The sequence below is a fragment of the Cutibacterium avidum 44067 genome (assembly GCF_000367205.1).
GTDB classification, from domain to species: domain Bacteria; phylum Actinomycetota; class Actinomycetes; order Propionibacteriales; family Propionibacteriaceae; genus Cutibacterium; species Cutibacterium avidum.
On record NC_021064.1, the window covers coordinates 2,013,070 to 2,070,740 of the forward strand.

52 protein-coding genes, 2 tRNA genes and 1 other RNA gene (2 of these 55 only partly in view) are annotated in these 57,671 nt (G+C 64.7%); 12 read left to right on the forward strand and 43 right to left on the reverse strand.

The window, feature by feature from the left end; translation table 11 throughout:
- The 5 genes from PALO_RS09335 to PALO_RS09350 form a co-directional block, all read right to left on the reverse strand.
- Positions 1-493, reverse strand: the 5' end (the start) of a protein-coding gene (locus tag PALO_RS09335) for a recombinase family protein (protein ID WP_238137877.1). The gene continues 767 nt to the left of window position 1, outside the view; only the first 493 of its 1,260 coding nucleotides appear in the window; its start codon is at positions 491-493; its stop codon lies beyond the left edge, outside the window.
- Positions 494-741: 248 nt separating this feature from the next.
- Positions 742-1,104, reverse strand: coding sequence for a terminase gpP N-terminus-related DNA-binding protein (locus tag PALO_RS13175; RefSeq protein ID WP_144010479.1), 363 nt, complete (start codon positions 1,102-1,104; stop codon positions 742-744).
- Positions 1,105-1,348: 244 nt separating this feature from the next.
- On the reverse strand, positions 1,349-2,170 hold the full coding sequence (locus tag PALO_RS09340) for an N-acetylmuramoyl-L-alanine amidase (RefSeq protein WP_015583338.1): 822 nt from the start codon (positions 2,168-2,170) through the stop codon (positions 1,349-1,351).
- Positions 2,167-2,643, reverse strand: coding sequence for a phage holin family protein (locus PALO_RS09345; protein WP_015583339.1), 477 nt, complete (start codon positions 2,641-2,643; stop codon positions 2,167-2,169). The genes PALO_RS09340 and PALO_RS09345 overlap by 4 nt, the downstream gene beginning before the upstream one ends.
- Positions 2,644-3,109: 466 nt before the next feature.
- Positions 3,110-3,182, reverse strand: a tRNA-Thr gene (locus PALO_RS09350).
- Between the two features lie 157 nt (positions 3,183-3,339).
- Here PALO_RS09350 and PALO_RS09355 point away from each other — a divergent pair.
- On the forward strand, positions 3,340-4,989 hold the full coding sequence (locus PALO_RS09355) for a DUF885 domain-containing protein (protein ID WP_041710320.1): 1,650 nt from the start codon (positions 3,340-3,342) through the stop codon (positions 4,987-4,989).
- A 62-nt stretch (positions 4,990-5,051) separates the two neighbouring features.
- Here the strand turns inward: PALO_RS09355 and PALO_RS09360 are convergent, their stop codons facing one another.
- The 10 genes from PALO_RS09360 to PALO_RS09405 all read right to left on the reverse strand — a co-directional run bounded on the left by PALO_RS09360 (position 5,052) and on the right by PALO_RS09405 (position 17,243).
- Positions 5,052-5,384, reverse strand: coding sequence for a hypothetical protein (locus tag PALO_RS09360; RefSeq protein ID WP_004810396.1), 333 nt, complete (start codon positions 5,382-5,384; stop codon positions 5,052-5,054).
- Positions 5,385-5,518: 134 nt separating this feature from the next.
- A complete protein-coding gene (locus PALO_RS09365) occupies positions 5,519-6,961 on the reverse strand; it encodes an alpha/beta hydrolase (protein WP_177166395.1) in 1,443 nt (480 codons plus the stop codon).
- A gap of 251 nt (positions 6,962-7,212) precedes the next feature.
- Positions 7,213-7,905 (reverse strand): regulatory iron-sulfur-containing complex subunit RicT, encoded by a 693-nt coding sequence (gene ricT / locus PALO_RS09370; protein WP_036902203.1) that lies wholly within the window; start codon positions 7,903-7,905, stop codon positions 7,213-7,215.
- A gap of 74 nt (positions 7,906-7,979) precedes the next feature.
- On the reverse strand, positions 7,980-8,786 hold the full coding sequence (locus PALO_RS09375) for a DoxX family protein (RefSeq protein WP_015583343.1): 807 nt from the start codon (positions 8,784-8,786) through the stop codon (positions 7,980-7,982).
- A 104-nt stretch (positions 8,787-8,890) separates the two neighbouring features.
- A complete protein-coding gene (locus tag PALO_RS09380) occupies positions 8,891-10,126 on the reverse strand; it encodes a DNA polymerase III subunit delta' (RefSeq protein ID WP_177166445.1) in 1,236 nt (411 codons plus the stop codon).
- Between the two features lie 54 nt (positions 10,127-10,180).
- Positions 10,181-10,828, reverse strand: a complete 648-nt coding sequence (tmk, locus tag PALO_RS09385; RefSeq protein ID WP_015583345.1) for a dTMP kinase — start codon at positions 10,826-10,828, stop codon at positions 10,181-10,183.
- Positions 10,821-12,308 (reverse strand): hypothetical protein, encoded by a 1,488-nt coding sequence (locus PALO_RS09390; protein ID WP_015583346.1) that lies wholly within the window; start codon positions 12,306-12,308, stop codon positions 10,821-10,823. Before PALO_RS09390 ends, tmk begins: the two co-directional genes overlap by 8 nt.
- Before the next feature lies 1 nt (position 12,309).
- The gene (gene topA, locus PALO_RS09395; RefSeq protein ID WP_015583347.1) at positions 12,310-15,096 is read right to left on the reverse strand and encodes a type I DNA topoisomerase; all 2,787 of its coding nucleotides are present in this window, start codon (positions 15,094-15,096) and stop codon (positions 12,310-12,312) included.
- Positions 15,097-15,334: 238 nt separating this feature from the next.
- Positions 15,335-15,625: a DUF2249 domain-containing protein gene (locus PALO_RS09400; protein WP_015583348.1), complete on the reverse strand. Its 291-nt coding sequence runs from the start codon at positions 15,623-15,625 to the stop codon at positions 15,335-15,337.
- A 100-nt stretch (positions 15,626-15,725) separates the two neighbouring features.
- Positions 15,726-17,243: a methyltransferase gene (locus PALO_RS09405; protein ID WP_015583349.1), complete on the reverse strand. Its 1,518-nt coding sequence runs from the start codon at positions 17,241-17,243 to the stop codon at positions 15,726-15,728.
- Between PALO_RS09405 and PALO_RS09410 the strand changes: the two genes are divergently transcribed.
- On the forward strand, positions 17,231-19,540 hold the full coding sequence (locus tag PALO_RS09410) for a DEAD/DEAH box helicase (RefSeq protein WP_244834293.1): 2,310 nt from the start codon (positions 17,231-17,233) through the stop codon (positions 19,538-19,540). The genes PALO_RS09405 and PALO_RS09410 overlap by 13 nt on opposite strands.
- Positions 19,541-19,840: 300 nt before the next feature.
- On the opposite strand, the gene PALO_RS09415 is transcribed toward PALO_RS09410, so the two are convergent.
- The 7 genes from PALO_RS09415 to ssd form a co-directional block, all read right to left on the reverse strand.
- Positions 19,841-20,245: an Rv3654c family TadE-like protein gene (locus PALO_RS09415; protein WP_041710134.1), complete on the reverse strand. Its 405-nt coding sequence runs from the start codon at positions 20,243-20,245 to the stop codon at positions 19,841-19,843.
- A complete protein-coding gene (locus PALO_RS09420) occupies positions 20,242-20,559 on the reverse strand; it encodes a TadE family type IV pilus minor pilin (RefSeq protein WP_021108247.1) in 318 nt (105 codons plus the stop codon). Before PALO_RS09420 ends, PALO_RS09415 begins: the two co-directional genes overlap by 4 nt.
- Positions 20,560-20,648: 89 nt before the next feature.
- Positions 20,649-20,936: a DUF4244 domain-containing protein gene (locus PALO_RS09425; protein ID WP_004810383.1), complete on the reverse strand. Its 288-nt coding sequence runs from the start codon at positions 20,934-20,936 to the stop codon at positions 20,649-20,651.
- A 197-nt stretch (positions 20,937-21,133) separates the two neighbouring features.
- Positions 21,134-21,883: a type II secretion system F family protein gene (locus PALO_RS13100; protein ID WP_015583353.1), complete on the reverse strand. Its 750-nt coding sequence runs from the start codon at positions 21,881-21,883 to the stop codon at positions 21,134-21,136.
- A complete protein-coding gene (locus PALO_RS09435; protein WP_016666852.1) occupies positions 21,880-22,650 on the reverse strand; it encodes a type II secretion system F family protein in 771 nt (256 codons plus the stop codon). The genes PALO_RS13100 and PALO_RS09435 overlap by 4 nt, the downstream gene beginning before the upstream one ends.
- Positions 22,647-23,813 carry a TadA family conjugal transfer-associated ATPase gene (locus PALO_RS09440; RefSeq protein ID WP_015583355.1) on the reverse strand — a complete coding sequence of 389 codons (1,167 nt, stop codon included), beginning with the start codon at positions 23,811-23,813 and terminating at the stop codon, positions 22,647-22,649. Before PALO_RS09440 ends, PALO_RS09435 begins: the two co-directional genes overlap by 4 nt.
- On the reverse strand, positions 23,810-24,868 hold the full coding sequence (gene ssd, locus PALO_RS09445; RefSeq protein ID WP_015583356.1) for a septum site-determining protein Ssd: 1,059 nt from the start codon (positions 24,866-24,868) through the stop codon (positions 23,810-23,812). Before ssd ends, PALO_RS09440 begins: the two co-directional genes overlap by 4 nt.
- Positions 24,869-25,139: 271 nt before the next feature.
- Here ssd and PALO_RS09450 point away from each other — a divergent pair, with 271 nt between their 5' ends.
- The 3 genes from PALO_RS09450 (at position 25,140) to PALO_RS09460 (ending at position 27,822) form a co-directional block, all read left to right on the forward strand.
- Entirely contained in the window at positions 25,140-25,754 is a 615-nt protein-coding gene (locus PALO_RS09450; protein WP_231097143.1) for a methyltransferase domain-containing protein, read from the forward strand.
- A 167-nt stretch (positions 25,755-25,921) separates the two neighbouring features.
- Positions 25,922-27,190, forward strand: coding sequence for a Na+/H+ antiporter NhaA (gene nhaA / locus PALO_RS09455; protein WP_015583358.1), 1,269 nt, complete (start codon positions 25,922-25,924; stop codon positions 27,188-27,190).
- A 95-nt stretch (positions 27,191-27,285) separates the two neighbouring features.
- Positions 27,286-27,822: a phage holin family protein gene (locus PALO_RS09460; RefSeq protein WP_004810375.1), complete on the forward strand. Its 537-nt coding sequence runs from the start codon at positions 27,286-27,288 to the stop codon at positions 27,820-27,822.
- Between the two features lie 88 nt (positions 27,823-27,910).
- Here the strand turns inward: PALO_RS09460 and PALO_RS09465 are convergent, their stop codons facing one another.
- The 3 genes from PALO_RS09465 to nth are packed head-to-tail and all read right to left on the reverse strand — an operon-like array spanning position 27,911 to position 29,873.
- Positions 27,911-28,567, reverse strand: a complete 657-nt coding sequence (locus PALO_RS09465; protein ID WP_004810374.1) for an NUDIX hydrolase — start codon at positions 28,565-28,567, stop codon at positions 27,911-27,913.
- Positions 28,564-29,151, reverse strand: a complete 588-nt coding sequence (locus tag PALO_RS09470) for a TlpA family protein disulfide reductase (protein WP_015583359.1) — start codon at positions 29,149-29,151, stop codon at positions 28,564-28,566. The genes PALO_RS09465 and PALO_RS09470 overlap by 4 nt, the downstream gene beginning before the upstream one ends.
- The gene (gene nth, locus PALO_RS09475) at positions 29,148-29,873 is read right to left on the reverse strand and encodes an endonuclease III (RefSeq protein WP_041710137.1); all 726 of its coding nucleotides are present in this window, start codon (positions 29,871-29,873) and stop codon (positions 29,148-29,150) included. Before nth ends, PALO_RS09470 begins: the two co-directional genes overlap by 4 nt.
- Before the next feature lie 95 nt (positions 29,874-29,968).
- On the opposite strand from nth, the gene PALO_RS09480 reads away from it, so the two are divergent.
- Entirely contained in the window at positions 29,969-30,700 is a 732-nt protein-coding gene (locus tag PALO_RS09480) for a Crp/Fnr family transcriptional regulator (RefSeq protein WP_004810371.1), read from the forward strand.
- A 101-nt stretch (positions 30,701-30,801) separates the two neighbouring features.
- Here the strand turns inward: PALO_RS09480 and PALO_RS09485 are convergent, their stop codons facing one another.
- Genes PALO_RS09485 through PALO_RS09490 form a run of 3 tightly spaced genes read right to left on the reverse strand, consistent with a single transcriptional unit; the run spans position 30,802 to position 31,723 of the window.
- Entirely contained in the window at positions 30,802-31,257 is a 456-nt protein-coding gene (locus tag PALO_RS09485; RefSeq protein WP_015583362.1) for a RidA family protein, read from the reverse strand.
- Positions 31,254-31,427, reverse strand: a complete 174-nt coding sequence (gene sp36 / locus PALO_RS12235; protein WP_004810369.1) for a Sp36 family protein — start codon at positions 31,425-31,427, stop codon at positions 31,254-31,256. The genes PALO_RS09485 and sp36 overlap by 4 nt, the downstream gene beginning before the upstream one ends.
- Positions 31,424-31,723, reverse strand: a complete 300-nt coding sequence (locus tag PALO_RS09490; RefSeq protein ID WP_080564865.1) for a WhiB family transcriptional regulator — start codon at positions 31,721-31,723, stop codon at positions 31,424-31,426. The genes sp36 and PALO_RS09490 overlap by 4 nt, the downstream gene beginning before the upstream one ends.
- A 112-nt stretch (positions 31,724-31,835) precedes the next feature.
- Here PALO_RS09490 and PALO_RS09495 point away from each other — a divergent pair, with 112 nt between their 5' ends.
- A complete protein-coding gene (locus tag PALO_RS09495) occupies positions 31,836-32,858 on the forward strand; it encodes a Gfo/Idh/MocA family protein (protein ID WP_015583364.1) in 1,023 nt (340 codons plus the stop codon).
- Positions 32,859-32,937: 79 nt separating this feature from the next.
- Here PALO_RS09495 and ileS read toward each other — a convergent pair whose 3' ends face one another.
- From ileS to PALO_RS09525, 7 genes are all read right to left on the reverse strand, one after another.
- A complete protein-coding gene (gene ileS / locus PALO_RS09500) occupies positions 32,938-36,204 on the reverse strand; it encodes an isoleucine--tRNA ligase (RefSeq protein WP_015583365.1) in 3,267 nt (1,088 codons plus the stop codon).
- 489 nt (positions 36,205-36,693) lie between these two features.
- Positions 36,694-37,275, reverse strand: coding sequence for a hypothetical protein (locus PALO_RS12125; RefSeq protein ID WP_080564894.1), 582 nt, complete (start codon positions 37,273-37,275; stop codon positions 36,694-36,696).
- Between the two features lie 11 nt (positions 37,276-37,286).
- A complete protein-coding gene (locus PALO_RS09505) occupies positions 37,287-38,438 on the reverse strand; it encodes a membrane protein (RefSeq protein ID WP_036902195.1) in 1,152 nt (383 codons plus the stop codon).
- 50 nt (positions 38,439-38,488) lie between these two features.
- A complete protein-coding gene (locus PALO_RS09510) occupies positions 38,489-39,223 on the reverse strand; it encodes an ATP-binding cassette domain-containing protein (protein WP_041710139.1) in 735 nt (244 codons plus the stop codon).
- Between the two features lie 172 nt (positions 39,224-39,395).
- Positions 39,396-40,703 carry an ISL3 family transposase gene (locus PALO_RS09515; protein WP_015582132.1) on the reverse strand — a complete coding sequence of 436 codons (1,308 nt, stop codon included), beginning with the start codon at positions 40,701-40,703 and terminating at the stop codon, positions 39,396-39,398.
- Positions 40,704-41,452: 749 nt separating this feature from the next.
- Positions 41,453-42,304, reverse strand: a complete 852-nt coding sequence (locus tag PALO_RS09520) for a Cof-type HAD-IIB family hydrolase (RefSeq protein ID WP_015583368.1) — start codon at positions 42,302-42,304, stop codon at positions 41,453-41,455.
- Between the two features lie 9 nt (positions 42,305-42,313).
- Positions 42,314-43,114 carry an HAD hydrolase family protein gene (locus PALO_RS09525; protein WP_015583369.1) on the reverse strand — a complete coding sequence of 267 codons (801 nt, stop codon included), beginning with the start codon at positions 43,112-43,114 and terminating at the stop codon, positions 42,314-42,316.
- Positions 43,115-43,588: 474 nt separating this feature from the next.
- Between PALO_RS09525 and PALO_RS09530 the strand changes: the two genes are divergently transcribed.
- Positions 43,589-45,055, forward strand: coding sequence for a threonine/serine exporter family protein (locus PALO_RS09530; protein ID WP_041710324.1), 1,467 nt, complete (start codon positions 43,589-43,591; stop codon positions 45,053-45,055).
- A 22-nt stretch (positions 45,056-45,077) separates the two neighbouring features.
- Here the strand turns inward: PALO_RS09530 and PALO_RS09535 are convergent, their stop codons facing one another.
- The 8 genes from PALO_RS09535 to ffs all read right to left on the reverse strand — a co-directional run bounded on the left by PALO_RS09535 (position 45,078) and on the right by ffs (position 53,766).
- Entirely contained in the window at positions 45,078-47,756 is a 2,679-nt protein-coding gene (locus PALO_RS09535; RefSeq protein ID WP_015583371.1) for an ABC transporter permease, read from the reverse strand.
- Positions 47,756-48,538 carry an ABC transporter ATP-binding protein gene (locus PALO_RS09540; protein WP_015583372.1) on the reverse strand — a complete coding sequence of 261 codons (783 nt, stop codon included), beginning with the start codon at positions 48,536-48,538 and terminating at the stop codon, positions 47,756-47,758. Before PALO_RS09540 ends, PALO_RS09535 begins: the two co-directional genes overlap by 1 nt.
- A gap of 5 nt (positions 48,539-48,543) precedes the next feature.
- On the reverse strand, positions 48,544-49,110 hold the full coding sequence (locus PALO_RS09545; RefSeq protein ID WP_015583373.1) for a PadR family transcriptional regulator: 567 nt from the start codon (positions 49,108-49,110) through the stop codon (positions 48,544-48,546).
- A 106-nt stretch (positions 49,111-49,216) separates the two neighbouring features.
- The gene (gene recR, locus PALO_RS09550) at positions 49,217-49,822 is read right to left on the reverse strand and encodes a recombination mediator RecR (protein ID WP_015583374.1); all 606 of its coding nucleotides are present in this window, start codon (positions 49,820-49,822) and stop codon (positions 49,217-49,219) included.
- A 30-nt stretch (positions 49,823-49,852) separates the two neighbouring features.
- Positions 49,853-50,176 (reverse strand): YbaB/EbfC family nucleoid-associated protein, encoded by a 324-nt coding sequence (locus tag PALO_RS09555; RefSeq protein ID WP_015583375.1) that lies wholly within the window; start codon positions 50,174-50,176, stop codon positions 49,853-49,855.
- A 115-nt stretch (positions 50,177-50,291) separates the two neighbouring features.
- A complete protein-coding gene (locus PALO_RS09560; protein ID WP_015583376.1) occupies positions 50,292-53,159 on the reverse strand; it encodes a DNA polymerase III subunit gamma and tau in 2,868 nt (955 codons plus the stop codon).
- 94 nt (positions 53,160-53,253) lie between these two features.
- Complete coding sequence (locus PALO_RS09565; RefSeq protein WP_004810352.1) at positions 53,254-53,631, reverse strand: hypothetical protein; 378 nt, start codon at positions 53,629-53,631, stop codon at positions 53,254-53,256.
- Positions 53,632-53,669: 38 nt separating this feature from the next.
- Positions 53,670-53,766, reverse strand: an RNA gene (gene ffs, locus PALO_RS11705) — signal recognition particle sRNA small type.
- Positions 53,767-53,969: 203 nt separating this feature from the next.
- Here ffs and PALO_RS09570 point away from each other — a divergent pair.
- From PALO_RS09570 to treY, 4 genes are all read left to right on the forward strand, one after another.
- Positions 53,970-54,335, forward strand: coding sequence for an RNA-binding S4 domain-containing protein (locus PALO_RS09570; protein WP_004810351.1), 366 nt, complete (start codon positions 53,970-53,972; stop codon positions 54,333-54,335).
- Positions 54,336-54,391: 56 nt separating this feature from the next.
- A tRNA-Ser gene (locus PALO_RS09575) sits at positions 54,392-54,476 on the forward strand.
- A gap of 231 nt (positions 54,477-54,707) precedes the next feature.
- Positions 54,708-55,670, forward strand: a complete 963-nt coding sequence (locus PALO_RS09580) for a phosphotransferase (RefSeq protein ID WP_015583378.1) — start codon at positions 54,708-54,710, stop codon at positions 55,668-55,670.
- A 72-nt stretch (positions 55,671-55,742) separates the two neighbouring features.
- On the forward strand, positions 55,743-57,671 hold the 5' portion of the coding sequence (treY, locus tag PALO_RS09585; RefSeq protein ID WP_015583379.1) for a malto-oligosyltrehalose synthase. The gene runs 606 nt beyond the window's last position; only the first 1,929 of its 2,535 coding nucleotides appear in the window; the start codon lies at positions 55,743-55,745; its stop codon lies beyond the right edge, outside the window.

The window sequence follows — 57,671 nt, forward strand, 5'->3', positions numbered from 1 at the left end:
GCTGGATCGACCATTTCACATTGTCGGATAGGGAGCGGGATTCTTCTTGGGCAAACGATGCCAACAGGGTCAGTAACAGTTCCCCATCACTGGTGGCGGTGTCGATGCCCTCGCGTTCAAACCGCACACTCACACCCAGTGCCTTCAACTCTCGGATGATGGCGAGTAAGTCCACGGTGTTACGCGCCAAACGGGAGATCGATTTACACAAAACGACATCAACCTTCCCGGCGCGGGCTTGGGTGAGGAGATCTTGTAGGCCATCACGGGTGGTGGTTTTGGTACCGGTGATTCCCTCATCAATGTAGACCCCGGCGTAGTCCCAGCCGGGCGTGGCTTGAATGAGCCTGGAATAGTGCGAGACCTGCTCACTTAGAGACGATAGTTGGCGTTCGGACCCGGTTGAGACGCGCGCATACGCACCCACCCGCACCCGGCGGGGTGCCACCGGTTTAGCCGGGATGGCCTGTACCGTTCTCGCCACTACTCTCACTTCCAATCCTGCTCTTGCTTCCCACCCCCTCGTGCGCCTGGTGGGGTTGTATCCATGTACGCTCTAAACCCGGTTTTTATCCAGTCGAACCCGCCATATCAGCGCCCCAAACGGCGCGGTCGATGACGCGGCCAGCTGCTGGAGGATCCTTGTGCGCGCGCGGGCGCAAATGAGCCCATCGGCACATAGACCATCAACGAAGGCAATATCTGCGGCCAGTTGCAGCTCACTTGCTAATTGGATGGCGTTCACGACCTACCACCCCTGGTGGCGAACCGATCACGGATGTAACAGGCGTGAGTGCAGTACTTACGCTTACGGTTTCCGTAGGCACTAAACACTGTTGCGCAGTGGTGGCAGGTGAAGGTGTAGAACGCGCGCTTGTTGATTTGGTCGGGATGGGTTTTCCACCACGCGCGCCTACACGAGTCTGTGCAGAACCGGGTTTGGCGCCCCGCTAACGGACTTGAGCACTGAAGGCAACCAACGACCTGACCCACCGTGCGCGAGTCACCGCTGGCGCTTGCAGGTGTGACATTGTTGCGTCTGCACCAGCTTTTCACCGTGTTTACGTTTAGCCCCAGCTCAGTTGCGATGAGTGATAATCCCATCCCGGCTTGGCGGAGTTTACGAACCTGGTCTTTAGACCGCGTATCAAAACCAGCCAACCGCGGCTACCTCCTTACAGAAGGCACCCGCTAGGTAGAACACCCTGTCCTACTCGGCCTTCTACCCATACGCCCCCAACACACCCCCAATCCGGACGCCCCTAGCACTTAGACACGCAAAAATGCCCCGCCACCACCCATGTCGGGCAGTGGCGGGGCTGATGTCGTGGTGAAAGGCAGCGCTGGTTTAGTAGCCGAGTTTTTGGTTCACCCGGGCTTGTACTTGGTCATAGAGGTTGCCGAGGCGGCGTCGGCGTTCCTCACCGTTGCCGTAGTCGCCGCGGATGACTGCGTCGGCTAGGGCGTCGATGTTGGGTGTGGGCGCTGGGGCGTGGCCTGTGAGTTTCTCGTTCACGCGCTTTTGGACAGCCGCGTAGTTGGCTCCTAGGCGGCGCCTGCGTTCCTCGCCATTGCCGTACTCGCCCCGGATGACCGCGTCAGCTAACGCATCAATATTAGGTGCTGGTGCGGGAGCAGGGGCCGGTTTAGGTGCGGGGGTGTTGCCGGTCATCTGGTCGTACCAGTACTGGGCGCGCGCCATGTAGGCGGCGTGTTGGGTGCCGGCGAGGGAGGCCGGGCACTCAGTGGAGGAAAAATGCCGGTGCCCGAATACGTTGGTACCCCACACCGGTCGGCCGAGACCGTAGTATTTGCAGATGGCTGCGACGAGGTGCGCGCCGTTATCGAGGCAGGCTTCGGACACGGCCCAGGGGTTGGAGGAGGCGTCGGCGTGTTCGACCCCGATAGACGTGGTGTTGGCGTTCCAGTTGCCGGCGTGCCAGGCGGTGTCACGGTCCCACACGAGCTGACCAATCCGCCCAGAGGACTCGACTTGGTAGTGGGCGGATGCTTGCCGGTCCTGCCACACGTCCCAGCAGCCTTTGATGGTGAGGTTGCCGACGTTGTGGTGAATAATCACCTTATCGATGCGTTTACCGCCTCGGCCTGGCGTGTAGTGCTTGTTCATCAGCCGGTTCTCATCGGCCTCGAGACTGTTCCAGTTTTTCATCGATTGTTCTCCTTATCTGTAGGGGTGGTGGTGGCGTGTTTAGGTTGGTGCAGGGGTGGTTTGTTGGGGTCTTTACTGGTGGTGATGGCATCGAGTGCGTCACGGATGGGTGGTGGGATGGGAAGGCCGAGGCGGGTGGCGTTTTCGATCAGGGAGATGCCTTCGTTGGATAGGTAGAAGAAGATGGTCGCTACTCGTAGTACTCCGGGGGTGCCGAGCACATGAATGTCGAGTAGGTGGGCGAGACCTACGAGGGTGAAGATAAGTATTTTGCGACTGATCCCACGAAACCCGACCGCAGAGTTCACGCGCCGCTCACTGATCGCAGCCAATAGGCCGGTGATGTAGTCAGCGATCACGAAGGCGATCAAGGCGTAAACCAGGCCGTCCAGGCCGCCGAGCCACGCCCCGATCCCGGCCCCGATACCAGTAATGGCCGCTTGGACAGTGGCCCACAAAGTTTTAACAGACATAAGGCAGTGTCCTTTCACAAACAAAGAAGAGAAGGATGAGGGGTATGAAAAATGCCCCCACCCCTACCGGGTGAAGGCACACAAAAAAGAAGACAGCCAGTGGTGTCTTGTGGTTGTTTATTGGCTGGTTCTGGCCGCGGCAGCGAGCGCGTCGGTGAGCATTCGCCTGCCTGCCCTGGTCGTAGTCAGCGCATTGAGGGCGGCTTGGGCAAGGTCAAGACTCTCACTTGTCGGCTCGGCCAGTACCGATACTTCCAAAGCCGGTGGGGCTTCAGGGGCGAGTGTGGGTGTGGGTTTGGCTGGGACCGGGTTGATAATCACCTAGGGCTCCCTCCATGTCGGCTGTCTTGTTCGAGGCTTTGGGCGAGCAGGTCTAAGGCAGTGGCCTCAGTACCCGCGAAGCACTGCGCACTCGCGCCCAGTGCGTTCAGGAGCGTCGCGGCCTTGTCATCAGCCAACTCAACCGAGCCAACTACGGGAATCGAACCCGTGACCTACGCTTTACGAGAGCGTCGCTCTACCGACTGAGCTAAGTTGGCACGCCCGCCATGGCAGGCTCAGAGGACTATACCGGCACGATGACCTCTTCGCGAAACCAACACGCTTCTTTCTGGAACACCACGCGACTCCCACCTGTCCACGACTCGCGATAGCGTCATCCCCGTGACCAACGACAACGTACACACCACCCACCAGATGGGGTCAGAGGTCGACGAGGTTGCCGACCACCACTGGGACTCCCTCGTCGCGTCCAGCCCCATCCTGGCCACCGCCCTCGGCCTGGACCTCAACCAGGACGAGTACGACGACCTGACCCCCGCCGGTATGGAGGCCCGCTACCAGCTCGTCATGGACACCTTGGACCGTCTCGACCAGGCCATGCCCGCCGACGACACCGACAGGGTCACCGTCGCCGCCATGCGCTCCAGCCTGGGTCTGGAGGCCGAGAGCCACGACAAGGGATACGACCTCCTCACCCTCAACGGCATTGCCTCGGGCGTTCACGAGATCCGCGAGGTTTACGATGCCATGCCCACCGAGACCCCCGATCAGGTGTCGACGGTCGCACGTCGTCTGCAGGCCACCGGCGCGGCTCTCGACGGCTGGCTGCAGACCCAGCGCGCCTCGATCGATGCCGGTATCGCGCCCGCCATCCGTCAGGTGAACCTTCTCGTCGAACAGATCACCTCCTGGACCGGCGACGGTGGCTTTTTTGACGACTACCTCAAGCGGACTGCCTCCGACGACCTGCCCGACTCCGTGAGGTCGGAACTTGCCGAGGGCATCGACGCTGCCAAGGCCAACTTCCGTCGCACCGCAGAGACTCTCGCTACCGAGATCGCTCCGCTCGCCACCGAGACCGACGCCGTCGGCATCGACCGTTACCGTCTTGCTTCTCGCCAGTTCGTCGGCACCACTGTGGACCTCGCCGAGACCTACGAGTGGGGCAAGCAGGAACTCGCCCGCATCGAGCAGTTGCAGCGCGAAACCGCCGAGCGCATCCGTCCGGGAGCCAGCGTCAAGGAGGCCATGGCGGTCCTCGACGCCGATCCGGCCTACCAGATCTCCGGCACCGAGGCCCTCAGGGCATGGATGCAGGAGCGCGCCGACGAAGCCATCTCCACCCTGGACGGCACCCACTTCGAGGTTCCCGAGCAGGCTCGTCACATCGAGGGCATGATCGCCCCGACCCACGACGGAGGGGTGTATTACACGCCTCCGTCTGAGGACTTCTCCCGTCCCGGCCGGATGTGGTGGTCGGTGCCGGAAGGCGTCGACACCTTCACGACCTGGCGAGAATTGACCACCGTCTACCACGAGGGCGCCCCGGGTCACCACCTGCAGACCTCCTCGGCCATCGCTGCTCGTGACGAGCTCAACTCGTGGCGACGCAACTACTGGAGCTCTGGTTACGGGGAGGGCTGGGCCCTCTATGCTGAGTGGCTCATGGCTGATCTGGGCTACATGGACGATCCCGGTCACTTCATGGGCCTGCTCGACGGGCAGTCCATGCGTGCTGCCCGCGTCGTCCTCGACATCGGCCTACACTGCCAGTTCGAGGCCCCCGAGGAAGTCGGCGGCGGCGAGTGGAACTGGGACAAGGCCTGGACCTTCTTCAACAACCACGTCTCCATGGACGAGGGATCGGCCCGCTACGAGGTCAACCGTTACTTCGGCTGGCCCGGCCAGGCCCCGTCGTACAAACTCGGTGAGCGCACCTGGCTGGAGCTGCGGGAGGCCGCGAAGGCCAAGGACCCGAACTTCGACCTGAAGGAGTACCACACCAAGGTCCTGCGTATGGGTGCTCTGCCGCTGGACGTGCTGCGTCGAGCGGTGCTCTCCTGAGGACTCATGCCTGAGATCCCGCCGGTTGGCCACGAGGTGGCTGGCGGGACCGGGTCCTCACGTCAGGGATGTCGCAGGCACAGGGCACCGACGTACCCGGTGTCGTGGCTGAGCTCGTGTCGCACTGACACCCGCGTCAATCCTTGCGGGCAATTCGTACCAGGCTTGACGACGTCCTTGACGTAACGGGCACCGTCCTCCTCGCATGCCACCCTCGGGACACGTCCGTCGTCGACCCGTGCCCCGACCATGACGCAGTGCCCGTCAACGGATTCCAGGTCGTTCCATGCGTGGGACCGCCACGCCCACTCCAGGGCAAGGAGTGCGGCTGCGAGCAAGGCCAAGCCCGTAACGCGCAACACGATGCCAATGACATGGCGCTGACCCAACGTCATGAGCGATCCCTCCTCATGACGACAAGGGTAACGACGCCTCCCAAACCTCCCGCCGGGCTCGCACGTCTGTGTTCACAGCCGTCACGGACAACGGGTACCGTCCCACCAGGACGGCTTGCCGCCACACTCCTACGTCAGCACACCGTTTTGTCCCTGGGGACCCTCGCGTCATTGACGTAACCCTCGACGGCCTTCTTGACGCATTGATTACCAAGCTCCCACGCCGAGTGCCCGGCACCCCGCCAGGTCAGCAACACACCGGACTTGAGCTGATCAGCCATCCACTCGGCCTGCTCGTAGGGGGTGGCGGGATCACCCGTGGCACCCAGAACCAAGATGGGTGCCGCCCCCTGAGCCGTCAGGTACAGCTGGTGAGCCGGGTGGGCCGTCCAGACCTCACAGGTCGGCGTCATCCCCAGAGCCTTGCCGAGGGTCGGCGCCTTGGCTGCCTCCTTGGGCCACTCCTTCCGGACGTGGTTCAGACCGAAGTCAGCCTGATCCAGGCAGGAGATCGCTGGGAAGGCAGAGACGATCGTCTCCCACTGACCATCCTTGCCACGCCCGTTCAAGAAATCGGAGGCTGTCAGCAGGTAGCTGCCGTTCCCGTCCTTCATGGCACCACGCAAGGAACCCGCCAGGTAGGGATATGCCTCCTTGCCCGAGTACAGGAACAAGGCGATGCCAGTCGCTGCCAGACTTTGCGTCAGGGTTCGGTTCTCGACCTTCAACGGGTGGGAGTCGAGATGGTTGAGGAAGTTCAGGGTGGTCTTGCGGACCTCGGCCTCGTTCTTCCCCAGCGTGCAGCGCTGCCCCTGTTTGGCGCACCACTTGGCGAAGTCGCCGAAGGCTCGGTCGAACCCGACGCTCTGGCTGACGGTGTCGTGGTTGGTGATGTTGACCGTAGAGTCCAGCACCATCTGCCCGACTCGCCCCGGGTACAGCTCGGCATAGGTCGCACCGAGGAAGGTACCGTACGAAATGCCGAGGTAATCGAGCTTCTTGTCGCCCACGAGATACCGCAGGTAGTCCAGGTCCCGAGCGGTGTCGATCGTCGAGACATGATCCAGCAGCTCGCCGGAGTGCGCCCTGCAACTACGTGCGAAATCCCTCGTGCCGCGGCCGAGCGCCTTCCACTCGGCCTCATCGTCGGGGGACGCGTCAAGGTTGAAGAAGGCGTCCATCGTCGTCGCCGGGCCGCAGTCAACGTGGGTGGACTGGCCGGTTCCGCGCGGATCCCACCCGATGACGTCGTGGTTCGGGAAGGCGGAGGACTTGAAGCTGTCCACCATCTCCTGGCCGGAACCGCCAGGGCCACCGGGATTGACGAAGAGGGTCGCCTTGGACGACGACTCCGCTGGCTTGCGCTTGAGGGCCAAGGTAATCGCCGGACCATTCGGATCATCCCAGTCCAACGGCACGAGGACCTTGGAACACTGGAAGTTCCCGCACGCATGCCACGAAATCTTGCGCGACAGGTATCGGTTCATCCCTCTACCGACTGGCGGCTTGCTGAACTGCTTGTCGTCCTGCGATGCCGGGTGCATGGTCTGGCGGTCCGGGCTCTCCGGACCCTCCATGTGGGCGTGGGCCTTGGGGTCGAACGAAGCGACCGGAGGGTTCGAGTCAGTTTTCCCCTGGGCCGGCTTGACTGACGCCGTCACGGACGGCGAGGGCATGGGTCTCGGGGTGGCGGACTGCTGGGTCGGCGAGGCGGGGTGAGTGGCCGTCGGCCCCGAGGTGGGCTCCTCAGCGGTACAGGCTGTCACCGAGAACAGGGAGCAGGCGACCAAGGCCGCGGCAATCGTGCGTCGTCGCGGATCGCGTCGAGTCATGGGGACCTCCTGGGTCTGGCATCCTTGCGCTCCTCTTGCAGCCGACGTCGTCCAGCTGTCGAGCAGGCCGACACCAGCGGACAACCCGGACCGTCCGGGCCGCTGGCTTCTCCCAGGGCAGCCTCGAAATCGGCGTAATAGGGAGACTCGTAGCGTAGGCAGCACATGAGTTTGCCGCATGCCCCGGCCACTGCCAAGGGGTTGGACGCCATCCCCTGCTCGGTGACGAGACGATTCGGCACCGACAACGGCTCGGGCAGGAAGGTCGCGCAACACAGCGGACGGCCACACACCCCTACCCCGCCGACGGCTCGTGCGGTGTCTCGGCCGCGCAGCTGACGCAGGTCTATGCGTGCGTGCAGCCGTCGCGCCAGTGGCCCGACGATGGTGGCGAACTCGACCCGGTGGGGAGCGCGGAAGTACACCGCGATGAGGCGATCATCCTCGGACTCCACCAGGTCGATCGCCAAGACCTCCATCTCGACGCCGAGGTCCTCGACGGTTCGGCGAGCGGTCTGCAATATCTCGTCCCGGTGGTGTCGGTCCTGGGCCGCCGCGGCGACGGCCTCGTCATCGGCGACACCTGCGCAGACCGGCAGGGCCCCATCAGGAACAACCTCTTCCGGCCCCCACACACACCGACACACCAGCGGGCCGTCAGGGGTGGGGTAGAGCAGCCATGAACCCACCTCGACGTCGAGAGTCCCGACGTCGAGGTGAAAAAGTTGTCCGTATTCGCGGAAGGCGACCGCCACGACTCGGCTCAGTAGCCGGCCTCCTCAGCCTTCGCAGCGGCACGGCTGCGCCGGTAGGCGGCGTCAATCGACCAACCACCGGCGCCCAGGAAGAGCAGCAGAACACCGCATCCGGCCAGCAGGAGCTCCAGTTCTCCCTTGAAGCCCATGGTCTTGAAGATGGCGAAACTGCCCCAGAAGATGAAGGTCAACGCCAACAGCATGATGATGATGACACCGACTCCGGCGATGCGGGTGAACAGGCCGAGGATGATGCACACGGCAGCAATGCACTCGCAGATGCCGAGCACCCATACGCCGGTCTGGGCGTATCCGCTGGGCAACGGGAGGGTCTGCACGGCGCGCAGGGTCAGATCACGCTGGGTGAGGTGCTGGAACCCGTGGATGCCCAGGATACCGCCGACGACGATGCGGAACAGGAACATGCCCAGGGAGGCCATAGCCTTGTCGGTGGTGCGTTTGGGGGTCGGCTCAGCCACTGGCTCCGGCTCGGGCTCGGCATGGGCGGCACGACGCTGACGCTCAGCCTCGATCGCCTGACGGTCAGCACGCTCACGGGCACGCTGATCAGCCAGCTCACGGCGGCGACGCTCCTCCTCGAACTCACGATCATCAACGACGCGGGTCTTCTCGGTGTCGGGACGGAAGACGTCGTCGTCGATGACGCTGGTGCGCTCCGAGTCCGCCGAATCGCTGGGCTTGATGACCTCAGTACGGTTGGCATCGGCATCCACGCGGGAGGCCCCCGTCTGGATGACCCGGGTGGTCTCGGCGTCGGTGGAGTCCGCTGCAGTCCTCTTGATCGCCTTGCTCACGCTCAATCCTCACGACTTGGGGACCGCACCGAGGATACGGCACGGCACAATTCACACTGTGCCACGAAAATGGCTTCGAAAGCGGTGCAACACACTGTTGTCATTCACTTCGTCAGGCCTTGACAGGCGGGATTCGCCAGGGAGCGGGCTGCTCCCGTCATGGTGATGAGGAGAGTTTCCATCACGAGCAACGGGGTGACGCCGTGCTCGAGGGAGTTCCTCGCATCCAGGATGGCGTCGATGGTGGCGACGGTGTGTTCGGGACTCTGGGAATGCGCCACCCGGTGCAGGGAGGCTGACCAGCCGGCATTGACCAGCCGAGCCCCTCGCAGGGCGTTCTCCTCCTCCGGACGCACTGCCCCGGTCTGTATGGCCAGCACATCGCGGTGATAGGCGGTCAGCTCCGTCAGGACGCGATCCAAGGCGTCCCGCTGAAGTCGCTTCGACCGCGCGGCCTGCTGCTTCTCCAGATCCCGGATGGCAGCCTGCGCATTGCGCGGACGAGCCCCCGAGGAACCAAATCCCAGGGCCTTCTCCAGCTCGGCGCGCTCGGCGGCATCGGATTCAGCGGTGGCAGCGGCGGCCTCCTCGCTGGCCTGGTTGACGAGGTCCTCGGCTGCTTGCAGGCAATCCCCCAGGCTCCGCAGCCGGGTAGGGAGCTCACCGATGGCGTTGCGGCGCGCTCGAGCCTCCTCATCGCGAGCAAGGCGGCGTGCCCGGCCGATGTGGCCCTGGCCAGCTCGAGCAGCCTCGGCGGCCATCTCAGGGGGGATCCCGTCACGTCGAGTCAGCAGATCTGCCACGGCTTCGTCGCGCGGGGTGGCCAGATGGAGACGTCGACACCGAGACCTGATCGTCACGATGACGTCCTCGGGAGTGGGAGCGCACAGCAGCCAGACGGTCTTCGGCGCCGGCTCCTCGATGGCCTTGAGCAAGGCGTCCGCGCCTCTTTCGGTAATGCGATCCGCGTCCTCGACGACGACCACCTGATGACGACCGTGCGCCGGGTTCATCGCCGCTCGTCGCACCAGTTCACGCACTTCGTCGACACCGATGGACAGCGCCTCGGTGCGGACCAGGGTGACGTCCGGATGAGCGCCTGACAAGGTGGTTCGGCAGGCATTGCATTGTCCGCAGCCGTGCTCGGCGCACTGCAGTGCAGCCGCGAAGGCCTTCGCCGCGTTGGACCGGCCCGATCCTGGCGGTCCGGTGATGAGCCAGGCATGGCTCATGGCGTGGGAGGAGCAACCCGGTTGCGACTCCGCCGCACGGCGCAGCACCTCGACGGCCTTCTCCTGACCCACGAGATCGGCCCACACACCGGTCAACACATCGCTCACGGGATCATCGTTGCAGATCATGCCGACACCTTCGTGGTGACGGCGTTCGATTGCTCACCGGCCGAGGAGTTCGCTCACCTGCTTGCTGATGGCATCGCGGATCTCTTCACGACGCTTCCGAGCGTTGAGGACGAGATAGCGCTCCGGGTGAGTGTCGGCAAGGTCGAGGAAGTGTTGACGAACCCGCCGGTGGAACTCCTCACCGGCCGCCTCCATACGATCCTTGGCGGCAATCTTCCCGGCCCCCTCGGAGGGATCGACGTCGAGCAGCACCGTCAGATCGGGGACGAGGCCGGCCGTCGCCCAACTCGCGAGCTGGGCCACCTCCTCAGGATCGAGGACTCGCCCGGCCCCCTGATAGGCGATCGTCGAGTCGATGTAGCGATCACAGACGACGACCTTGGCCTCACGCAGAGCCGGTATGACCACCTGCTCGACGTGTTGCGCCTTGTCAGCGTTGTAGAGCAGGGCCTCCGCACGCGGGCAGATCTCCGCCGAGTCGGGGAACAGCACCAGTTCCCGAATCCTCTGCCCGAGGCCGGAACCACCAGGCTCACGGGTCATGAGGTGCGAAATGCGCTGACTCGTCAGCCACTGGTCGAGTAACCGGGACTGAGTCGTCTTGCCGGCACCGTCCCCACCCTCGAGGACGATGAAGAGGCCGCCCAGATCGCGTCCGGTACGAGTGTGCTGATCAGTCATGGAGGGCCTTCAGGATCTTGCGACGATACTGTGGCCAGTCGTCCCGGAACGATTGCCGGGCTGCGGACATGGCCGCCCGAGTTCGCTCCACCTGACGTCCAGCCTCGAAGGCCTGCTCGGGAGACATCCCGGAGACGTCGACGTCCTCGGTCACGTTGTTCTTGGTCCGGGCAAGTTCCTTGACGACCGGCCGCAGTCGCTTGGCTACCTTCTCGGCTCGACCGGTGTCAAGGATGCCGGCGACTGCGACAGCATGACGGGCAGACGTCTCGGCCGCCGCCCATCCCTGGGAGCCCTCGACGTCATCGCAGGCCGCCACCGCCTGAGCGACCGACTCCTTGAGCATGCGCTTCATCGTCGAACGGGCGGGAAGGTCGGGATCAACAGTCACACGCGGAGACCGCGCCGCCGCCGTCATCTCCTCGAGCAACTGGTAGTACTCGCGGGGCAGGCTGTGGATGCTGATGTGGCTGGGGTCCAGCTCCATCATCCGCAGACACAGATCCCGGGCACGATCGACCCATGGCGGATCGAGCAGGCCCGACATCGCGTCAAGGGCCTCCGACAGCGCATGAATCTCCTTCTGGAGAGGCCGAATGGACCCGTGAGTGCCGTCGTGGATGCTGGGAGCCGAGGCCGTCACCGGGTCGTACCCCATGCCAACCAGGTCAGTGCGGTCCGGGGACTCGGGAAGGACGCGCGGCTCGGTACGTTTCGTCTCAGTCGACCCGAGGTCCATTCCCTGGCACCGCGCGGCCAGGTCCGCCTCGACGACGTCGCGCAGTCGCCCGGCCAGCTGGGCTGACACCCACGCCTGTGTACCGGCGCCGTCATGCAGATGAGGACGTGGGTAATCGGTCAGGGCTCCGGCACCCGGGCCCAGGCGGCGCAGCACCGAGGGATGACGGGTGACGGGCACCCCGCCCAGAGCGAAGATGCGGTTGGTAAGCCATTCCCGCTGACCCTCTGTGAGCCCCCGACGCGGGTTAATGGTCAGCTCGCGAACCCTCGACGTCGTCACCCCGGACTGGACGACGGCAATCCGGTCGTCGCGGATGAGGGCCAACTTGGTGGAGTCAGGGGCCTCCAGCATGGTCTCGTTGCGCTCCCAGGACAGGGCCGCCACCGGACACAGGGTCGCCCCGCGCAGGAACGGACGAGCCAGGCAGGCGAAGTCCCGGGGCAGCTCACCGGCCGCGTCGAGGGCCACCGACCGAGCAACCGGAAGCCATGACGACCATTCCGGAGCGTCCATGTACCACTCCCCCAGCCCGTCGACGACGCGGTGAGCAATGACGATTCCCGATCTCAGCAGTCGGTGGTCCGGGGAATCGAGCAGGGTGACCTCGCACTCAATGGTGCGACGCGCCCCGACAGCGGCGACGGTGGTGTGCAGGTCGGCCGGAACCGGTCGAGCAGCCGTCCACGCCAACTCGAAGTACAACGGTTCGGTGCTTCCCGAATGCCACGCCGTGGTCATCTCAGCTTCCTGACGACGACTTCGCAGCTGCCTTCTTCGTCGTGGTCGACTTGGAAGACGTGGACCTCGAGGTGGACTTGGTCGTCGACTTCCTCGCAGTGGTCTTACGGGTGGTCGTCTTCCGCGTCGTCCTCTTCCTGGCCGGGCCCTTGGCCCTCTTCTCGGCCAGCAACTCCTGTGCGCGCTCGGGAGTGATGGCCTCGACCGAGTCGTCCTTGCGCAGGGTCGCGTTGGTCTCGCCGTCGGTGACGTAAGGGCCGAAACGGCCGTCCTTGACGACGATCGGACGCCCGGAGGTCGGGTCCTCGCCGAGCTCACGCAGCGGCGGCTTTGCGGCCGCGCGACCGCGTTGTTTGGGCTGGGCGTAGATGGCCTCGGCCTGCTCCGGGGTGATGGAGAAGATCTCCTCCTCGCTGCCCAGGGAGCGCGAGTCGGTGCCCTTCTTGAGGTACGGGCCGTAGCGTCCGTTCTGGGCGGTGATCTCGGTGCCGTCGGCGGCCGTGCCCACCACGCGTGGCAGGGAGAGCAGCTTGAGAGCCTCGTCGAGGGTGACGGTCTCGAGATTCATCGACTTGAACAGGCTGGCGGTGCGCGGCTTCACCTTGCGCTTGGTGCGACGCTTCTTGCCGTCCTTGGTGGTCGTCTCGACGACCTCGGTGGCCTCGCCGTCGAGCACTTCGGTGACGTAGGGACCGAAACGGCCGTTGCGGGCCACGATCGGACGGTGGCTGTGCGGGTCCAGCCCGAGCTCGCGATCCTGACCGTTCGGGCTTGCCAGCAGCTCCTTGGCAGCCTTGATGGTGAGTTCGTCGGGGGGAAGGGTGTCGTCGACGTTGGCCCGGTTGCCCTCGGAGTCCTCGACGTAGGTGCCATAGCGACCCACCCGGACGACGACGGAGTCTCCGATCGGGAAGGTGCAGATGGACCGGGCGTCGATGTCCCCGAGCTCGGTGACGAGCTGGTGCAGTCCCTCGTGGCCCTCGGTGGGCGTCGGGACGTCACCGTCGTCGGACTTGGTCTGGCCGAAGTAGAAGGCCGAGAGCACCGCGACGCGGTCAGCGTTGCCGCGCGCAATCTGGTCGAGGGTCTCCTCCATGTCGGCGGTGAACTGGTAGTCGACGAGGTTGGAGAAGTGTTCCTCGAGCAGCCTGGTGACGGCGAAGGCCAGCCAGGTCGGGACGAGGGCCGATCCCTTCTTGAAGACGTAGTCACGGCTGGTAATGGTGCGGATGATCGAGGCGTAGGTCGACGGACGGCCGATCTCCAGCTCCTCGAGTTTCGCCACCAGACTGGGCTCGGTGTAGCGGGCCGGCGGACGTGTGTCGTGACCGTTGGCCGTCACCTCGCGCGGATCCAGGTCCTGGCCCTGCGAGAGCTGGGGCAGGCGCTTCTGGGCGTCGTCGGAGGCTCCCTCGTCGACCGACTCGACGTAGGCGCGCAGGAAGCCGTGGAAGGTGATGGTGCGACCGGATGCCGTGAAGGTGGCAGTCCTGACGTGACCGTCGGCAACGCTGATCGGGGAGGACGGGGTGGCGCCGATCGTCACCGAGAGAGTCTCGCCCTTGGCGTCAGCCATCTGGGAGGCCAGGGTACGCATCCAGACGAGCTCGTAGAGCTTGAACCTGTCGCCGGTCAGGCCGGTCTCGGCCGGGGTGCGGAAGTGCTCGCCGGCGGGACGGATGGCCTCGTGGGCCTCCTGGGCGTTCTTGACCTTGGAGGCGTAGATGCGCGGCTTGTCCGGGACGTGGTCGGGACCGTAGAGCTCAGCGGCCTGGCTGCGGGCCGCACGGATGGCCTCCTGGGACAGGGCCACCGAGTCGGTACGCATGTAGGTGATGTAGCCGCCCTCGTAGAGCTCCTGGGCCACTGACATGGTGCGCTGGGAGGTGAAGCCGAGTTTGCGGCCGGCCTCCTGTTGCAGGGTCGTGGTGCGGAAAGGAGCGTACGGACGACGGGTGTACGGCTTGGACTCGACCTTGGTGACGGAGAACGAGGCCTTCTCCAGGGCCTTCGCGATGGTGGTCGCGGTGGCCTCGTCGAGGCGGCGCACCTTGGAGGTGAGGTCGCCGTGGGAGTCGAAGTCGCGTCCGGCAGCGATCTTGGTGTCGTCCAGGGCGACGAGACGAGCGTTGAACTCATCGGACTTGGCGGCCAGAACGGCCTCCATGTCCCAGTAATTGGCGCTGGTGAAGGCCATCCGTTCACGCTCACGGTCGACGACCAGACGGGTCGCCACCGACTGCACACGACCGGCGGACAGCCGCGGAAGCACTTTCTTCCACAGCACTGGGGAGACCTCGTAGCCATAGAGACGGTCAAGGATGCGTCGGGTCTCCTGAGCGTCGACGAGGTCGGTGTCAAGTTCACGGGTGTTGGCGACGGCCTCGTTGATGGCCTTCTCGGTGATCTCGTTGAAGACCATCCGGCGCACCGGAACCTTGGGCTTGAGTTCGTCGAGCAGATGCCAGGCAATGGCCTCCCCCTCGCGGTCACCATCGGTGGCGAGCAGAAGTTCGTCGGACTCCTTGAGCAGGCCCTTGAGCTCACGGATCGTCGACCGCTTCTCCGGGGAGACGACGTAGATGGGAGTGAACTCGTCGTCAACATTGACGCCGGTGCGCGCCCAGGACTGACCCTTGTACTTGGCGGGCACCTCGGAGGCGCTGGTAGGCAGATCTCGCACGTGACCCTGGCTGGCTCGCACGGTGTACTTGGGCCCCAGGTACCCGGCAATCATCGTGGCCTTGTGGGGTGACTCGACGATGACGAGGCTCTTGGTCGGTGACATTCCTGCCTTCTCCGTTGACGTGATGTGGGCTGCCCCGAGGAGGACGGTCCGCGGCCCAATGTAGCGGCACCGTCGCCGGTGGTCGCGCGTCAACCGTAACAACAGCCGTCGCATCGAGCACCTCGAGTTCGCTCGCAACGAGAACACCCTGCCCCCGACGAGCCTGTTCGGCCAGCCTGTTTCGGGCTGGACGGCAGGAGGTCGGAGGCAGGGCGCGTTCACATCCTGCGAGAAGGTCTCAGGCCTGCTTGGTGAGCTTGATGTGCCACTCCTCCGGGCCCTCGGCGAGGTACTCGATGCCGAGGGATCCATTGATCTGCTCGAGCTGGCTCAGCAGGGGCAGCGGATTGTGTGGGGCGATGAGGACCATCGAGGCGCCCGGCTGCAGTTGGGCGAAGGCACCGATGACGGCACCGTGGCGGATGGCGTGCGGAATGGTGCGCACGTCGAGCTCGGGCAGTCCGGCATTGCTTTCACCACAGCTGCAGTGATGGGTCTCGGTGAGGGGGATCTCCTGGTGATCGGTCATCAGTTCTCCTTTTTGATGATTTACTCACCAAAAATAGCGCACCGAGGAACACCCCTGCCACCGGGGCTAGAGTGGTCATCGTCCACCGGTTCTGAAGGACTCAGGCAGCCTCGAGGATGCCGTGACGCAGGCACTCGCGGACCAGCGGGAGCACCTCGGCGAGGACGTCCTCATGGTCGACCTCGAGGATCACCGAGACGGCGCCGGTGATCTGTCCCAGGGTGAGTTCCCCGTCGCAGGCTCCCAGCACCCCACCGGAGGCCGTCGTCATCTCCACGGCACGGCACAACCCTCGACGCTGACGCAGCACGATGTGCTCCGGATCGGTGGCCCCGGGGCGTCCGGTGGTCTCGTTGTCGACGTCAGAGGCAATACGCCAGCGCCGGGCCACCAGGTCCTCGTCACTCAGACGAGCCCAGGTGACGGCCTGGGCTCGCTGGGCCATCGTCCCTCCGATGGGTTGTGCGACCTGCCAGGGCCATTCCTCGAAGGACAGATCCGGCTCGTCGCGACCAGCCTTCGTCAGCGTGATCCAACCCAGGGAGACACCGGTGACGTCGAGGGTGTCGAAGTAAGACAGCCACTCGTCGTAGCGAGGACGCCATTGAGGGGATCCGTCGAGGCCGGCGTCAGTGAGCCACGTCTCGATGTATTCGCAGACGTCGAGGTGTTCCCGCTCGACAGCCCACAGGTCACAGCCAGTCCCCTCGACCCAGGTGGCCAGTCGCTCGGACCACGGCTGATCTCCGATGTGGGCCCAGTTGGCGAGAACCTGAAGCATGCCGCCGTCGTTGAGGCGTGCAGGGGCGCCACGGACGACGGCTTCCACCAGGCCGTCGCCGGAGAATCCGCCTTCTCGGTAGACCAGACGCTGACCTTCCGGGCTGGGAGGGGCCATGACGTATGGCGGATTGGTGACGATGAGGTCGAAAGTGTCATCTCCAGCAGGGTCGTAGAGGGACCCTTCCCGAATGTCCACGTCCGCATGGGAGAGACGGCACGTGAGTTCGGCCATCTGAAGGGCTCGTGGATTGATGTCAGTGGCAACGACATGGTCAGCGTGGCGAGACAGGTGCAGGGATTGCACGCCACATCCACAACCCATGTCCAGGGCGCTCCCGACATGGGTGGGAACGGCCATCTGGGTCAGGGACACCGATGCCGGCGAGACGCCCAACACGTAGTCGGAGCGGGTTTTGGTGATGACCCTGTCCAATCCCGGGGTGAGGTCGGAGACAGTCCAGCCGGAGGCGCCGTCGTCGGGAGAACCGTAGGGACGCAGGTCGACCAGGGCACGGACCGTCGGCCCGTCGACGCTCACGATTCCTGCCTCGGCAAGGGTCTCCAGTGGCAGTGGCGAGAGCTGCTCGGCGGGGACCTGCTGCTGAAGCAGCCAGAGCCGGATGGCCCCAGCCAGCGGATCGGTGCGACCCACGAGGGCCCGGGCGGCCGGGGTGGTGCTGTTTCTCGTCAGTCCGCGCTGCCCGGGGTCCCCGATGGCGGCCATAACGGGGTCCGTGAGGAAGCCGATGTCAATGAAGGTGTTCCGCAACTGTTCGATCTCGTCAGCGGTGAGGTGTCTGCCCACGGTGGCAATCTTGGCGCGTGGTCGTTCCATCTGTCCCGTCGATACCCGACGGCAGGGCTGTGTCACGACTGCTGGCCAGCCCCCAAGTGGTGCACGTCGATCATCGTGACGCTGCGTCTGGGCGCACCTGTGAGTGGCCGTCATGGCTGCCCGAGGATTGTCGCAAAGCCGTGGAGAAGGCCGGCATCTCACACCCGTGGGAGCATCAAGCGCTGCTCGCAGAGTTGGCGAAAGCCGGACACCACACCGCCATCTGCACCGCAACGGCATCTGGCAAGACCTTGGCCTACCTGTTGCCCATCATGGCGGCGACGGCGTCGACGACTCCGGTGCTGCCTGACCCGCCCACCCCGAATCTGTCGGCCTCCCTGCGCGATTCCCTGAAACGCAACAGCGCCTTGTATCTGGCCCCGACGAAGGCCCTGGCCCACGACCAGGACCGGGTCTGTCGCGAGATCGGGCCGCGCAACTGGTTGGTTTCCACCCTCGACGGTGACTCCGACGACGCCGAGCGTCGATTCGCCCGGGAACAGGCCCGGTACGTCCTCACCAATCCAGACATGCTGCACCACACAGTGTTGCCCTCCCACTCTCGGTGGGCCTCCCTACTGGGAAGTCTGAGGTATGTCGTCATCGACGAGGCGCATCGGTACCGCGGGGTCTTCGGGGCCCACGTGGCCCAGGTCATCCGTCGGCTTCGCAGGCTCTGCCGGATGCACGGGGCTGATCCGGTCTTCCTGCTGTCGAGTGCGACGTCGACGAATGCGGCTGAGGCCGGGGCGCGTCTGCTCGGGGTGGAGAAGGTCGATGTCGTCGACGAGGACTGCTCTCCTCATCCGGGACGCGACGTCGTGCTGTGGCAGCCGGCCAAGTCGGTGTCCAGTGACGCCACCGGATTGGTGGCGGACCTTGCCGACGCGGGGATGCAGACGATCTGTTTCGTCGCCTCGCGGTCGCTGGCAGAGGTCATCTCTGCCCACGCCCAGGACCGGGTGACCGGTGGGGCGCGGATCGCGTCCTATCGCGCCGGATACCTGCCCGAGGATCGTCGAGCCATCGAAGCCGGGTTGCAGAACGGATCCGTGCGAGCCGTGGTGGCGACGAACGCCCTGGAGCTGGGGGTGGACGTCTCGGGGATGGACGCCGTCGTCATCGCCGGATATCCCGGACGACTGTCGTCCCTGTGGCAGCAGGCCGGTCGCGCCGGCCGGTCCGGACGTGACGCCCTCGTCGTCCTCATGGCCCGAGAGAATCCGCTGGATCAGTACCTCTTCAACCACCCAGAACTGTTGTTCTCCTCGTCGGTGGAGTCGACGGTCCTGCATCCAGACAACCCTTATGTCCTCGGTCCGCATCTGGCTGCGGCCGCCCAGGAGGCCTACCTCTCCCCTGCCGACGAGGAGTTCTACGGGTCAGCCTTCGCCGGAATGTGCGAGATGTTGGCAGCCCAGAAGGTGCTGCGACGACGTGGGAATCGGCTGTTCTGGACCCGCCCGGGGCGAGCTGTCGACGCCATCGACCTGAGATCGGCAGCTGGCAAGGGGATTGACATCATCGATCGGTCCACCGGTCGAGTCATCGGGGTGGTCGACGAGGCCGCCGGGGATCGAACGGTTCATCCGGGAGCGGTGTACCTGCACCAGGGCGACCAGTGGTTGGTCGACGAGTATGACCCCGCCGAGCACCACGCCCTGGTGCACCAGGGTCTGCCGGGCTACTGGACCCAGCCACAATCGGCGTCAACGGTACGCATCATCCAGGAGGAGAAGCGCCGAGATTTTGGGCCGGGCTATGTGGCATGCGGGCAGGTGGAACTGACCGAACAGGTCGTCGGATATCTGCGTCGCGACGAGATCACCAATGACGTCTGGGACTCCACAGCCCTGGACATGCCCACCCACACCATGATCACCCAGGCGTGCTGGTGGGTCATCCCTGACGAGGTCGTCGACAAGCTGGGACTGGATGCGGTTCATCTGGCGGGGGCGGCTCATGGTTGCGAGCACACCGCGATCGGGCTGTTGCCGATGTTCTCGCCGTGCGATCGGTGGGATGTCGGCGGGGTGTCGACGGTCATGCTGCCCGATACCGGGGCGTGCACCATCGTCATCCACGATGGCCAGGCCGGTGGGGCTGGTTTCGCGCAGGCCGGTTTCGACAAGGCCGAGGAATGGTGGCATGCGACCGCTCTGCGGCTGGCCCAGTGTGAGTGCGAGTCGGGGTGTCCTGCCTGCGTCGTCTCGCCCAAGTGCGGTAACGCCAATCAGATGCTCGACAAGGCATCGGCGGCCGCGTTGACAGCGGAGATGGATCCGCTGGGAACCTGATCCCAGTTCAGACGTCGCTTGCCACCCCGGCAATACCTGTCGGATCGCTGGACGATGACCGCCGGTGCGGCGATGGAGTAATCCCCCCAGGGTCTTCGACCCTTCCTTCGCATGAGCGAATTACCTACTGAGAATGGCACCCAGTGACGACGGTGATCCGCCCCAGCTCCATGACGAGGTCACGAATTACTGCGGTATCCGTGCACGATCACCTGGCTGATCATGACCCCGACGCTGGAGCGGATCACTGACGATCTCGACGTCACACGTGTTCTTCCTTGCCAACCTCCTGTTTCCGGCTCACTCGACCGGGCCGGCTCGAGAGGTTTTCACCACCGTCGTGGGCATGCCAGGCAACTCCCATCCGCGGTGGGGTCTCACCCCCACATCGACGGTGACGGTGAACCCCGTCGGTCCACCACGCACCTCACAAGCCATCAGCTGAGCTCCGTTGGCTCGCACCGTCTGATGCGCGACCGGACATCCCGACTCGCCGAGGGCTTCAGCTCGTCCGGCCGCCAAGGAAGCCATGTCGGCCACCTCCTCAGCACGATGACCGGCCGACCACCATCCCGTCACCAGGATGGACAGCCAGACCGCCGCGATGAATCCCACCCCGACAGCCGCCAGTATCACGGTTCCCGAGCCTCGTTCCCGGCGCGCGTCGCGGCCACCGGACGAGCAGCGATGACACCACATCCTCATGACTCCCCCGGTTCCATCGGCGAGCGCGCCTGACCGCGCAGATGAACCGGTCCGAGCCGTCCCAGGGACCGATCAACCTGGACCGTCACCTCAACCCAGCCACCCGAGGACCTGGTTGACACCTGCGCCCCAGTCGGGGCGTGTCTCTCAGCCTGACGGGCCGAGGCCGTGTCGCCACGAGCCACCTGGCGGGCCACCTGGGCGGCCGTCGTGCGACAGGCATCCTCGACGACCACCAGCCCCACCACCCAGCAACTGGCCACCACGACCAGGGCTGCCGTGATGAGACTGACGGCCATCTCGACCGTCACCATCCCCCGCGACGCGCGCCGCCCGGATCGCCGCGAGGAGCGACCCGGCGTGGCGGACGCCCATTGACGCCCACCACGACGAGTCAGCCTGATCACGGCAGCATGCCTCCGGCCTTGCCGATGATGCCGACGACCAGCTTGAGCAACTTAGTGAAGACCTCCTGATGAGTGACGATCTTCAACATCACCAGGGCGAGGGCGACCGCAGCAAGAATGCCGACGGCGTACTCTGCGGTGGCCATGCCGCGATCGATGAGTTTGTTGCGGGCTGCTCGGTATCGTCCCCGAGCTGATGGTTCCACCGCAGCTTCGGTTGAACCAACCAGGTCGAGGGACCTTGCAGAGATGACGGGTTCAGTCGTTGGGTTCTTCTCAGACACTGTCGTCTCCTGTCTGTTCTTGCGGCCGGACCACTCCCGACCGAGGTGAGGCCCACGCCTCACACCTTCAGTTGTCGTCTGAACCCTCGAGATCCGTCACCTTTTTCATTTCTGTGGACAACCCCCCGCACGACCGTCTCAACCCCTTGTGGATAACCACTTTTGCCATGGACATGACGATGCCGGCCGCACCCTCGTCACACCACCCCGAGCACCATCCCGGCGATGATCGGCACCACCCCAACCAGCAGGAAGGCTGGGAGGTGACAGCAGACCAGCGGGCCGATGGCGTCGACGCCGGCCTTGCGTGCCTTCTTCCCCGCCTGCTCGGCAGCAGCGATCTGCAATTGCGCGGCGTGGGCCGACAACAGCTCACTGACACCCTCGCCCGAATCAACGGCTCGTGAGACGTCCTGAGCCGGATCTCTCCACACCGGCGCCGACGCGAGGACGCTCCAGGCCTTGGAATCCGGAACCCCAGCAGCCAGGGATGACGCCAACCGGCGCAAGTCCTCAGCACAGGGCCCGTCCAAGGATTCCGCCACCGTCGTCACCGCCGATCGCAAGGGCAGGCCGGCCTCCATCGCGCTGGAGAGCATCATGAGGGTTTCTGGCAGTTGGGCCGCCCTCCGCTGCTCCTCCCGCCGATGCGCAGAAGACTCCAGCCGCCCAGATCCCCACCACACCACGGCTCCGGCAGCCCCGGAGACCACTACTGCCACCGGGAAGGGCCAGGAAACTGCGGCCATGACCCCGCACCCGGCCGCCAGGCCCGCCACGACCCGAACCTCGGGAGCGGGGGCCCCGCTGCGAGGGGCAAGCCAGGCCGGAGAACGTTTGCGAGATTTCGTTCGAGATTCCCCCGCTGGTAGGACGATCAGCCAGGCCGCTACTGCAGCCATCACCATCGCTGGAATCAGCGTTCTGTCCACATCGATGTCCGTCATGGCAGGGCCTCCCTCGCCACACGATCCGCCAGGGACTCGCTCCACAGCACCCCGACACAGGCCAGCAGGGTCGCACCCACCAGGCAGGCCCTCCCCAACCAGGTGGTCGTCAGGAAGACCGTCGGGCGCGCCCCGACGAGATGTCCCATGAGCAACCCGACGAAGGGCAGCAGGCCCATGATCCGTCCAGACGCCCTGGCCGCGGCGAGTTCGGAGTCCAAGGTGGCTTCCAGGCGAGCCCGCCGAGCGGTTCCTTCCGCCACTGACTTGGCAGCTGGGGCGAGTGGAGCACCCGTCGTCGCGGCCAACTGCCAGGCATGGGCCAGGGGCACCAAACCCGCCATTCCCGGTTGACGGGCGGTCGCGATGAGGGCGTCGGGAACACTTCCTCCCACCGCTTGGGCCCTCTTGGCCCGGGCCAGCACCTCGACATCGTCAGCAACGTGGTCCAAGGCCATGGCCGGGATCTCCCCGACCGACACTCGGCCTGCCAGGGCTCTCGTCGCCCGGGCCACTTCCTGTCCGCCTCTGAGAGTCTGGGTTCGTCGTCGTTGTCTCCGCACGACGATGAACACCGTCCCTCCCACTGCAGTGGCCATGACGGCCCACACCACACCGCTGATGCCACACACCAACCCGACGGCCACAATCCCGGCCGGCACCACTGACCAGGCTGGCGGGCGTCGTCCCTCTTGTCGTCTCATGGGAGGCGGGACCACCATCCACACCGCCACACCCATGAGGGCCGCGGCCGCCACGATCATCATGGGGCCACCTCCGTCCCCAGCAGCTCGGACAATCTCCCGGCACCCGCACCGAGGCTCGTTGCACCATCCGCGTCCCATCGCACGGCTGGCAGCACAACTGCTCGACCGTCGACGTCAGTGAAGACGCCGATCTCGGCCACCCGTCGACCTGACGATCCCCGTTCCAGGTGGATGACGGTATGCAGGGCTGCGGTGATCTGGGCCGAAGCCGCGTCTCGCGACAGGCCGCCCAGGGCGGCAAGGGCCTCCAGACGAGCTGGCACCTCGGCCACACCGTTGGCGTGCACCGTCCCGCATCCGCCCTCATGACCCGTGTTGAGAGCCATGAGGAGGTCCCGCAGTTCGGCACCTCGCACCTCTCCCAGGACGATCCGATCGGGCCTCATGCGCAGGCACTGCCGCACCAGGTCCGTGAGGGTGACGGAACCTCTGCCCTCGGAATTGGCGGCCCGAGCCTCCATCGACACCCAGTGCGGATGGTCTATCCAGATCTCCCGGGAATCTTCGACGATGATCAGCCGCTGATCCGCTGGCAGACTCGTCAGCATTGCCGACAGCAGGGTCGTCTTGCCGGTTCCGGTGCCTCCAGTCACCAGGAAGGCCAGCTTGCGGATGAGGATCTCGTCGATGATCTGTCGGCACCCCGGGGTCATCGATCCCCAGGCCACCCAGTCGTCGAGGGACAGGTTACGTCGCGATGGCACGCGCAGGCTGAGACAGGTTCCCGGTCGGGCCAGGACGTCGAGGACGGCATGAACTCGGGTGCCGTCGGGCAACCGGGCATCCACCCACGGGTTGCCGTCATCAAGACGACGTCCCACCGCAGCTGCCAGGCGCACCGCCAACGCCCGCACTTCCTCTGGTCCACTGAAGGTGACGTCGGTCAGTTCCAGCCCCTTGCCGCGGTCGATAAACACTTGGTCCGGGCCGTTGACCAGGACATCCGTGACCCCATCGGTCACCAGGAGAGGCTCCAGACGGCCCGCCCCGGTACTGGTCCGACGCAGCTCCTCGACGACTGCCAATACCGTCTTGTCAGAGGCCACCTGCCCGCAGTCGAGGATGGCGTGGGCGACGTCCATCGGCGTCCAGTCACGGCCAAGACCTGCCAGCCGACGACGCACCTGCTCGACCAGCTGACGGTCTGGCTCGTCGCCGCTCATGCGCACATCACCACCTCAGCCAGCTCCTGGCACCGGCGACGCCATCGTCGAGATGCCACCACCCACGGTGCCTCGGCGTCGCCCTGCCCACGAACCAGACGGCGGTCATCCCTCACCACGACGTCCGGTCGGACTCCCAGTACCGACTCGATGTCCTCGTCACACATCGATCGCCCAGGGCCACGCCTGACCACCAGCAGGTTGGGCAGGTCCTGGCCTCGCGCGGTCATGACAGACCTGAGATCGACGGCAACCACACCGACCCTGACGTCAACCGACACCTCCGGGGCCGACACGTGTCCTGGATCCACCACGACGAGATCGTGATCCCCCGCCAGGGAATCCACCACGGCCCGGCGCGCCGCTGGAGGCACCTGGGCGCCCACCCTTCCCGCGCTGACCACCTCGACGCCGTCAATCGATGGCAGGTGGGACCCCAGATCGGTGGTCACTCCACGCGCCGAGGCCAACTCAGGCCACCGCCACCCGTCCGTCCTCTCGATACCCAACAACAGATCGATCCCGCCGGCGTGAGGATCGAGCTCGACCAGCCCGACCTTCATCCCTGATCTCGCGGCAGCCCATGCCAGTCCGACCGCCAGGGTGCTCACCCCGGTGCCGCCACCACTCGAGTCCACCTGCACCACCGTGGCCTTCGCGGTCGCGGCCATTTCGTCATGGAGGATCTCGGTGAGCACCTGGTTGGCCCGCGGCACGACGATGACGCTGGCCGACAGTCCTGCCGACCACCGTGCAGCCTCCTCGGCGTCGAAACCGACGACATGGGTTCCCGGCCGAGCCGACAGGCCCCAGGCCATCACTGTCCCGGCCATGTCGGCACCCACGAGCAGGGGGCCGTGACGCGACCATGCCCGCGCCACGGCGTCCCGATCTGCCACGACCTCGACGACAACCCCGCCACTGGCCGCCACCGACCCGACGACTTCGGACAACCGGCTGTCTCGACTCACCAAGGCCACGGAGTTGGCGTCCGGGGCAGCGTCCTCGGCGGGCTGGCGCAGCGCCAGGTCCCGTCTTTCTCCAAGAATCCTCATACCTTCAGTTGTCGTCACAGGACGCGAAATCTGTCACCGAATCCTGGTTCTGTGGAAAACCGTGGCGAACCGCCGAGGAACCCCTGTGGACAACCCGGCCTCAGCAGTTCCCCCTACAATCGGGCCCATGGCAGTCACCTCCACCCCGCGTTTCCCCAGCGGCACGCTCGAATGGCTGACTGCTGGGCGCCTGGAGCCGGGTAGTCGGGTCATCGTGCTGTGCCCGACTGTCACCTATTGCCGGGCCGTGGCCTCTCACGGGGTCGACGTGCTGGCCGTCCATCGCGACCCTGAGACGGCAGCAAAGCTCAACCGGACTCCCGGCGTCATGGCTGTCTGCGGATCGCCCGAGTCCTTACCCCTCAACCCCTGTAGCTTCGACGCCGTCCTGGTACATCAGCGATTCCACGAGCTCGCTCCCGGACTCGTGCTGCCCGAGGTCGCCCGCGTCCTGCGACCCAGTAGCGTCCTCGGTGTCTCCTGGCTGGTGCGTGACGACACCGTCCCGTGGGTCAAGAGGCTGGCAGCCCTGTTGCGCACTGTTGACGAAAGCGCCATGAGTGGCGATTACGGCACTGAGTCGGTGCAGGAACTCGTCTCCAGCAAGTACTTCCCCGACGATGAGCACACCACGAAGCGCCTCTGGGTTCCGGTCGATCGGGATTCCCTCATCGCCATGGCGGCCAATCTTCCTGCTGTCCAGGACCTCGACACCGACTCTCGCTCCGAGCTGCTGACCAAGGTCGCTGCTCTTGCTGACGATTCCGCCGGCATGAGTGGTCTGAGACTGCCCTACCAGCTGGAATGCTGGCGGGCTTGGGTCGATCACGACGAACTCACCACCCCCATCCGTCCTGACGACAACGGGCTCACCATCACTCTCTGACGCCCACTCATGGCGTAACGACACCGTCAGTCCACGAAATGAACATCGATGGGTGACGTCACACCCACTTGGTACCATTTTCAACGAGGTGTGCCGGGAAGTCTGGTCGGCGTGACCCTGTCCCCTATCCCCGCTGAGCCTGTGGCGCGGGTACGCGAAAGGCATTTATGACAGATTCCCACAAGAACAAGCGACCTCACATGAGCATCCTGCGGCCAGTGACGGGCCCCAACGCCCTTCACCTGTCCGACATCTTCCGAAACGAGACCACCGGCGGCATGCTCATGCTGGCAGCCACGGTCGCAGCCCTCTTGTGGGCCAATTTCGGTCAGCATTCGTACCACTTCTTCCGCGAGTTGACCGTTGGTCCTCTCACGATCGAGGGGTGGGCAGCTGACGGTCTGCTGACGATCTTTTTCTTCATCGCAGGCCTCGAACTCAAACGAGAGTTCGTCGAGGGTTCACTGTCACGACCCGCCGACGCCCTGGTTCCCATCGTCGCCGCCGTCTGCGGAATGGTGTTCCCGGCCGGCATCTACACGTTGTTCAACCTACTGTCCGCCGACGGACATCCAGCAGGTTGGGCCATCCCGATGGCCACTGACATCGCCTTCGCCCTGGCAGTACTGGCCATCGTGGGATCTGGACTGCCACAGGCCGTGCGAGCATTCCTACTCACACTGGCCATCGCCGACGACCTCGGTTCCATCATCGTCATCGCGGTCTTCTTCTCCAACGGAATCGACATCTGGTGGCTCCTGGGCGCGATCGTCTGTATCTCCCTGTGGGGAGTCATGCAGCACTTCCACGTCGACAACGGCTGGTGGTACGTCCCGATCTTCATCGTCGGGTGGTGGTGCATGCTGCACTCCGGTGTCCACGCCACCATCGCCGGTGTCGCTTTCGGTCTGCTCACCCGCACCGAGGAGGACGTCCTCGACGACCCCGTCGACCGTTGGCAGCACAAGGTTGAACCGTGGTCCGCTGGTGCCGTCGTCCCCTTCTTCGCCCTCATGAGCGCCGGAGTGCAGGTCAGCAAGGAGACCTTCCTCGGTCTGTGGACCCACCCCATCTCCCTGGGCATCATCTGCGGCCTCATCGGCGGCAAGGTCATCGGCATCACGTTAGGCTCCTGGCTGACTGCCCGGTTCACCTCTGCCGAGCTGGGGCGAGGCGTCGTGTGGCGCGACATCATCGCGGTCGCCATGCTGGCCGGCATCGGATTCACCGTCTCGATGCTCATGACCGACCTGTCCTTCCCGAAGAACCACGACTTCGCCGACGAAGCCAAGGCCTCCGTGCTCGTGGCCTCCTTCCTGGCAGCCATCCTCGGAGGTGCCCTGCTCCATCATCGCGGCAAGAGGCACAGCTTGTGGGAGGAGAAGCATCCTCACGAGGTTCCGGTGGCTGCCGGTACCTCGAACAACACCGACTGACCCTGTTCCCTCGACGACAACTCGACCCGAATACAGCAGATCGGACCGATTCCCGTTAGGCTGAGATCACCATATTCATGACGCGGAGGCATCCCATGGCAGACAAGCTCCCGGTTGGCGACACGATCGACAACCTCAAGACGGACGGCCAGAAGTTCGTCCAGGACTCCAAGGCCTTGGTGACGGCGGAGATCAAGCCTGCAGCCAAGCACGCTGGGATTGGTGCCGGCATGTTCGGCGGCGCTGGCTACTTCGGCATCGTCGGCGCACTGCTGCTCTGGCTGTGCGGTGCCTTCGCCTTCTCCCTCATGTGGCAGCACATCGGTGACTGGAGCATCCTGCTGTCCTTGGTCGTTGGTTTCGCGACAATGGCCGTCGTCATGTTCATCCTGGCCGGCATCCTTGCCCTGGTCGGCAAGGGCCAGATCTCCCAGGTCAAGGCCCCTACCGGCGTCGTCGACGAGGCCAAGTCGACCCTCGAGGCCGTCAAGTCGGCCGTTGCCCGTGGCAAGTACAACGCCACTGCCCGCAGCAGCATCGACGCCAACGAGGTGTCCTCGCATGCCGCGTCAGCAGCCACTGGCGTTGCCGCCCCTCGCCGCGCCAGCGGCGCCACGGCTACCCGCCACTGAACTCAGGTTTGACGCTGACCCTCCCACGGCACTGTGGGAGGGTCAGCGTCGTTTTGTGCACCTTGATCTCGTGCTCTGACCTCGAGGATCAGGGGATGTCGTCGGGAGTGGTGCCCTCCGGCAGACGACGAGCCCCCAGATAGCCCTCCGGAATCTCCACCACGCGCTCTCGGTCCCACGGACGCGACCAGCCACCGCGGTCGAGCAAGGACTCGAGGACGTGAGCGGTGAATCCCCAGACGAAGAGGTCCGGCAGCACGAAAGCCGGCCCGCGATACCCCGACGGGTGACGGGTCGTGGCCCGAGCAGCCGGATTGGCCAGGTCCGCCAGCCTGACGCGCTGCACCAGGGCGACCTCGGCGGGATCCACGACCCCGACGGCCCCTTCCCCTCCCCAGGTGGCCACAACGGTGGTGACGTCGGACTGGCTGGCTGCTACGTGGGCCGTCGGGAGCACTCCCCTGACGGTGACGAGACCTCGGTCCAACCCGACCTCCTCACGAGCCTCCCGCAGGGCTGTGTCGACGATGGTGTCATCAGCCTCCTCCGCGCGTCCCCCCGGCAGGGCGACCTGGCCGGCGTGGTGACGCAAGGACAGCGGGCGTCGCGTCAGGATGATGTCATTGTCGGTCTCGCTGACGAGGGCGAGTACTGCTGAGGACCGTCCACCACCGGGACGACGTCCCACCGAGAAATCGGGGTCGTCGCGGCCCAGGCTGGCGATGAGGGTACTCAGATGACTCATGACGGCCTTTCGAGAGCCTTGTCGATGGCGGAGTCGAGTTCCTGCTGGGAGCGCCACTGACCGCTGTGACGGGTGACGATGATGCCGTCCCTGACGATGAAGGTGACGGGGACCCCGCTGACCTGCCATGCGCCTCGGATGGTGCTGTCAGGATCTTGAAGCTGCGGGAAGGCCAGGCCGACCTCGCCGGCGAAGGAGATGACCTCGGATGCGTCGGACTCGGCGTAGTCGACCCCGAGGAAAGCGACCCGGTCGTGATAACGACGGTAGGCGTCTGCGATGAGAGGGGCCTCGCTGCGGCAGGGCCGGCACCACGACGCCCACACCGTCACCAGGGTGACTCCCTTGGAGGTTGCCCTGGCCATCGAGACCGTCGGTCCCTCGCCGAGGCATTGCAGGCCGACGTCAGGCATCGGCCGACCTTCCGCGGCCGTCCCCGAGGTCTTGGAGATGGGCCCTGAGGACAGATGGGAGCAGTCCGGGACGCCGACCTTGTTGCGTCGATGGGCCACGTCGGCGTCTCCACCGCAACCAGCCAGCATGGCGACGGCCATCACCGCGCCGAGAATGATCGTCTTCTTCATCGTCGCGGCTCCCTGACGTGGGCGGCAGCCTCCCCGGGGTCGGTCGGTCCCTCGCCGTAGGAGGGACACCATTCGGCCACTGGGCAGACCCCACATGCTGGGCGTCGGGAATGGCAGCGACGACGACCGTGCCAGATGAGGCGGTGGCACAGCATCACCCAGTCATTCGGGTCGAAGAGGCCGGCGAGATCGGTTTCCACTTTCGCCGGGGTGGTCGCGTCGGTCCAGCCGAGTCGTCGCGACACCCTCATGACGTGGGTGTCCGGGGTGATCCCGGGGACTCCGAAGGCATTGCCGAGGACGACATTGGCGGTCTTGCGGCCCACGCCTGGCAGGGTCACCAGGGAGTCGAGGCCTTCCGGGACGTCGCCGTCGAACTCGTCAACGAGTTTTGCGGCCATCGAGACCAGCCGCACCGCTCGGGTCGGCCCGAATCCCAGGGGTGCCACGACCGTCTCGACCTCGCCGACGTCAGCGCTCGCGAGGGCCTGTGGGTCGGGCCAGCGGGAGAACAGGGTGGGAGTGACGGTGTTCACCCGTCGGTCGGTCGTCTGGGCTGACAGCGCGGTGGCGACGAGGAGCTGGTAGGGGCCGTCGTGGTCCAATTCGCATCGCGCATCCGGGTAGGCCTCGGCCAACAACCTGGCCACCTCGTCAGCGTGCTCCCTACACTGATCCCGACGCACTAAGGTGGTGGATGTGGCTGCCATGATTCCAAGCATAGAAGGAGAAAATGACCCCCGTGCCATCACAAAATGTGACACCTGCCACAATATAGGGACATGCATACGGTGACCCGACCGCCGATGGCCGGACGATGCAGGTGCTCATGAGGGGAGATGTTCGGATGGCAAATGTGGTGGCAACAGCGGCGACCCAACCGTTCTTCGCAGCTCTCGGCCCCGCCTCGGCCGCCCGGATCATGGCGATGTGTGAGGCCTTGGTCTGTCCGCGAAACACGGTGATCTTCGAGGCCGGCGACCCAGCCGACAACCTCTACCTCGTCGTCGAGGGCAAGGTGAAACTCACCCGTTCCACCACTGCCGAAGACCTCACCCCTCGAGACTCGCTGCTGTGGCTCATGGGCCCCGGCGACATGTTCGGGGAACTGTCACTGGTCGACGGCGGCATGCGCTCCACGACGGCCACTACCCTCACCCGCTGCAGCTTGCTCAAGGCACCTGGCATGCAGATGCGCGAACTCGTCGAGACCCGCCACGATGTCGCCCTGGCCATGCTGGGTCGACTCTCGGAGCGACTGCGTCGGGCCGACGACAACACCGCCCACTTCGTCTCCGGTGACGTTCCCAGCCGTCTGGCCTACACCTTGCTCGACCTGGCACGCCGGTTCGGCACCGCGAACCCGTCGACAGGTCACATCGTCGTCCGTCATGACCTCACCCAGCACGAACTCGCGCAGGCCGTTGGTTCCTCCCGTGAGACCGTCAACAAGGCTCTCACCGACTTCACCGCTCACGGCTGGATCGCCGCACGTCCCAAGGTCGTCACGATCATGGAGCCGGAGAAGCTCACGGCGCGCGCCAACTGAGCCCTCAGAAGGCCGCTCCCCCAAGAGGATCCGAGACCGAGAAAAGCGTCCGGGGCCAAGTACGAAACCTGACCTCGGACGCTGTGGTGATCCTTGGGTGATCAGACCTCGACGGTCAGCTCAACCTCGACGGCCGATCCGAGCGGCAGGGTGACCACACCGACGGCGCTGCGGGCGTGACGGCCGTGCTCACCGAAGATCTGTCCGAGCAGCTGGGAGGCGCCGTTGGCGACACCGGCCTGGCCGGTGAAGTCCGGAGCGGAGTTGACGAAGACGACAACCCGGACGACGCGCTTGATGGCATCGAGTCCACCGGCAACGTCAGCGGCAGCCGCGATCGCGTTGAGGACCGCAGTACGTGCAGCCTCGGTGGCCTGCTCCGCGGAGACGGTGTCCCCCACCTTGCCGACGGCGGTGAGCTCGCCGTCGACGAAGGGCAGCTGGCCAGAGGTCAGGATCTGTGCCCCAGTCTGGATGGCCGGCACGTAGTCGGCCACCGGAGCCGCAACCGACGGGAGAGTGATTCCCAGTTCAGCGCACTTCGTCGTGGCACTCATCGGGACTGCTCCTGGTCAGGCAGCGGGCGCTTGAAGTAGCCCACCAGTGATTCCGGATTGGGGCCGGCGACGATCTGGACGAGTTCCCAGCCGTCGGCTCCGAAGTTGTTGAGGATCTGCTGCGAGGCGTGCACCAGAATCGGTGCCGTGAAGTACTCCCATCGAGTCATGACTTCACCCTAGCGGTTTTCGGTTGAGAGCCCTGATCGGCGAGCAACACGTCGCGCCAGCTCGTCACGTCCGGACGCTCGCGCAACAGGCGTCGCCTCTCGCGCTCGGTCATGCCTCCCCAAACTCCCCACTCGAGGCGGTTGTCCAGGGCTTCGGCAAGGCACTCGGGACGCACGCGGCAATCAGTGCAGATCCGCCTGGCGCGGCGCTGCTCCTTCCCGTCCGGGAAGAGGGCATCTGCCATACCGCGGCAGTTCGCGAGGAGTGTCCAATCGTCAGCTTCGTTGCTTCCCACGAGCCTCACGGTACGCGGTACGGATGCCTTTTGACAAGGCACAGCGCCCCCGAATCGACTGCGCATCGGGGCAAATCGTGGTATTGCTCACACCGACGTCTAGAGTTGTGTCATGGACACCACGGCCACCATTGGTTGGGGAATCGCGGGCACTGGACGCATCGCCCGCACGGTTCTCGACGACTTCGCACACGTCCCTGGAGCACGCATTTCCGCCGTCGCGTCGAGGTCGATCGCGCGCGCCGATGCCTTCGCCGATCTGGTCTCCCAGAGCCTCGGCACACCCCGTCCCAACGTCCATGACTCGTATGCCGAAATGATCGCCAATCCCGCCGTTGACGTCATTTATGTGGCAACTCCACACCCTCAGCACCGCCCGATCGCCCTGGCTGCCATCGAGGCAGGCAAGGCCGTTCTGGTCGAGAAGTCCTTCGCTGCCACCGCCGAGGCAGCGACCGAAATGGCCGAGGCTGCTCGGGCTCACGAGGTCTTCGCGATGGAGGGGATGTGGACCCGATTCCTTCCCGTCGTCACCGAGATGATCGACGCCGTCAACAGCGGTGCGATCGGGGAGCCGACAGGTGTTCAGGGGGACTTGTTCGCCCTGCGCGATTATGACCCGGAGGACCGTCTCTTCTCGCCTGCGCTAGGTGGCGGAGTGACCCTCGACCTCGGTGTCTACGCCCTCGATTTCGCCATCCGGCTCCTCGGTGAACCCACCGAGGTCATCGCTCGTGGCAAGCACTTCCCGAATGGCGTCGACTCCGATGCCTCCATGCTGCTGACCTTCCCGAAGGACAAGTTCGCCACACTGGCGATCTCCCTGACCTCCGACGGCCCAGGACGCATGACGATCCAGGGCACTGACGGATGGATCGAGGTGGAGCCCCGGTTCCACCATCCCAGCCGCATCCTCATCCATCGTCGCGGGGTCATCCCGGAGGTCCACAACACTCCTGCCCTGGGACGTGGTTATGCCCACGAGCTCATCGAGGTCTGCGAGTGCCTGCGGGCTGGGCGCACCGAGAGCCAGACAATGCCGCTGGATGCCACCCTGGCAGTAGCTCGCACGATGGCCAACATCCTCGACCAGCTCGGCGTCAAGAATCACGACGACACCGAGTTGCCGTCCTGATCCTGACCCCGATTCTCCCCCTGACAACGTGCATCGGGCGGCCACCTTTGAAGGGTGGCCGCCCGATGTCATGGGTCCATCAAACCTTCTCGACCTTCACGGCGAGGCCGAGCTCCTCGTCGCGGGACCACTGCTCGTCAGCCTCGCCGCGGTTGGCCGAGGTGGCCAGCACCTCGCCGGTGATCTCGTCGAGGTGCTCCTCGATTGCCACCGCCAGCTCACCGTCAGCCTGCCAGGACAGGCAGATGCGGTCGGAGACGTCCAGGCCGGCCTTCTTGCGGCTGTCCTGGATGAACCGGATGACCTCACGGGCCTGACCGGAGCGGGCCAGCTCCGGGGTGATCTCCAGATCCAGGGCCACCGTCTCACCCTGCTCGTTGAGGACGCTCCACCCCTCACGCGGACGCTCGGAGACAATGACCTCGTCAGCAGTCACGACCGCCCTGCCGCCCTCGACCTCGGGCACCTCCAGCTCGACCGAGCCGTGGGAGGCCAGCTCGGAGGCCAGCCATTCCGGATCGGCAGCGGCGATGGCGGCAGCGACCTTCGGGGTGGCCTTGGCGTACTTCTTGCCGAGTGCCCGGAAGTTGCCCTTCGCGGAGTGGTCGACGAGGTCGCCGGCCGCGGTGAAGGAATCCAAGGCCATGACGTTGAGCTCGGAACGGATCTCGGCCTGCAGATCCTCGTCCAGCTTGGCCAGGGCGGCACCCGAGATGAGGGCACGCGACAGCGGCTGACGGATCTTGGCCCTGGCCTCGGCGCGAGCGCCACGACCCAACTCGACGATGCGTCGGGCCAGATCCATCGACTCGGTCAAGGACTCGTCGATGACGGACTCGTCGGCAACCGGCCAGGTCGACAGGTGCACCGACGTCTGGCCCCCAGGATTCGTCGTCACGAAGAGGTCCTGCCAGACGCGCTCAGTGATGAACGGGACCATCGGGGCCATCAGACGGGTGAGTGTCTCGAGGGTCTCGTGCAAGGTCCACAGGGCGCTCTGATCGCCGTCCCAGAAGCGACGCCGGGAGCGACGCACATACCAGTTGGACATCTCGTCGACGAACTGGGCGATGAGGGTTCCGGTGCGCTGGGTGTCGAAGTTGTTCAGTGCCTCGGTGACCTCACGGACGAGGACGTTGGTGGCGCTGACCAGCCAGCGGTCCAGGACGTGGCGCCCGGCGACGGCCGGAGCCGCGGGAGCGGTGGCCGGGGACCAGTCATTGGCGCGGGCGTACAGGGCATGGAAGCTGACGGTGTTCCAGTAGGTCAGCAGGACCTTGCGGACTGTCTCCTGGATGGTCTCGTCACCGACGCGACGAGCGCTCCATGGGGAACCGTCAGCGGCCATGAACCAGCGCACCGCGTCGGCACCGTGCTTGTCCATGAGTGGGATGGGCAGCAGGATGTTGCCCAGGTGCTTGCTCATCTTGCGGCCGTCCTCGGCGAGGATGTGGCCCAGGCACAGCACGTTGCGATACGAGGACTCGTCAAGGACGAGGGTTCCGACGGCCATCATGGTGTAGAACCAGCCACGGGTCTGGTCGATGGCCTCACAGATGAAGTCGCCCGGGTAATGGGCCTCGAACTTCTCCTTGGAACCGGGAACGTGCGGGTAACCCCACTGGGCGAAGGGCATCGAGCCCGAGTCCAGCCAGGCGTCGGCCACCTCGGGGACGCGGTGGTAGGTGTGACCGTCACGGGTGAGGGTCACCTCGTCGATGAACGGACGGTGCGGGTCCATTCCGGTGAGGTCGCGTCCGACATACTGGGACAGTTCAGCCAGGGACTCAACGCAAATGACGTCGGAGGGATCGTCGTCGTTGCGCCACAGTGGCAGCGGGGTGCCCCAGTAGCGCGAGCGGCTGACGGCCCAGTCAATGTTGTTCTCGAGCCAGTCGCCGAAGCGGCCGTGCTTGATCGTCTCGGGGTACCAGGTGGTGCCCTCGTTCTGCTCGAGCAGCTGCTCCTTGACGCGGGTGGTGCGGATGTACCACGACGGTTGGGCGTAATAGATGAGGTGGGTGTCACAGCGCCAGCAGTGCGGATAGGAGTGCCAGTGCATCTCGAGTCGGAACAGGATTCCGCGCTTGTCGAGGTCGTCGCACAGCGGCTTGTCAGCAGTCTTGAAGAACTGCCCACCGACCATCGGGACCGACTCGTCGAAGGTGCCGTCGGGACGGATCGGGTTGACCAGCGGCAGGCCGTAGCGACGGCAGGTCAGCAGGTCGTCGGCGCCGAAGGCCGGAGCCTGGTGGACCAGGCCGGTACCGTCCTCGGTGGTGACGTAGTCGGCGAGGACAACGAAGTTGGCGTCAGCAGGGGTTGGACGGCCGTCGGTGGTGACGCGCTCGGTCCTGGGCCACTCCAGGAAGTCATAGGGACGCTCATAGGCCCAGAACTCCATCTCGGTACCCATGAAGGACTCGCCGGTCAGGCTCCACCCCTCACCCAGCACCTTCTCAAAGAGCGGCTCGGCGATGACGAGGTCCTCGGAGACCGGGTCGTCCCCGGAGATGGTGGCGACGGCGTCGGAACCTTCGGGAACCGGATTCTGGTGAGCGACGACGTAACGCACCTCGGGATGCACCGCGACCGCGGTGTTCGAGATGAGGGTCCACGGGGTGGTCGTCCACACCAGCAACTTGGCGCGACCGGCCAGTGGGCCCGAGGTCACCGGGAAGCGGACGAAGATCGACGGGTCGCGGTCGTCCTGGTAGCCCTGGGCCAGCTCGTGGTCGGACAAGGTCGTGCCACACCGCGGGCAGTACGGAGCGACGCGGTGGTCCTCGCCGAGCAGACCCTTGTCCCAGATCCGCTTGAGGCCCCACCACACCGACTCGACGTAGGACGGGTTCATCGTCCAGTACGCCTCATCCATGTTGACCCAGTAGCCCATTCGCTCGGTGAGCTCGCTGAAAGCGTCGACGTGGCGGGTGACGGATTCACGGCACTTGGCGTTGAAGGGCTCGACGCCGTACTTCTCGATGTCGGGCTTGCCGGAGAACCCCAGCTCCTTCTCGACGGCCAGCTCGACAGGCAGGCCGTGGCAGTCCCAGCCGGCCTTGCGGTCGACGCGGAATCCCTGCATGGTCTTGAAGCGGGGGAAGACGTCCTTGAAGACGCGAGCCTCGACGTGGTGGGTACCAGGCTGACCGTTGGCGGTCGGCGGACCCTCGAAGAAGGTCCACGGCTGACCGTCCTTGGTGGCCTCCAAGGACTTCTCGAAAGTGTGCTCCCGGGCCCACAGATCCATGATCTCGTGGTCCATCGCGGGAAGGTCAATCTGCGGAGGCACGCTGTTGTACTGCCGGCAGTTGTCAGGGCGGACTGAGTTCACATCGGTCATCGCGGCGGGTGGATCCTTCGTCTTGGGTCTCCGAGGGACGAGCACACCGGATTCTCCGGGTACCCGCGGTACCACCCTCCTTGCGCGACGTCGACGACGTCGGCCTCTCGGTTCGTCGATCGCTGCCGGTTCTACTGAGGTGGTGTGTGCACGTACCTGTTCTTCCGGCGGCTCCGAGGTGATCGCCCCATCACTGCCTTGCGGTCGCAAGCATCTTACTCCAACTGGAGAGAATTGTGGCAGGTCTCCGGGCACGGTGGCAATGACGTCGCTCCACGGCGTCTTTGCCACCACCGACGCCACGAACGACCATCATGTACCGAAATGCCACACACCCGGGGTATCCGCCTGCCCGCACGTAGACACGTGATCGAGGCGTCGTACCACAAACGCCGGTGGCACGCAGGTTTCAGAGTCAGCCACGGACCCCGGAGGAACCCTACCTGCCCATACCGGCCAGTTGGCCCCGTCCAAGCGGATCACCCACGGCTACACCACATGGCGAGACCTCACCAGCGAAGTAGAGATCCCCAGAAGGCAAAGGGTCCCTGAGAACACTGCAGACAATGCATCTGTGCGATCCTTCACCGGCCAAGACCACAGAGCTTCGAGACTCGTGGTGCTCCCCGCCACAAGACTCATGAGGACCCAGATAGTGGCAGGTAGGGCTGACAGCCTCTTGACACCAAGTGCGTTGGCGAAAAGGGTCACCCCAGACAATCCGACAATATTTCGCGTGGCAACCATTCCGACGGGAAGATCTCCCACATATGCCACGGTTCCAAGAAGCACGGCCGACGTCATTGACAAGAGGCAATCGGCAAGTGCAGTCCGCCGTCCCGATCCTACTTCCAGCCGCGTGTCACGCCGCGAAAGACACCAACCTTGCACGATGACCACGCACAAGGGAACTACGGCGGCATTAGGAACGTCAACACCGCTCCCGGTCAAAAACGGGGGGATCGTGACCATGACCTCGGAAGTGAGCCCGATGAGGACACAACAAACCACAGTAGCTGCAAGCAAAGATAACAGGGACCGATTTCGCGCCCATGCCCTCCAGCCCAGCACCACATTACGGCTCAACATGTCCGAAGCCGGGCTCGATCTTGTTCAATAATGCTGGCCTGTTTCTCGATCGGCAATCGATCGATGGATTTCAACCACTCACGAGTCTCTGGGGACAATGTCGCGTCTCGCGCCTCGATGCCGGAATGTTCCACCAACCAAGCGACAACACGCTCCTGGACATCTTCCACCCAGATCTCCACTTGGTCTTTACGAGCTTGGCATGGAGCAACAGCCATGCCATCTGCGACTGCTGACAGTGTGGGTCCTGCCGATCCAGACGCATTCTCTGCTGACGCCGACCACCAAACGGTTGTTTGAGTCGATTGTCCAGTGCCCTGCCGATATTCCCTTGGAACATGAATCCCGTTAGCCCTCCACGCAGCATCTGCCTTCTGCACTATGGGACCCAGGAGTTGGAGGTCCTGCGGCCCCCAGGTACACACCGTGGGGTCCTTCAAACACGTCTGTGTTCCAGTTCGAGGCACGGCAGGGAGAGCACCCACACCCTCCACCTCACGGAACCCAATTAACACTGTTGAGACCAGCCCGATAATCAAGACCACGGTCACGATGGCATTTGGATGACGGCGCTCTCTACCCGCAATGAGCGCCATCATCGACACGACAAGAACGCCGCATGCCATCGTCATACCGGCCACAAGGACTCGCGGATCTAGCATCTCCCCCACATTGCAGCAGCTCATGTAATAGCCAACCAGATACCTCAATTCCAGTACCGATACGGCCGGGCCATACAAAACGAGCACAAATGGGACCCCAAGAGCTGTCGGTGCTGCCAATGCCAATGGCCATGACACTCCAATCACGGCACCAAAGACACCCCACGCGAGCATCCAGACAACACCAATCAATGACATTCTTACAATTTGATCCCCAGATCCTGAAAGCAGAACTGAAACACCTACAGCCATTGCGGAGGGAAGAACAGCAATTGCCCACCACGGCGCCACAATTCTCAACCGAGACCGCTTGGATAATCTCTTTAGAATCTGACCTTCGGTAAATCTCCGAAGTTCCAAGCAAGTGCTCAGTGCGACGGGCCCCGCAACCATCATGAATGCGTAAAGTGTGCTGGAAGCTCGCTCAATAGTTGAGTGTGCCGGAGGATTCCCAAATGCTCCATAGCACCACATGAGCAGCATTACCGGCAAAAGACGCACACCATAAGATCGCCGGAGCAGGAGACGCCACGTCATGATGCCTGCTCCGATGCACCCACGACATCGAGAAATGCCGCCTCTGCTGCATGAGAAGATCCCGCACCATGCATCAGGAACTCATCGGTCGATCCGTCGTAGACAATATGCCCCTCATGCAATATCACGACCCTGTTGTACATTGAGTCAATGTCGGAAGTGTCGTGAGTGGACACCACAAAACTACGAGTAGCGCCGAGTTCCGTGAGCAGATTCCGAAATACGTGCTTCTGCGCTGGATCAAGGCCAGCGGTCGGCTCATCGAGCAAAACAATCGGCTGTCCGCCTACCAGAGCTTGAGCCAGACCAACTCGACGCAGCTGTCCTCCTGACAACTGATTGGGCTTGTCCTTAAGGTGGTCTTCCAATTGGACTGCCTCTAGCGCCATAACTGCCCGCTTCTCGCTCTGGGATGAACTACACCCGCCAAGCCAAGCTGAATATGCGACTTGTTCAACCACCCGGAATCCAGGAATTGGCCTGATCTGCTGGGGCATCAGAGACACAACAGAGCGGGGATCCTTGCCTCCATCCACAGCAATTAACCCCGCAGAGGGCCGAAGTTCGCCCGCACATAACCGCAGCAGGGTGGTCTTCCCCGCTCCATTAAGGCCCAAAAGAACCGTCGGCCCCATATCACCCAGAATCAAGTTCAGTTCAGTAAAAAGCCGGGATCTGCGTCGCGGATAGGAGAAATGAACCCCTTCAAGCTGTAGTGTCCGGGTCACCATCGGATCCGGAAATCACGAACAGAAAGCTTCAACCACGTAGTAGATCCCCCCGTCAGGCCAACTAGCCGGAATCTGTAAGTTCCGGCAGGCAGGAGCCCACAGTAAGCGGAACCTGTCTTCGCGCACGACAGCGTCTTGTCACCGAATTTTACATCTGGTCTAAAGTGGCTCTTCAGGATCCAGGGTGTAGTCGGGGTCTGAATCCTCCGGTCTCCAGGAGGGATCTGGTGATGTAGTGGGTGAGGTTCCGGAAGCCCAGGGCGATGCCGCGGAGGTGTTCGAGTCTGCCGTTGATGGCCTCACTAGGGCCGTTCGAGGTCCCCGGGTGGTCGAAGTAGGTCAGGATGTCGGCGGCCCGTTTCTTCAAGGTGTGGCCCAGGGTGGCCACTTCGGGCAGTGCGGCGGGGACTTTGGTGGCGATCGCGTCGATCAGGTGGGCCATGATCGCCCGACCCTCGGCACGGTTTTCGGCGCGGTAGGCGGCCACGACCTCCTGGTAGACGGCCCAGGTCACCTGGACCGGGGCGTGGGCGTCATCGGCGAGCACAGCGTCGAGGCGGGCGGCCTGCCGGTCGGTGAGCAGGTCCCGGCCCGTGTGCAGGGTCAGCCTGACCCCGAACAGGGGGTCGCCCCTGCGGCCCCGATGGCCCGTGGTGTCCTGCTGGACGCGTTGGCGGGTGACATCGAGCTGGTCGCCGGCGAGCTGGACGACGTGGAAGGGGTCCATCACCTCGACCGCGGCTGGCAGTTCCTCGGCGGCTGCGGTCTTGAAGCCGGTGAACCCGTCCATGGCCACCACCTCGATGCGGTCGCGCCAGGCCTGGTCACGGCCGGCCAGCCAGGTTTTGAAGACCTTCTTGGAGCGGCCCGCCACCATGTCGAGCAGCCGGGAGGCCCCGGTGCCGTCGCGTAGCGGTGTCAGGTCGATGATCACGGTGACGTACTTGTCGCCGCCTCTGGTGTGGCGCCACACGTGCTCGTCGACCCCGATGACCTCCACGCCGTCGAAGCGGTGCGGGTCGTCGATGAGCCGACGGGTGCCCTCGGCCAGCACCGCATCATTGGCGGTGGTCCAGTCCACGCCCAGGGATGCGGCGATCCTCGAGACCGGCAGATGATCGAGTACCAGGCCCTCCAGTGCCCAGGCCAGCCCACCCCGCGACAGTTTCGCCCTCGCCTGGGCGGCAGCACTGGTGTCCTGGCGCCATACCCGCCCGCAGCCGGTGCACCGGTACCGGCGCACCCGCACAGCCAGGATCGTGGGCCGGTGCCCGAAAGGAGTATGGGCCAGGCGCCTGACCACCGTGTCACGAGGGATCCCCTGGCATCCGCACCGGTGGCACCACTCGTCGGTCTCGACGACCCGGCAGGCCAGGACCGCCTCCTCGGCACTGATCAGCTGACCGGTGACCTCCAGACCGAGTTCATCGAGACGGGCAAATGTGGTCAGGTCAGGAGCGCCGAAGGTAGCGTGGTTCATGGAGGACCTTGCGATTCACGAGGACAGATCTAGACACTCCGATCCTCGCGCAGGGTCCTCCCTCCACGCACCCCAGCCCCACAGGGCAACTACAGCAGACTCTCACACAGTCCAGCCACAACTACACCCTCAATCCTGAAGAGCCTCTAAAGTCCCTTCCCTGACGCAGATTGTACGTTGCGGTTTTAGGAATCACACCGGCACTATCGGGCGCGGGCGAACACTTCGTGTAGTGCGAGAGGCTAGTCCTGCCGTCATGCCGGTTAGGATCATTCCACTTAGACGATTCATGCCCCACCGCCCAGTTGGAGATGTACGTGTTCTTAGCCCCATCTGGAGTTTCTGCCCATGCCGTAGCGCACCCAATTACGCCGAGACAAGTGGCCGCTATTGTCACGCCTGCAACCGTTCGATTCTTCATACAGCTAGCCCTCGTAGCCTAGTGCCCGCCGCCCCTGGGCGGATCATCGCTAGGCGAGCGTATTCGCAGACATTGGTTGCAGTCAATACGGTGACGACACTCATGGGTTCCCGCGTACGAGAGACCGTGCCTCACCTCATTTTCCCCGCGAAACGGTGTAGGTCAGTCACGGCGGAGAGCCGGTGGTGGTGGGGTGAGACTGCCGATGCCAGCACGGACAGAAGCCATGACGAAAAGGCACGCAACCGGGTATGTGGCTGCCCCAAGAAAAAGGGCAAGAACCCGATCCCCGACACCGCCGTCGAGATCACCGGCCCAAAACTCAGGATTACGCTCGCCAACTGCCATTACGAGCGTCGAATCGTTCGTCACCCTGTTCTCTCACCGCCAGCAACTCCTCGACGACCTTGGCAACCCCGTCCTCGGCGTTCGACGGCGCCCGGTGGCGGGCCGCTTCGACCGCCAACGGCACCGCATTGGCCATCGCGTAGGAGTCCCCTGCCCACTCCAACATCTCGACGTCGTTGGCCCCATCCCCGAAGGCGACGGTGTCGCGCTGATCGATTCCCAGGTGATCGCACAGCATCGCCAGACCAGAGTCCTTGGTGACCCCCTTAGCACTTATCTCCAGCATCGGCTTGCCGGAGGTGGTGACGTGGACCTCGTCGGTCATCCCGACACCGGCGGCACGGGCAGCGAGCTCCTCAATGGGCAGGCTGGGGTGACGAGCCACCATCTTGAGGCAGTCCCCGTCGAGGACCTCGTCGAGGTCCAGGGCCGGCATATCCGAGGGGTCGCGAGAGTGGTCGGCGAAGGTCGTCAACCCTGCGTAACCACGCTGGGAGGCAAAGGTGAGACCGTCGTCCTTAATCGTCAAGAAGCGGATGCCGGGAGCAGAAGCAAGGAGACGGTGGGCGAACTCATTCGCCACGGCAGCCGACATCAGCTGGCGGAAGAGCACCGTGTGGGCCTGGAGATCCCAGCAAATGGCGCCGTTGGAACACAGCGCCCACCGGCCCAGGTCGTCCCGCCATTTCTCAATGCCGTAGATCTGCCGGGCGGTGACCGGCACCACCGGCACCCCGACCCTCTCGGCAGCACGGATGGCATCACGGGTACGAGGGCTGATGGTGCCCTCAGGGGTCAGCAGGGTCCCGTCGAGATCTGTCGCGATCAACACACTGCGAGATTATCGGGATGCCAAGATCTTCTCGACGACAACGGCGAATCCGTCTTCGACGCACGACGGTGCCCGCAGATCGGCAACGGCGACGGCCTCCGGCTTCGCACCACCCATCGCGTAGGAAGTTCCAGCCCACTGCAGCATTTCGACATCGTTGGCACCATCACCCAGGGCGACGACGTCGGCGCGGTCCTGTCCGAGGACCTTGCAGATGTGCTCCAGGCCACTGGCCTTGGTGACGCCGGCGGGTCCGGCCTCGGTCACCGTGAATCCCGCCCAGGTGGAGTGGACTCCGGGGGCGTCGAGAAGCCTGGACCGCTCGTAGACCTCGGCTGCGGGGACGCTCGGGTGCACGATCATGAGCTTGACGGCCTCGGTGGAACACAGTTCGTCGCGACTGACGAGGACATGCTCAGCGGGGTCGTTCTTGGACTCGAACGGCGGGACGATGTCGTCATACCCGTCCTCAACGAGGAAGACTGAGGAGTCCCCGATCTCCGCGCAGAAGACTGTACCCGGGATCTCGGCGGTGAGCCGATCGACGTAAGCCCTGACGGTCGAGGCCGACATCGTCTTGGTGAAGAGGGTCGCACCGGTGGACAGGTCCACCCCAACGGCACCGTTGCTGACCAAGGCGTACTGACGGAAAACCGGACCGAGGATTCGTAGCCCGCCGATGGCTCGCCCCGTCACCGGGACGACGTGGACCCCGGCTGCTTCGGCAGCCTCGAGAGCCGCGAGATTCCGGGCAGAAACGGTGGCGTCCGGGCGTAAGAATGTTCCGTCGAGATCAGTGGCGATGAGCACATTCCCAACCCTATCTGCCCGTGCTGAACCCGCCCGGTCACCCGCACGGTTTGGGTACCGTCGGTGGGGACCATCACAATGGTTTCTGCGGGGCGCTTTGTGCGGAGGGGGTACTGGCCGATGGCGAGGAAGCAGGAGGGCGCTCGTAGCGGGTCCGCGTCGTCTCGTCGTTGGCACGGGGACGAGCCCATCCCGCTCACCGCTGACGGTATCGACGCTCGCATCTTCCGCCCCGGCCAGGCATCCGCTCAGCCGACGTCCCAAACCCATCCGACTCCGCCGGAACCTCCGGCCGAGGATGACAGCCCGACCCGGCTCGGCCCGGTGCGCACCGCCTCGACGTCGTGGACCCTGCCGCCGTCGGCGACGACCTCGCCGGAGACGACCGCTCCGCAGAGCCGTCGATCCGGGCCTCCCAAAGTTCACCGTGCCCGTCGCGTCCCCCTGGAGCGGTTCTTTCGAGCCGCGACCCCGATGGAGACCACCCTCGCCCTCAACCCGGGCAACTCCGACATGGCGACGCGGCAGGCTCGACGGGTCGTCGATCTCGTGACGAGGGTCTCCGTCATGGCGATCTCGGTCGGAGGTTCGGTCTCGGAGGCCATCGCGATGGCCCTGCGCATCACCGCGACCTACGGGGTGACGGTTCACATCGACATCACCAACACCTCCGTCATCGTCACCCAGCATCGCGGCCTGGAGGAGGACCCCATCACCGCGCTGCGGGTCGTGCGCTCCCGCAGCAACGACTACCAGCGTCTCGGTGAGCTCCAACTCCTCGTCGACGACATCTGCGCCAGGACCGTTGGGCTGGAGGAGGCCGCTGATCGCCTTGCCGCCATCACCCGCAGCCCGCGTCTGTACCGGCAGTGGTTCGTCACCCTGAATGTGGGCCTCATGGGGGCCGGGTTGTCGACTCTCTTCGGTGGCGCCCCGATGGACGGTGTACTGAGCTTCTTCTCCACGTGCATCGTCGACGCCACCGTGCAGGCCATGGCGCGCAGGAGGATCACCAACTTCTTCACCCAAGCTGCCGGCGCGGGCATCGCCACTGCTTTCGCCCTGCTCGTCATGGTGTACATGGCGGCCTCCCACCACACCATTCCGCTGTCCCCCTCTCTCATCGTCGCATCCGGAATGGTCTCCCTGCTGGCGGGAGGTTCCTTCGTCGCTGCTTCCCAGGACGCTCTCGATGGCTACGTCGTCACCAGTTCGGGACGATTCCTGGAGGGGTTCGTGCAGACCGGCGGGATCATCCTCGGTGTCATCACCGTCATGTGGGTCGGACTGCGACTAGGCGTACCGGGATACATCTCGCCATCCCTGGGATTCTCGACCGATCCCATCCTGCAGATGGTCTGCGCAGCTGTCATCGCCGTCACCTTCGGTATCTCCTCCCACGCTGGTTACCGCACCCTGGCCATCTGCGCGGTACTGGGAGCTGCCGCGTGGGGCGGCTACATCATTGGCATGCAGCTGACGGGATCGGTGTCTGCTGCCTCGGGACTCGGCGCCATGGTCGCTGGCATCATCGCCGCCCTGGGTGCCCGACGTTGGAGGGTGCCGCAACTCGGTCTGGTGACGATCGCCATCGTCCCCCTGATGCCTGGCGTCATGATGTACCGAGCGCTGTACATGATCGTCAACGCCCAGAACGGGACCGGCGTCGCCACGGGCGACGGCTGGACCCTCTTCCTGGAGGCCCTGCTGGTGGGAGTGGCGCTGGCCGTGGGCGGCAGCTTCGGAGCCCTCATCGCTCGCCCGTTCACCTTGCCGAAGGATCTGCGCTCCCGGCTGGCGACCCTGGCCTCCTGGGGTGCTGGCCAGGCCGTCCCGCGCGAGCGGCGCCGTCGTCGGTCCCAGCCCCCGGCTGATCCGCATCATCCGGCCCTCAACAATCCCGACAACGACCCGTCCATGACGGGAACCTGGGCGCGGTAGCGCGCCCCCGCGGGTGCCGTCGTCAGTCCACCCGGGGCATCCGGGCCTTGGGCACCGGGACACACCACCTGGCCACGATGGCCAGCAGTACCGGCGGGGCGACCACGATGAGTGCCAGCCAGCCAACTGGCCACGGAACAGGCTGCATCGTGTCGGCACACCCAATCATGATGACGACGGGCACGAATCCCACGATTAATCCGAGCACCTGGCCGATACCTGTCGTGACGAAGGCCTGAGCCGCAACCATGCGTCGCAACGTCGCGGTGGATGCTCCCACCGATGCGATGGCAGTACGCGAGACGCTCGAGTCCGACAAGGTCAGGGCAAGTACCACGGCACCCACGAAGGTGGCCAGGAGTGCCCCAATGATCGCCGCCCAGCGCACGACGGTTCCCGAGAAGTCCGAGAATCCCTCTTCCCACTGGAAGTCGGAGGTGCTTCCGGTGATGTCCATGAGGGAGTTCTGCAGACGGTCTCCCCCTTCCGAGGTCGGGGGGTGTGGCAGACGAAACCACATGTCCGTCGTCTGGGTCTTCATGGCGTCGGGGCTGACTCCCAGCGCCTTGGCAGCGGTGTTGCGCCCGATGAGGGCTGGCATTTGGAGACCGAGAGAGCTATCAGGGGCCTTGATCGCCGTCACCTCGAGCTCATGAGACCCATTCGGTTCGTCGTCCCGGAAGACTGATACCTGGGATCGTCCCCGTGCATCGGGCTGGAAGAGGATGATGCCCTTGTCAAGGGCCTTCATGACCTTGCCATCTGCCTTCTGACCGGTCAGTAGCTCGTAGAGGGTGCCATCGTCAATGACCGCCGAGGGGACGGACAGGCTGCGCGCCATCTCGTTGTCACGAGGAGCAGAACTCGGCGCATCCACACTGAGACCGTTCCTGCAGTTCTGTCCGTCCTTGTCGCAGGTGACGGGTTCCAGCGCACGCTGGTACTTCACGGATGGCCCAAAGACTGCCTCAACCTGCTCGACCTCCTTGCTCATGCGTTTTTCAGAAGCAAAGTGGTCGTGACCGTCATCCCCGGTCAACCTCGCCACGTTGGCGGCGTAGCTGGGCTGGTAGCTGTTTCGATCCTGTATCGCGCTGCCATCCGCCAGGGTCACGAAGACACCGGCCAAGACGGTGATGGCCATGGACGCCGCGGCTCCCGCGACTGCTCTCCCCCGGTTCCGGTTGAGATCGCGCAGCGCAAAGCGGATCGCCAGCCGCGACGACGGTGGTATGGACGCTTTGTTGACGAGCCATGGCAGAGCCAGGACGGCAGCCAGGTACAAGATGACGATGGTGACGACAATGCCGATGTTGAGAGGAACGACGTCGTAGGGGTCGGACGTGTTGACACGGTCGAGGACGACCCACCCGATCCCGACGAGTGCCCCGATGATCGCCACGACGATGGCTGCCATGGGACGACGCACTGGTGAGGCCGCTGCCTCAGCGTGTCGAACCCCCATGAGGACGTCCTGGCGAGCCACCTCCCGCGCCGGGAGCCAACATGCGACCACCGCCGCCAACAGACCGATGACCAGACCGACGATGGCGTACTCCCAGTTGACACTGTAGGTCAGGAGGTATCCGGGATTGGCGCGACGTCCGATGACCACGAAGACATTGGCCGCTCCGATGCCGAGCACCACTCCTAGCACCGCGCCGGTCGAGCCGAGCAACAGTCCTTGGCCGATCATCACACCCATGAGGTCCCGGCGGGCGGCACCCGTGGTTCCCAGCAGAGCGAGCATGCGCCGCTGCTGGCGAGCCCCGATGGAGAAGGCGGCGGAGGCGATGGTGGCGGTGACGACCGAGGAGAGAACGACAGCGGCCAGAACCAGGGCGAACATTTGGCCCGCGACGACACCGGCATTGTCAGAAGCACTGTCGAGTTGCCGCTCCTCGACCCCCAGACCCGACGCGTTGAGTTTCGCGATCTGTTCCTTGGCGAGCTGCGGGCCCTTGACGTAATAGGTGAGAGCCCCATTCCTGACGAGTGGGTCCTCGGGGCCCACCCAGAAAGTCGGTTCGTAGCTGGACGACCGCTCTCGCGTCAGCCCTGTGATGGTGCGTTGACGGCCGTCGATGGTGACGTGTGAGCCGGTTGACCAGCCATACTTCTTTGCAGCGCTTCCGGAGGCCCAGACATTGTTGCCACGAGGCATCGGTCCACTCGGGAGTTCCATACGATCAGGGCGCACGGCTGTCAGGTCAATCCCCTTGACGGCGCCCTCGAGGGTGGCGGATCGCCATGCCACGTCAACAGTCCTGACCCGCAGCGGATACAGCTCGTGACCCGCGACGTGGAGGTTCTCCATGGCCTGCCGCTGGCGAGCGCGCAGCTCGGGAGTCGGCGATCCCTGGATGTCGCAGTAAGCGAAATCCGGACTGTCCTGGGAGCAGTGACCATCCCAGTCCTCAATCGGCATGATGAGCATGTCGGCATCGCCATACTTCGAGACGGTCTCACTGTCCGTAGTGGTTCCGTCGGCGTCGAGGATCGTGCCCAGCCCGGACATGATGGCCACGGGCAGAGCTATCAGCAGCACGATGAGCAGGGAACGCGCCTTGTGTCTGCGGATGTCCCGGGCAGCCAGCCGGGTGATGAGCCGGCGGTGGGATCGTCCACGTGCGACAGCCTCTCCGGAGAGTCGGACGACGGCACCGCCGTAAGGGCTGTCGGGGGTGTTCCCGGATCCCATCACCACTCCCCGCGCTTCGGGTTGTCGCTGAGGAGTTCCATGGGGTCGCTGACGACCTGGGACTCGTCGACAATCTTGCCGTCACGCAGGAAGACCACGCGGTCTGCCCAGGCTGCGTGGCGTGCCTCATGGGTCACCAGGACGACGGCAACCCCCTCGTCAGCAAGTGCCCGGATAAGGGTCATGATGTCGTCACCCGTCGCAGAATCAAGGGCACCGGTGGGCTCGTCGGCGAGGAGGACCCGGCGGTCCCCGACGATGCCGCGCGCGATGGCGACCCGCTGACGTTGTCCCCCCGACATCTTCTCAATGTGACGATCGGCAAGTCCGGGCAGACCGACACGTTCCAGGGCGATCTCAGCCGCATTGCGGGCCCGCTTGGCGGAGACCCCGTCGAGTTCAAGGGGCAGGGAGACGTTCTCGACCGCGGTGAGGGTGGGGACGAGGTTGTAGTCCTGGAAGACGAAGCCGAGCTGACGGCGTCGGACTCGTGCCAGGTCGTCACGGGACATGCCCCCCAGCGGCTCTCCGCACACGGAGACCGTGCCGGAGGTGGGCTGATCCAGCCCTCCGGCGAGGCCGAGCAGGGTGGACTTGCCCGAACCTGATGGTCCCATGACGGCTGCGAAGATACCGGGATTGACGCCCAGACTGACGTCTTTGATGGCGTCGACCCGTCGCTCGCCATCACCGAAGGAGCGACTCACGTGGTCCAGGGACAGGACGGTACGAGGCGTCGGACGAGTGATCTCGCCAGCGGCACGCGGCGGGGTCGACATCATGCGGTTCAGGCCTCCTGGGTGACCTTGGACTCCTCCGTCACGGACTCGTCACGGCGACGGCGAGAGGTCTGGATGGCCTTGGACTCACAGTGGTCGAGCCAGCGGATCTCGGCCTCGGCGACGAAGATCATTCCCTCAACGAGGAGCTGACCGGCGAGGTCTTCCTCGGCGACACCACGGCGGGCCTGACGGTATTCCTGCAACTGGTGCATGGTGGCGCGGCGCTGATCCTGGATGAGGGCAGCGACGTCAACTTCCTTCGAGGTGGCCGCAAGGGCAATCTTGATGGCCAGCTCGTTGCGCGGCGGATTCGCCGGGGTGATCGGGGTGGCGAACCACTTGCGCACCTCTTCGCGGCCCTCGGGGGTGATGGTGGCGATGACCCGACCATCGGGGGTCTCGTCGCCCCGGAAGCACAGACGGTCACGCTCGAGGCGGTCCAACGTTGTGTAAACCTGTCCAATATTTAGGGGCCAGGTGTGATTTGTGCGGCGATCAAACTCATTTTTGATCTCATACCCATGACGGGGCTTCTCAGCCAGCAATGCGAGGATGGCGAACCTTATGGACATGTGACCTCCGGGTGCCGTGGTGGAATCTTGGCCAAGATTCGCATACGCGATATCCACCAGTCAAGGAATCATCGGTTTTTGACCACATAGTGAGACACAGGGCAGATCAGGCGCCGACACCGACGTGGAGACGCCCCTCGAAAGCGCGCCCCAAGGTCACCTCATCGGCGTACTCCAGGTCGCCACCGACGGGCAGACCGGAGGCCAGACGCGACACCGTCACGCCCATGGGGCTGATGAGACGGGACAGGTAGGTCGCCGTCGCCTCCCCCTCGAGGTTCGGGTTCGTGGCCAGGATGACCTCGGTCACCGCCTCGTCGGCCAGACGCTGGCACAGCTCGCGGATGTGAAGATCAGCAGGACCCTTGCCGTCCAGCGGGGAGATGGCCCCACCCAGGACGTGATAAAGGCCACGGAACTGCCGGGTGCGCTCCACGGCGATGACGTCCTTGGACTCCTCGACGACGCAGATCATTGACCGGTCCCGACGCGGGTCGCGGCAGTACTGGCACACCTCGTCGGAGGAGACGTTGAAGCAGATCTTGCAGAACTTGGCCTTCTCTTTGACCTCGCGCAGGGCGTCGGCCAATTCGTTGACCTCCTCTGCCGGGGCGTCGAGGATGTGGAAGGCGATCCGCTGTGCACCCTTCGGCCCGATCCCGGGCAGCCGGGAAAGGGCGTCAATGAGTTCCTGCAGCGGACCGTCGTACATCAATTCTCCTGTCTGACGTGTGGGGGTGGATCAGAGCCCGAGGCCCGGCATCTGTGGCATGAGGGACTGCTGCATGGCGTGGGCCTGCTCGGTGGCGTCCTTGACGGCAGCCACGACGAGATCGGCGAGGGTCTCGGCATCGGTGCCCTCGAGGGCCTCGGGAGCGATCGTCAGAGCATCGAGATCACCGGTTCCGGTGACGGTGGCACGGACAAGTCCGCCGCCGGCAGTACCCTCGAAGCTGCTCTCCGCGAGCTGGTTCTGGGCCGCCTCGAGCTGGCCCTGGACGGACTGGGCCTGGGCGAGCAAGGCGCCCATGTCGATTCCGCTGAGGTCGAATCCTCCAGTGGTCATGATGTCTCCCATGTGTGTGGCCCCTGGTCCTCGTCGGTGGGGCGGCCTGGTGTCGCCAACCACAGTAGCCGCTGATGACGACGAGTTCGCGAGTCAGTACGTGCCGTGAGCGCAATCACCTGGCAGCTGAGTCACGGTCGTCCGAGGTGTCGATGACGATCCCGCCCAGCTCACGCATGATGAGGTCCACCGGGCTCTCGTTGGACTCCTCCAGGACGGTGTCGTCCCACACGCCATCCTCCTCAGGAGGCTCCTCGATCTGAGCTGGACGATGATGAGCTGTCTCGAGGGGGCGCACACTTCCCTTGGCACGCTCACTCCAGCGGTGGGTGAGGCTGTGGGACGCCTGCACTGCAGCGTCCTGTGAGGATGCCGTGGAGGTGTTCTGCTCCCGGCCTGCGTCATGGGACTCACCGCCCTGCGCTGCCTCGACGTGATCCTCGGCGGGCACCAGGTCGGGCTCGGGATCGGCAGCCTCGCCACTATCGGGGTCGGGAGCGCCAGCCACCGGGCCGGACCCGACGATCTCATCGCGGACGTCCCCGGACTGATCCTCGGCGATGGAACCCGGGGCCGAGTTGTCGTCACCCGAGTCGGTGGGATGGGAACTGTCGATCGGCGAGTTCGAGGGCTCCTCCGAGGCATCAACGAAACTCGACTGACGGTCACCCGGTCGGTCCTGGGAAGCCCGACCGGGACGAGTAGGGTCCGGCTGACCGTCACCCCGTCCCGGGCCATGATGTGTCGGACTCTCACGGGTGACCCCATGATCGGGAGGTTCCGGAGCCCAGGAATCCTCCGTCGGGGGTTCCTGGGCACCCGGTTCCTCATGAAACTGAGGACGTACCGCCGCCGGAGGTTCCCCGATCACTGCGGTGAAGGTCAGGTCCGCTCCCAGCACCTTGACGACGGCGTCGTGGAGGATCTTGGGGTAGTTGCCGTTGGCGAACCGTTCCCGCGCTCCAGGGTTGGAGAACCCCAGGGTGGCTTGGTTCCCGTGGACCTCCAGTACCTGGGCGTAGCTGCTGAGGACCATCCACGCGACACGTCCGCCGTCCTTCACGGCCTCAAGCACCTGCGGCCACTCGCGACGCAAGGCCGTGATGTCGATGGCACCCTCGGCACGATCACTCTGGTTCCCAGAGGGTTGCTGCGGCGCAGCCGGGGAGGGACGATCACGGCGGGTCTGGTCAGAGGTCTGCTGTTCCTGAGGCTTGGGCTGTTGGCGCTGTTCGGTCGCCGGGCCGCCATCAGCCGTCCCCTGCGGTCCCTGGGCATGACCTTGGGGGCCATTCTGGGCGGGGTATGGCTGACCGCCCGGTTCGTTGCCGGGTTGGTAATCCCTACGGCTGGGGCGCGGGCGCCCGGATGGACGCTGTGCCGGCTGGGAACCGCCACGAGGCGCGACCGACTGCTGGGGAGGTCCGAACTGCTGAGGACGTTCGGCAGGGCGGGAGACAGGCTGGCTGGCGGTAGGGCTCTCGACGCGGTCGGCCTCGTCCACAGGACCCGAGACGCCGATCCTGCGCTCCAAGCGCTCCAGACGGGCATGGATGCCGCGGCCCCCGGTGTCAGCCGCAGGGAGCAGGATCCGCGAGCACATCAGCTCCAGGTGAAGCCTGGGAGCAGTGGTGCCGCGCATGTTCGTCAGTCCGGTGGCCAGAACCTCCGCGGCACGGGTGAGCTCGCCGGCACCGAAGCCGGCTACCTGGTGGGTCAACCGGGTGGCCTGCTCAGGAGAGACGTCGATGAGGCCGGTCCGGCATGCGTCTGGGACGGCCGAGATGATGACGAGATCACGCATCCGGCGCAGCAGGTCCTCGGCAAAGCGGCGCGGATCTTGCCCCACCTCGATGATCTTGTCAATGGTGGCGAAGACCTCGTGGGCGTCCCCGGCTGCGAAGGCGTCAACGATCTCGTCGAGGAGGGCTTCGGGGGTGTAACCGAGCAGGGCTGCCGCCTGCTCATAGCTGACGTGGCCATCGGCGGCGCCGCCGAGTAACTGATCCAGCACCGACAGGCTGTCTCGCACCGATCCGCCACCAGCGCGCACCACGAGGGGCAGGACGGCGTGGTCGACGTCGATCCCCTCCTTAACGCACAGCTCAGCCAAGTAATCGACGAGGACCTTCGGCGGCACCAGGCGGAAGGGATAGTGGTGGGTCCGGGAACGAATCGTCCCGATGACCTTCTCCGGCTCGGTCGTCGCGAAGATGAACTTGACGTGCGGCGGGGGCTCCTCGACGAGTTTCAGCAGGGCGTTGAAGCCCTGAGGGGTGACCATGTGGGCCTCGTCGATGATGTAGATCTTGTACCGCGAGTGCACCGGGGCGAAGAAGGCCCGCTCACGCAGATCACGGGCGTCGTCGACGCCGCCGTGGGAGGCCGCGTCAATCTCGATGACGTCGATCGATCCGGGGCCGCCACAGGCCAGGTCGCGGCATGACTGGCACTTCCCGCACGGGGTTGGCGTGGGGCCCTGCTCGCAGTTGAGCGCTCGGGCCAGAATGCGGGCGGTCGTCGTCTTGCCGCAGCCGCGCGGCCCGGAGAAGAGGTAGGCGTGGTTGACGCGGTTGTTGAGGATGGCCCGCTTGAGCGGCTCGATGACATGGTCCTCACCGATGACCTCGTCGAAGGTCTCCGGACGGTAACGTCGATAGAGGGCCAACGGAGGTTCGAGCGGATCGTCGTCAGGACGGCTGTCGGGGATGTCGATGTCGGGGTCCTCCACGGTCAACTCCTGAATCCGTTCGATGGTGTCGGCATCGTCGACGTCACCCTCGTCCTCGTCGGTCTCCAGACCGTCGGGCTCGTCGGGAGTCTCAGGACCGTCCAGCAGACCCGGATCACGCGAATCCGGGGGAAGGTCGTCGTCAGGGGTGGCTTCGTCAGGGGGCATGACGGGGCGCGGCGGCTCCTCGTCGCCGAAAAGATCCGGACCGTCCTGTTCGAAGGCCTCAGGCTCGACGACCTCGTCCTCCATGCCCGGCTCAGGCACCCTCTCATCCACGGGAAGAACCCTAGTTGACGACCGCGACACAGTCTCATCAGTCCGACGAGCTCTGCGTGGAACAGCCTCAGCCGAAGAAGACCAGCAGGAGGCTGATGACCGTGACGACGGCGAAGGTGGTCCACGCGATCTGCACCGCAGAGCGCACCGGATGCCCCAACCGCTTGGCCTTGCGGCCGCACGAGGTCGTCACCAGCGGAGGGATGAAGAAGGCGACGATGTCCAGCCCGATAACCGTCCAGGTCAGCCATGCCGGGACCCCGCTGTCGTGGAGTTGGGGGTAACCGAGATTGGCCGGCAGCATCGTCTGGGCCATCATCCCCACGATGCCCGCAACGATGAACAGCAGTAGCGAGCACCAGGTGATGCCTGCCCAAATGGAGCCGGCTCGGTCGGTCGTGATGATGCGTTGCTGATCGTTCATGACGACCCTCCTTCCGGGCATTGACGAATGCCTGACGGGGGCGCGGCTGCCGCGGACATGAAAAGGGCTCCCCGCGCACCCGGTAGAGCCAACCTACCCTTGCTACCTCTCGGTCCTGGGGGAGTTCAGTCAGGTGCCGCCGCACGAGGAACCAAGTTCAAGTCTAACCAACGACTGGCTGCAGGGACAACTGGCTCCGGCTCCGAACCGTAGCCCACGGTGTGGTGGGATCGCGTCGGACGGCACCGGCTGCAAGGACCGATGACGGGTCATAGCATTGCCACCACCTTTTCCACCCAGATCTCCCGACGAGGACCCCGGCCCTGGGCAACGACGGTATCGGAGCACAAGGAGGCATCATGACGAGGATCGACGTCTGGCTGTGGTCGGTGCGCGCGTACAAGTCGAGGTCGCTGGCCACCGACGCCGTCAAAGGAGGACACATCCGTCTCAACGGCGATCCGGTCAAGCCTTCCCATGACGTCAAGCCCGGTGACGTCGTCACGATCCGCACCCCAGGATGGGATCGGGTGCTCAAGGTCGTTGACCCGATCTCGAAGCGCGTCGGCGCGAAGCTGGCCGTCGAGGCCTACGAAGACCTGTCAGTTCCTCGGCCCGCCTACCTGTCCGCTCCCCTCGCTCGTCGTGACCGTGGAGCTGGACGACCCACCAAGAAGGACCGTCGCCAGATTGATCGGCTTCGAGGCCGTGACTCTCACTACTAGGGCCACCCCGCTCCCCGGATTGGCGCCGCGCGCGAAGTCCATGTATGTTACTCTGCGGAGGATTCGCCTAGAGGCCTATGGCGCTCGCTTGGAAAGCGGGTTGGGTTCACGCCCTCACGAGTTCGAATCTCGTATCCTCCGCGGACAGCCCGCCTCCTTGGTTCATCCGAGTGGGCGGGCAGTGTTTTCCCGCGTGCTTTTCTCCTTGTCAGGGTCCGGTTCATGACTTTCTGCCCACACTGTGGTATTTCGGTTTCTGATCAGGGATGCTGCCACCTCACGTGACACGAGCCTCATTCCCCGCCGTGGTCACCGCTACGTCATGATGCTGCGGTGATCTAAGGTTGCGAACAAGGCCACGAGGAGGCGTCCATGAAACCTTCACGAGTTCGCTGGGATGAACTACCCAAGTCGGTCCACGATCGCGTTGCCGAGATCCTGGGCTCCCCTGTCTCCGTCGACACCGTCCAAGCCCGTGGCACCACTCCGGGGCTTGCCTCCCGAGTCGTCACCGCCAATGGCATTCACGCCTTCGTCAAGACCAGCCATTCCGACATCAATGCGGACATCCCCGACCTCAACCGTCGCGAAGCCACCGTGCTGTCCTTCCTCCCCAATGCCGCCCCTGCGCCGCGGTTGTTGGGTCAGATCGACGTGGACGGGTGGGTCGGCATGGTGACCTCCGACATTGAGGGACCCCATCCCGAACTGCCCTGGTCCGACGAGGGCATCACCCCCACCTTGGCCGCACTGTCCCGTCTGGCCGAGTCGACGGCCGGTTTCCACGAGCAGTGGGAACCGTTCTCCGCACGACTGCAGAACTATCGGTCGGTGTGGGACACCTTCATGGACAACCCTCCGGCTGACCTTGATCCGTGGCTGGCAGAGCGGATGCCAGACCTTGCGGGACGAGTCGAGAGGCTTGCCCATCACGCGTCCGGCGGCACGATCATCCATGGCGCCGTTCGTTCCGACAACGTCCTGCTGCGCAGCGAGGGGGCCGTCCTCGTCGACTGGTCCCACGCCGTCGTCGGACCGGCATGGGTCGATGCCGCCAGCCTCATCATCGACATTATTCACACCGATCCCCTCGACGCCCCGCGGTGGGATCGAGCCGACGACCTCGTGAAGCGCGTCGCAGCCGAGTTCGCCCCGTCCACCCATGGCGAACCTGCCACCGAACCCATCGTCGACCTCCTCGTCGCTGTCCTGGGACTTTCGGAACGCGAATGCCGCAAGCCGGACCCCGCTGGAATGCCGCAACTTCGCGAGTTCCAGCGCGAGCGAGCGAGTAGGTTGCGCGCCTGGTTGTGGGCCTCCGAACATCTCGCGTGATCGGCGAACAACCCCGCAGCTCAGAACACGGAAGGGCGTCGACCTGTCGGATAGCCGTTTTAAGGTGGGAATGTGACGACTTCCACTCCCCCGTCCGCCGCACCCGCCTCCACGTACCGTCTGCAGTTCAACGAGGACTTCACCTTCGCTGACGCCATCGGCCAGATCGACCACCTGGCCGCCCTGGGCGTCAGCCATCTGTTCTGCTCCCCCATTTTGCAGGCCGCACCTGGGTCCACCCATGGCTACGACGTCGTGGACCACACCCGCATCTCCCATGAATGCGGTGGCGAGGACGACTTCCGTCGACTCTGCGAGACGGCCCATCAGGCTGGACTGGGCATCGTCGTCGACGTCGTCCCGAACCACATGGCGGTACCGACCCCGCTGTGGCACAACTCGGCGCTGTGGAGTGTGCTGCGCGACGGCCCTTCCTCCCCCTTCGCAACCTGGTTCGACGTCGACGTCTCGAAGTCCCTGTCGATCCTCATGGCCATCCTCGGCGATCGCATCGGCACGGAACTGACAGCCGGCACCATCCACGTCGAGACCCGGGACATCCCGGACCAGGACGGCACCACCCACCCCGAGGACGTCGTCGTCTATCACGACCATGTCTTCCCGGTACGTCCCGGCACCGAGTCCATGCCGCTGACCGAACTGCTCGACCAGCAGTGCTACCGGCTGGCAAACTGGAAGGTCGCCAGCGAGGAGCTCAACTACCGCCGCTTCTTCAATGTCGACACTCTGGCAGCTATCCGCGTCGAGGATGACGACGTTTTCGCCACCTCCCATGCCAAACTGCTGCAGCTCTACCGTGACGGGCTCATCGACGGGTTCCGCATCGATCACCCGGACGGTCTGGCCAACCCGCGCAAATACCTGGCGGATCTGCAACGAGCCACCGATGGCGCATGGGTTGTCGTCGAGAAGATCCTGGAACCCTCCGAGACCCTCTCTGCCGAACTTCCGTGCGCAGGCACAACGGGTTATGACTCCTTGCTGCGCGTTGACGGGCTGTTCATCGACCCAGCCGGGCTGGTACCCCTGAGCACGCTCTACGACCGTATCTGCGCTGACGACGATTCGCAGGCATCCTTCTCTGCCGAGCTGGACAAGGCCAAACGGGAAATCCTTGACGACATGCTCGTCACCGAACTCAACCGGCTGGCCAATGTTGCCATGGACATTTGCGCCTCCGACATCATGCTGCGCGACCACACCCGTCGTCAGCTGACAAGGGCCATCACCGAGCTACTCGTCGCGATGGATCGGTACCGCGCCTACCTGGAGCCTGGCCGGGCACCCGGGCCTGGCCAGGTGAAAGTCGTCGAAACGGCTGCCGACCTAGCCCGTCTGGAGCTACCGGAAGAGGAACACGGCACCCTCGAACTGGTCGTAGACATGGTGTGCGGTCGTCTTGGGCCCTCGAGTGACCCGGTGACCCAAGGCAGCCGGGATGAGTTCATGGTCCGTTTCGCCCAGACCTGCGGGCCAGTGATGGCCAAGGCCAAGGAGGACACCGCCTTCTACCGCTACACCCGCTTCACCGCGGTCAACGAGGTGGGCTGTGACCCAGAACTGGCCGGGATCTCGGTCGATGACTTCCACGACTTCGCGACCAATCTGGGCGAGAAATTCCCGACGACGATGACAACCCTGTCAACCCACGACACCAAGCGGTCGACCGACGTCCGCGCCCGCCTGGCCAGCCTGACGGAGTTCCCGCGCGAGTGGGAGCAGACGGTTGCGGCCCTGGAGAGCGTCACCGCTGACCAGCGTTCGGAGTTGCTCGACGGGGCGACGATCAACTTGCTGTGGCAGACCCTGGCGGGGACGTGGCGGCTTCCCGGGACCGCCGCTGGCTCCGAGCCGATCAGTGCGGACAGGCTGGTCTCCTACCTGACGAAGGCGGTACGCGAGGCCAAGTCCCACACCACCTGGACCCATCCCGACGAGGACTACGAGTCGGCGCTGACGGATCTGGCGAAGTTCTGTCTG

Coding starts and splice junctions, on each gene's coding strand:
- topA (WP_015583347.1), bottom strand. CDS start 15,096: ATGTCACCGACCAAGAGCCTCGTCATCGTCGAGTCACCCCACAAGGCC.
- PALO_RS09435 (WP_016666852.1), bottom strand. CDS start 22,650: ATGATGATCGTGGCGGCCGCGGCCCTCATGGGTGTGGCGGTGTGGATG.
- PALO_RS09580 (WP_015583378.1), top strand. CDS start 54,708: ATGAAACCTTCACGAGTTCGCTGGGATGAACTACCCAAGTCGGTCCAC.
- ileS (WP_015583365.1), bottom strand. CDS start 36,204: ATGACCGATGTGAACTCAGTCCGCCCTGACAACTGCCGGCAGTACAAC.
- PALO_RS13175 (WP_144010479.1), bottom strand. CDS start 1,104: ATGGGATTATCACTCATCGCAACTGAGCTGGGGCTAAACGTAAACACG.
- PALO_RS09485 (WP_015583362.1), bottom strand. CDS start 31,257: ATGAGTGCCACGACGAAGTGCGCTGAACTGGGAATCACTCTCCCGTCG.
- PALO_RS09570 (WP_004810351.1), top strand. CDS start 53,970: ATGACGAGGATCGACGTCTGGCTGTGGTCGGTGCGCGCGTACAAGTCG.
- PALO_RS09400 (WP_015583348.1), bottom strand. CDS start 15,625: ATGACCGATCACCAGGAGATCCCCCTCACCGAGACCCATCACTGCAGC.
- PALO_RS09565 (WP_004810352.1), bottom strand. CDS start 53,631: ATGCCCGGAAGGAGGGTCGTCATGAACGATCAGCAACGCATCATCACG.
- PALO_RS09415 (WP_041710134.1), bottom strand. CDS start 20,245: ATGAGGATGTGGTGTCATCGCTGCTCGTCCGGTGGCCGCGACGCGCGC.
- PALO_RS09440 (WP_015583355.1), bottom strand. CDS start 23,813: ATGAGCGGCGACGAGCCAGACCGTCAGCTGGTCGAGCAGGTGCGTCGT.
- PALO_RS09480 (WP_004810371.1), top strand. CDS start 29,969: ATGCAGGTGCTCATGAGGGGAGATGTTCGGATGGCAAATGTGGTGGCA.
- sp36 (WP_004810369.1), bottom strand. CDS start 31,427: ATGACTCGATGGGAGTACTTCACGGCACCGATTCTGGTGCACGCCTCG.
- PALO_RS09555 (WP_015583375.1), bottom strand. CDS start 50,176: ATGACCACTGGAGGATTCGACCTCAGCGGAATCGACATGGGCGCCTTG.
- PALO_RS09505 (WP_036902195.1), bottom strand. CDS start 38,438: ATGCTGCTCATGTGGTGCTATGGAGCATTTGGGAATCCTCCGGCACAC.
- PALO_RS09560 (WP_015583376.1), bottom strand. CDS start 53,159: ATGGAGGACGAGGTCGTCGAGCCTGAGGCCTTCGAACAGGACGGTCCG.
- PALO_RS09405 (WP_015583349.1), bottom strand. CDS start 17,243: ATGGAACGACCACGCGCCAAGATTGCCACCGTGGGCAGACACCTCACC.
- PALO_RS09495 (WP_015583364.1), top strand. CDS start 31,836: ATGGACACCACGGCCACCATTGGTTGGGGAATCGCGGGCACTGGACGC.
- PALO_RS09515 (WP_015582132.1), bottom strand. CDS start 40,703: ATGAACCACGCTACCTTCGGCGCTCCTGACCTGACCACATTTGCCCGT.
- PALO_RS09470 (WP_015583359.1), bottom strand. CDS start 29,151: ATGAAGAAGACGATCATTCTCGGCGCGGTGATGGCCGTCGCCATGCTG.
- PALO_RS09355 (WP_041710320.1), top strand. CDS start 3,340: ATGGGGTCAGAGGTCGACGAGGTTGCCGACCACCACTGGGACTCCCTC.
- PALO_RS09360 (WP_004810396.1), bottom strand. CDS start 5,384: ATGACGTTGGGTCAGCGCCATGTCATTGGCATCGTGTTGCGCGTTACG.
- PALO_RS09345 (WP_015583339.1), bottom strand. CDS start 2,643: ATGTCTGTTAAAACTTTGTGGGCCACTGTCCAAGCGGCCATTACTGGT.
- PALO_RS09530 (WP_041710324.1), top strand. CDS start 43,589: ATGGAGACCACCCTCGCCCTCAACCCGGGCAACTCCGACATGGCGACG.
- tmk (WP_015583345.1), bottom strand. CDS start 10,828: ATGACTGATCAGCACACTCGTACCGGACGCGATCTGGGCGGCCTCTTC.
- PALO_RS09545 (WP_015583373.1), bottom strand. CDS start 49,110: ATGTCCATAAGGTTCGCCATCCTCGCATTGCTGGCTGAGAAGCCCCGT.
- PALO_RS13100 (WP_015583353.1), bottom strand. CDS start 21,883: ATGACGGACATCGATGTGGACAGAACGCTGATTCCAGCGATGGTGATG.
- ssd (WP_015583356.1), bottom strand. CDS start 24,868: ATGAGGATTCTTGGAGAAAGACGGGACCTGGCGCTGCGCCAGCCCGCC.
- PALO_RS09420 (WP_021108247.1), bottom strand. CDS start 20,559: ATGGTGACGGTCGAGATGGCCGTCAGTCTCATCACGGCAGCCCTGGTC.
- nhaA (WP_015583358.1), top strand. CDS start 25,922: ATGACAGATTCCCACAAGAACAAGCGACCTCACATGAGCATCCTGCGG.
- PALO_RS09510 (WP_041710139.1), bottom strand. CDS start 39,223: ATGGTGACCCGGACACTACAGCTTGAAGGGGTTCATTTCTCCTATCCG.
- PALO_RS09390 (WP_015583346.1), bottom strand. CDS start 12,308: ATGACCACGGCGTGGCATTCGGGAAGCACCGAACCGTTGTACTTCGAG.
- recR (WP_015583374.1), bottom strand. CDS start 49,822: ATGTACGACGGTCCGCTGCAGGAACTCATTGACGCCCTTTCCCGGCTG.
- PALO_RS09465 (WP_004810374.1), bottom strand. CDS start 28,567: ATGAGTCATCTGAGTACCCTCATCGCCAGCCTGGGCCGCGACGACCCC.
- PALO_RS09535 (WP_015583371.1), bottom strand. CDS start 47,756: ATGGGATCCGGGAACACCCCCGACAGCCCTTACGGCGGTGCCGTCGTC.
- PALO_RS09340 (WP_015583338.1), bottom strand. CDS start 2,170: ATGAAAAACTGGAACAGTCTCGAGGCCGATGAGAACCGGCTGATGAAC.
- nth (WP_041710137.1), bottom strand. CDS start 29,873: ATGCTTGGAATCATGGCAGCCACATCCACCACCTTAGTGCGTCGGGAT.
- PALO_RS09365 (WP_177166395.1), bottom strand. CDS start 6,961: ATGGAGGGTCCGGAGAGCCCGGACCGCCAGACCATGCACCCGGCATCG.
- PALO_RS09540 (WP_015583372.1), bottom strand. CDS start 48,538: ATGATGTCGACCCCGCCGCGTGCCGCTGGCGAGATCACTCGTCCGACG.
- PALO_RS09460 (WP_004810375.1), top strand. CDS start 27,286: ATGGCAGACAAGCTCCCGGTTGGCGACACGATCGACAACCTCAAGACG.